The organism is Phyllobacterium trifolii (assembly GCF_014192095.1).
GTDB classification, from domain to species: domain Bacteria; phylum Pseudomonadota; class Alphaproteobacteria; order Rhizobiales; family Rhizobiaceae; genus Phyllobacterium; species Phyllobacterium trifolii.
In genome coordinates this window covers 1-56,885 of the sequence record NZ_JACHXN010000003.1, presented here as the reverse complement: position 1 = coordinate 56,885, position 56,885 = coordinate 1, and the positions used below count along the sequence as shown (strand labels likewise).

General features: G+C 56.7%; 57 protein-coding genes (1 of these 57 running past the window's edge). 15 read left to right on the top strand and 42 right to left on the bottom strand.

What is annotated here, in order from left to right; all coding sequences use genetic code 11:
• From fdhF to urtA, 9 genes are all read right to left on the bottom strand, one after another.
• Nucleotides 1-2,003: the 5' portion of a formate dehydrogenase subunit alpha gene (gene fdhF, locus FHS21_RS05265; RefSeq protein ID WP_112525921.1), read on the bottom strand. It extends 877 nt beyond the left edge of the window; 2,003 of the gene's 2,880 nt are visible here — the first part of the coding sequence; it begins with the start codon at nt 2,001-2,003; its stop codon lies beyond the left edge, outside the window.
• A 280-nt stretch (nt 2,004-2,283) separates the two neighbouring features.
• Nucleotides 2,284-3,840, bottom strand: a complete 1,557-nt coding sequence (locus tag FHS21_RS05260) for a formate dehydrogenase beta subunit (RefSeq protein WP_112525923.1) — start codon at nt 3,838-3,840, stop codon at nt 2,284-2,286.
• The gene (locus FHS21_RS05255) at nt 3,837-4,310 is read right to left on the bottom strand and encodes a formate dehydrogenase subunit gamma (RefSeq protein ID WP_112525925.1); all 474 of its coding nucleotides are present in this window, start codon (nt 4,308-4,310) and stop codon (nt 3,837-3,839) included. Before FHS21_RS05255 ends, FHS21_RS05260 begins: the two co-directional genes overlap by 4 nt.
• Nucleotides 4,311-4,412: 102 nt before the next feature.
• The gene (locus FHS21_RS05250; protein WP_112525927.1) at nt 4,413-5,309 is read right to left on the bottom strand and encodes a LysR family transcriptional regulator; all 897 of its coding nucleotides are present in this window, start codon (nt 5,307-5,309) and stop codon (nt 4,413-4,415) included.
• Nucleotides 5,310-5,372: 63 nt separating this feature from the next.
• Nucleotides 5,373-6,068 carry an urea ABC transporter ATP-binding subunit UrtE gene (gene urtE / locus FHS21_RS05245; RefSeq protein ID WP_112525929.1) on the bottom strand — a complete coding sequence of 232 codons (696 nt, stop codon included), beginning with the start codon at nt 6,066-6,068 and terminating at the stop codon, nt 5,373-5,375.
• A gap of 62 nt (nt 6,069-6,130) precedes the next feature.
• Nucleotides 6,131-6,877, bottom strand: coding sequence for an urea ABC transporter ATP-binding protein UrtD (gene urtD, locus FHS21_RS05240; RefSeq protein WP_112525931.1), 747 nt, complete (start codon nt 6,875-6,877; stop codon nt 6,131-6,133).
• 3 nt (nt 6,878-6,880) lie between these two features.
• Nucleotides 6,881-8,059: an urea ABC transporter permease subunit UrtC gene (gene urtC / locus FHS21_RS05235; RefSeq protein ID WP_112525933.1), complete on the bottom strand. Its 1,179-nt coding sequence runs from the start codon at nt 8,057-8,059 to the stop codon at nt 6,881-6,883.
• Nucleotides 8,056-9,681, bottom strand: a complete 1,626-nt coding sequence (gene urtB, locus FHS21_RS05230) for an urea ABC transporter permease subunit UrtB (RefSeq protein WP_112525935.1) — start codon at nt 9,679-9,681, stop codon at nt 8,056-8,058. Before urtB ends, urtC begins: the two co-directional genes overlap by 4 nt.
• A gap of 109 nt (nt 9,682-9,790) precedes the next feature.
• On the bottom strand, nt 9,791-11,041 hold the full coding sequence (gene urtA / locus FHS21_RS05225; protein ID WP_370637266.1) for an urea ABC transporter substrate-binding protein: 1,251 nt from the start codon (nt 11,039-11,041) through the stop codon (nt 9,791-9,793).
• A 359-nt stretch (nt 11,042-11,400) separates the two neighbouring features.
• Here urtA and FHS21_RS05220 point away from each other — a divergent pair, with 359 nt between their 5' ends.
• On the top strand, nt 11,401-11,739 hold the full coding sequence (locus FHS21_RS05220) for a protein tyrosine phosphatase family protein (RefSeq protein WP_112525939.1): 339 nt from the start codon (nt 11,401-11,403) through the stop codon (nt 11,737-11,739).
• Nucleotides 11,740-11,741: 2 nt separating this feature from the next.
• Here the strand turns inward: FHS21_RS05220 and FHS21_RS05215 are convergent, their stop codons facing one another.
• A complete protein-coding gene (locus FHS21_RS05215) occupies nt 11,742-12,932 on the bottom strand; it encodes an acyl-CoA dehydrogenase (RefSeq protein ID WP_112525941.1) in 1,191 nt (396 codons plus the stop codon).
• Nucleotides 12,933-13,067: 135 nt separating this feature from the next.
• On the opposite strand from FHS21_RS05215, the gene mutL reads away from it, so the two are divergent.
• From mutL to FHS21_RS05200, 3 genes are all read left to right on the top strand, one after another.
• Entirely contained in the window at nt 13,068-14,924 is a 1,857-nt protein-coding gene (mutL, locus tag FHS21_RS05210) for a DNA mismatch repair endonuclease MutL (RefSeq protein ID WP_112525943.1), read from the top strand.
• 62 nt (nt 14,925-14,986) lie between these two features.
• On the top strand, nt 14,987-15,223 hold the full coding sequence (locus FHS21_RS05205; protein WP_112525945.1) for a DUF2093 domain-containing protein: 237 nt from the start codon (nt 14,987-14,989) through the stop codon (nt 15,221-15,223).
• A gap of 1 nt (nt 15,224) precedes the next feature.
• Nucleotides 15,225-15,680 (top strand): hypothetical protein, encoded by a 456-nt coding sequence (locus FHS21_RS05200; protein WP_112525947.1) that lies wholly within the window; start codon nt 15,225-15,227, stop codon nt 15,678-15,680.
• Here the strand turns inward: FHS21_RS05200 and lpxK are convergent.
• From lpxK to FHS21_RS05170, 6 genes are read right to left on the bottom strand one after another with little or no spacing between them, the layout of a single operon-like run.
• On the bottom strand, nt 15,675-16,706 hold the full coding sequence (gene lpxK, locus FHS21_RS05195; protein ID WP_112525948.1) for a tetraacyldisaccharide 4'-kinase: 1,032 nt from the start codon (nt 16,704-16,706) through the stop codon (nt 15,675-15,677). The genes FHS21_RS05200 and lpxK overlap by 6 nt on opposite strands.
• Nucleotides 16,703-18,025 (bottom strand): lipid IV(A) 3-deoxy-D-manno-octulosonic acid transferase, encoded by a 1,323-nt coding sequence (gene waaA / locus FHS21_RS05190; protein WP_112525950.1) that lies wholly within the window; start codon nt 18,023-18,025, stop codon nt 16,703-16,705. Before waaA ends, lpxK begins: the two co-directional genes overlap by 4 nt.
• On the bottom strand, nt 18,022-18,795 hold the full coding sequence (locus tag FHS21_RS05185; RefSeq protein ID WP_183661181.1) for a lysophospholipid acyltransferase family protein: 774 nt from the start codon (nt 18,793-18,795) through the stop codon (nt 18,022-18,024). The genes waaA and FHS21_RS05185 overlap by 4 nt, the downstream gene beginning before the upstream one ends.
• A gap of 24 nt (nt 18,796-18,819) precedes the next feature.
• A complete protein-coding gene (locus FHS21_RS05180) occupies nt 18,820-19,068 on the bottom strand; it encodes a DUF4170 domain-containing protein (protein WP_112525954.1) in 249 nt (82 codons plus the stop codon).
• 40 nt (nt 19,069-19,108) lie between these two features.
• A complete protein-coding gene (locus tag FHS21_RS05175) occupies nt 19,109-19,918 on the bottom strand; it encodes a 3'(2'),5'-bisphosphate nucleotidase CysQ (protein WP_112525956.1) in 810 nt (269 codons plus the stop codon).
• Nucleotides 19,905-21,248, bottom strand: a complete 1,344-nt coding sequence (locus FHS21_RS05170; protein ID WP_112551489.1) for a TldD/PmbA family protein — start codon at nt 21,246-21,248, stop codon at nt 19,905-19,907. Before FHS21_RS05170 ends, FHS21_RS05175 begins: the two co-directional genes overlap by 14 nt.
• Nucleotides 21,249-21,388: 140 nt before the next feature.
• Here FHS21_RS05170 and FHS21_RS05165 point away from each other — a divergent pair, with 140 nt between their 5' ends.
• Nucleotides 21,389-23,215, top strand: a complete 1,827-nt coding sequence (locus FHS21_RS05165; RefSeq protein ID WP_112551488.1) for a monovalent cation:proton antiporter-2 (CPA2) family protein — start codon at nt 21,389-21,391, stop codon at nt 23,213-23,215.
• 6 nt (nt 23,216-23,221) lie between these two features.
• Here the strand turns inward: FHS21_RS05165 and FHS21_RS05160 are convergent, their stop codons facing one another.
• The 5 genes from FHS21_RS05160 to FHS21_RS05140 are packed head-to-tail and all read right to left on the bottom strand — an operon-like array spanning nt 23,222 to nt 29,379.
• A complete protein-coding gene (locus FHS21_RS05160; protein ID WP_246410838.1) occupies nt 23,222-24,124 on the bottom strand; it encodes a patatin-like phospholipase family protein in 903 nt (300 codons plus the stop codon).
• 16 nt (nt 24,125-24,140) lie between these two features.
• Nucleotides 24,141-25,451, bottom strand: coding sequence for a M16 family metallopeptidase (locus tag FHS21_RS05155; RefSeq protein ID WP_183661178.1), 1,311 nt, complete (start codon nt 25,449-25,451; stop codon nt 24,141-24,143).
• Nucleotides 25,448-26,920 carry a M16 family metallopeptidase gene (locus FHS21_RS05150; protein ID WP_183661175.1) on the bottom strand — a complete coding sequence of 491 codons (1,473 nt, stop codon included), beginning with the start codon at nt 26,918-26,920 and terminating at the stop codon, nt 25,448-25,450. The genes FHS21_RS05155 and FHS21_RS05150 overlap by 4 nt, the downstream gene beginning before the upstream one ends.
• 48 nt (nt 26,921-26,968) lie before the next feature.
• On the bottom strand, nt 26,969-27,526 hold the full coding sequence (gene rsmD, locus FHS21_RS05145) for a 16S rRNA (guanine(966)-N(2))-methyltransferase RsmD (protein WP_112551485.1): 558 nt from the start codon (nt 27,524-27,526) through the stop codon (nt 26,969-26,971).
• Between the two features lie 11 nt (nt 27,527-27,537).
• Nucleotides 27,538-29,379, bottom strand: a complete 1,842-nt coding sequence (locus FHS21_RS05140; protein ID WP_183661172.1) for a pseudouridine synthase — start codon at nt 29,377-29,379, stop codon at nt 27,538-27,540.
• A gap of 99 nt (nt 29,380-29,478) precedes the next feature.
• On the opposite strand from FHS21_RS05140, the gene FHS21_RS05135 reads away from it, so the two are divergent.
• Complete coding sequence (locus tag FHS21_RS05135) at nt 29,479-29,910, top strand: nucleoside deaminase (protein WP_210283391.1); 432 nt, start codon at nt 29,479-29,481, stop codon at nt 29,908-29,910.
• On the opposite strand, the gene FHS21_RS05130 is transcribed toward FHS21_RS05135, so the two are convergent.
• From FHS21_RS05130 to FHS21_RS05090, 9 genes are all read right to left on the bottom strand, one after another.
• Nucleotides 29,907-30,893: an Lnb N-terminal periplasmic domain-containing protein gene (locus FHS21_RS05130; RefSeq protein ID WP_112525972.1), complete on the bottom strand. Its 987-nt coding sequence runs from the start codon at nt 30,891-30,893 to the stop codon at nt 29,907-29,909. The genes FHS21_RS05135 and FHS21_RS05130 overlap by 4 nt on opposite strands.
• Nucleotides 30,894-30,976: 83 nt before the next feature.
• The gene (locus FHS21_RS31450) at nt 30,977-31,579 is read right to left on the bottom strand and encodes an autotransporter outer membrane beta-barrel domain-containing protein (RefSeq protein WP_376772068.1); all 603 of its coding nucleotides are present in this window, start codon (nt 31,577-31,579) and stop codon (nt 30,977-30,979) included.
• Nucleotides 31,580-31,581: 2 nt separating this feature from the next.
• Nucleotides 31,582-32,679: an autotransporter outer membrane beta-barrel domain-containing protein gene (locus tag FHS21_RS31445; RefSeq protein ID WP_210283350.1), complete on the bottom strand. Its 1,098-nt coding sequence runs from the start codon at nt 32,677-32,679 to the stop codon at nt 31,582-31,584.
• Nucleotides 32,676-33,764, bottom strand: coding sequence for a hypothetical protein (locus FHS21_RS05115; RefSeq protein ID WP_210283348.1), 1,089 nt, complete (start codon nt 33,762-33,764; stop codon nt 32,676-32,678). Before FHS21_RS05115 ends, FHS21_RS31445 begins: the two co-directional genes overlap by 4 nt.
• A 184-nt stretch (nt 33,765-33,948) precedes the next feature.
• Entirely contained in the window at nt 33,949-34,620 is a 672-nt protein-coding gene (locus FHS21_RS05110) for a hypothetical protein (protein WP_112551480.1), read from the bottom strand.
• A gap of 190 nt (nt 34,621-34,810) precedes the next feature.
• Entirely contained in the window at nt 34,811-37,729 is a 2,919-nt protein-coding gene (gene ileS / locus FHS21_RS05105) for an isoleucine--tRNA ligase (RefSeq protein WP_112551497.1), read from the bottom strand.
• Nucleotides 37,730-38,001: 272 nt separating this feature from the next.
• Nucleotides 38,002-38,844, bottom strand: coding sequence for a MipA/OmpV family protein (locus FHS21_RS05100; protein WP_112525978.1), 843 nt, complete (start codon nt 38,842-38,844; stop codon nt 38,002-38,004).
• Nucleotides 38,845-38,947: 103 nt separating this feature from the next.
• Nucleotides 38,948-39,928 (bottom strand): bifunctional riboflavin kinase/FAD synthetase, encoded by a 981-nt coding sequence (locus tag FHS21_RS05095; RefSeq protein ID WP_183661164.1) that lies wholly within the window; start codon nt 39,926-39,928, stop codon nt 38,948-38,950.
• Nucleotides 39,929-39,939: 11 nt separating this feature from the next.
• A complete protein-coding gene (locus FHS21_RS05090; RefSeq protein ID WP_112551496.1) occupies nt 39,940-40,788 on the bottom strand; it encodes a TIGR01459 family HAD-type hydrolase in 849 nt (282 codons plus the stop codon).
• A gap of 160 nt (nt 40,789-40,948) precedes the next feature.
• On the opposite strand from FHS21_RS05090, the gene FHS21_RS05085 reads away from it, so the two are divergent.
• Nucleotides 40,949-41,947: a cation diffusion facilitator family transporter gene (locus tag FHS21_RS05085; protein WP_112551478.1), complete on the top strand. Its 999-nt coding sequence runs from the start codon at nt 40,949-40,951 to the stop codon at nt 41,945-41,947.
• Nucleotides 41,944-42,258, top strand: coding sequence for an ArsR/SmtB family transcription factor (locus FHS21_RS05080; protein ID WP_112525984.1), 315 nt, complete (start codon nt 41,944-41,946; stop codon nt 42,256-42,258). Before FHS21_RS05085 ends, FHS21_RS05080 begins: the two co-directional genes overlap by 4 nt.
• Before the next feature lie 50 nt (nt 42,259-42,308).
• Here FHS21_RS05080 and FHS21_RS05075 read toward each other — a convergent pair whose 3' ends face one another.
• Nucleotides 42,309-43,322: a zinc-binding alcohol dehydrogenase family protein gene (locus FHS21_RS05075; protein ID WP_183661162.1), complete on the bottom strand. Its 1,014-nt coding sequence runs from the start codon at nt 43,320-43,322 to the stop codon at nt 42,309-42,311.
• A gap of 100 nt (nt 43,323-43,422) precedes the next feature.
• On the opposite strand from FHS21_RS05075, the gene FHS21_RS05070 reads away from it, so the two are divergent.
• Nucleotides 43,423-43,782, top strand: a complete 360-nt coding sequence (locus FHS21_RS05070; protein WP_112551476.1) for a winged helix-turn-helix transcriptional regulator — start codon at nt 43,423-43,425, stop codon at nt 43,780-43,782.
• Between the two features lie 12 nt (nt 43,783-43,794).
• On the opposite strand, the gene FHS21_RS31135 is transcribed toward FHS21_RS05070, so the two are convergent.
• On the bottom strand, nt 43,795-43,920 hold the full coding sequence (locus tag FHS21_RS31135) for a hypothetical protein (protein ID WP_281385915.1): 126 nt from the start codon (nt 43,918-43,920) through the stop codon (nt 43,795-43,797).
• 108 nt (nt 43,921-44,028) lie between these two features.
• Between FHS21_RS31135 and groES the strand changes: the two genes are divergently transcribed.
• Together groES and groL are read left to right on the top strand one after the other, a co-directional pair.
• Nucleotides 44,029-44,325, top strand: a complete 297-nt coding sequence (gene groES, locus FHS21_RS05065) for a co-chaperone GroES (RefSeq protein ID WP_106715529.1) — start codon at nt 44,029-44,031, stop codon at nt 44,323-44,325.
• A gap of 57 nt (nt 44,326-44,382) precedes the next feature.
• Nucleotides 44,383-46,029 (top strand): chaperonin GroEL, encoded by a 1,647-nt coding sequence (gene groL / locus FHS21_RS05060; protein WP_106715528.1) that lies wholly within the window; start codon nt 44,383-44,385, stop codon nt 46,027-46,029.
• Nucleotides 46,030-46,130: 101 nt separating this feature from the next.
• On the opposite strand, the gene FHS21_RS05055 is transcribed toward groL, so the two are convergent.
• On the bottom strand, nt 46,131-46,538 hold the full coding sequence (locus FHS21_RS05055; protein WP_246410836.1) for a winged helix-turn-helix transcriptional regulator: 408 nt from the start codon (nt 46,536-46,538) through the stop codon (nt 46,131-46,133).
• An 89-nt stretch (nt 46,539-46,627) separates the two neighbouring features.
• On the opposite strand from FHS21_RS05055, the gene FHS21_RS05050 reads away from it, so the two are divergent.
• On the top strand, nt 46,628-47,188 hold the full coding sequence (locus tag FHS21_RS05050) for an NADPH-dependent FMN reductase (RefSeq protein ID WP_112525992.1): 561 nt from the start codon (nt 46,628-46,630) through the stop codon (nt 47,186-47,188).
• A 30-nt stretch (nt 47,189-47,218) separates the two neighbouring features.
• Here the strand turns inward: FHS21_RS05050 and FHS21_RS05045 are convergent, their stop codons facing one another.
• Both FHS21_RS05045 and FHS21_RS05040 read right to left on the bottom strand, forming a co-directional pair.
• Nucleotides 47,219-47,575 carry a VOC family protein gene (locus tag FHS21_RS05045; protein WP_183661160.1) on the bottom strand — a complete coding sequence of 119 codons (357 nt, stop codon included), beginning with the start codon at nt 47,573-47,575 and terminating at the stop codon, nt 47,219-47,221.
• Nucleotides 47,576-47,583: 8 nt separating this feature from the next.
• Complete coding sequence (locus FHS21_RS05040) at nt 47,584-47,994, bottom strand: SRPBCC family protein (protein ID WP_183661158.1); 411 nt, start codon at nt 47,992-47,994, stop codon at nt 47,584-47,586.
• Nucleotides 47,995-48,132: 138 nt separating this feature from the next.
• On the opposite strand from FHS21_RS05040, the gene fumC reads away from it, so the two are divergent.
• Entirely contained in the window at nt 48,133-49,524 is a 1,392-nt protein-coding gene (gene fumC / locus FHS21_RS05035; protein ID WP_112526343.1) for a class II fumarate hydratase, read from the top strand.
• 108 nt (nt 49,525-49,632) lie between these two features.
• Nucleotides 49,633-50,019, top strand: coding sequence for a DoxX family protein (locus FHS21_RS05030; RefSeq protein ID WP_112525998.1), 387 nt, complete (start codon nt 49,633-49,635; stop codon nt 50,017-50,019).
• A gap of 64 nt (nt 50,020-50,083) precedes the next feature.
• On the opposite strand, the gene msrA is transcribed toward FHS21_RS05030, so the two are convergent.
• The 6 genes from msrA to FHS21_RS05000 form a co-directional block, all read right to left on the bottom strand.
• Entirely contained in the window at nt 50,084-50,773 is a 690-nt protein-coding gene (msrA, locus tag FHS21_RS05025) for a peptide-methionine (S)-S-oxide reductase MsrA (RefSeq protein ID WP_112526000.1), read from the bottom strand.
• Nucleotides 50,774-50,849: 76 nt separating this feature from the next.
• A complete protein-coding gene (gene msrB, locus FHS21_RS05020) occupies nt 50,850-51,344 on the bottom strand; it encodes a peptide-methionine (R)-S-oxide reductase MsrB (protein ID WP_112526003.1) in 495 nt (164 codons plus the stop codon).
• A 113-nt stretch (nt 51,345-51,457) separates the two neighbouring features.
• A complete protein-coding gene (hisG, locus tag FHS21_RS05015) occupies nt 51,458-52,156 on the bottom strand; it encodes an ATP phosphoribosyltransferase (RefSeq protein ID WP_112526005.1) in 699 nt (232 codons plus the stop codon).
• Entirely contained in the window at nt 52,153-53,283 is a 1,131-nt protein-coding gene (locus FHS21_RS05010; RefSeq protein WP_112526007.1) for an ATP phosphoribosyltransferase regulatory subunit, read from the bottom strand. Before FHS21_RS05010 ends, hisG begins: the two co-directional genes overlap by 4 nt.
• Nucleotides 53,284-53,289: 6 nt before the next feature.
• Nucleotides 53,290-54,804, bottom strand: coding sequence for a histidine--tRNA ligase (gene hisS / locus FHS21_RS05005; RefSeq protein WP_112526008.1), 1,515 nt, complete (start codon nt 54,802-54,804; stop codon nt 53,290-53,292).
• Between the two features lie 96 nt (nt 54,805-54,900).
• Nucleotides 54,901-55,548, bottom strand: a complete 648-nt coding sequence (locus tag FHS21_RS05000; RefSeq protein ID WP_112526010.1) for a DNA-3-methyladenine glycosylase I — start codon at nt 55,546-55,548, stop codon at nt 54,901-54,903.
• A 188-nt stretch (nt 55,549-55,736) separates the two neighbouring features.
• Here FHS21_RS05000 and FHS21_RS04995 point away from each other — a divergent pair, with 188 nt between their 5' ends.
• Nucleotides 55,737-56,525: a L,D-transpeptidase gene (locus FHS21_RS04995; RefSeq protein WP_112526012.1), complete on the top strand. Its 789-nt coding sequence runs from the start codon at nt 55,737-55,739 to the stop codon at nt 56,523-56,525.
• 75 nt (nt 56,526-56,600) lie between these two features.
• On the opposite strand, the gene FHS21_RS04990 is transcribed toward FHS21_RS04995, so the two are convergent.
• The coding region (locus FHS21_RS04990) for a heterodisulfide reductase-related iron-sulfur binding cluster (RefSeq protein WP_246410834.1) at nt 56,601-56,885 on the bottom strand (285 nt) is incomplete at its 5' end.

Sequence of the window (56,885 nt, the reverse complement as noted above, 5' to 3'; positions counted from 1 at the left end):
CCGGCAGCGACGTGCTTGGTATCAGGGTCTGATTGAAGGATGTCCTCGCCCTGAATGTAGATACCCTTGAAGGTACCATCAACGGCAGCGTCGAGCATATTCGGAATGCGAAGGCCGGGTTCGTCCTGCAGTTTTACACCCCAGAGCTTGTCGAAGATGTCGCGCGTCGATTCATCGGAGATATGCCGGTAACCGGGAAGTTCGTGCGGGAAGGAACCCATATCACAGGACCCCTGCACATTGTTCTGACCGCGGAGCGGGTTCACGCCGACGCCCTTGCGGCCGATGTTGCCGGTCGCCATGGCGAGGTTTGCGATAGCCATGACTGTCGTTGAGCCCTGGCTATGCTCAGTGACACCAAGACCATAGTAGATTGCGCCATTGCCGCCGGTTGCGAAAAGCCGTGCAGCCTCGCGCAAAGCCTGGGGATTAACGCCCGACAGCTCTTCGATGGCTTCCGGGCTATGCTCCGGAGAAGAAACGAAAGCTGCCCAATCCTGGAACTCGTCCCAATCGCAGCGCTCGCGGATGAACTTCTCGTTGAAGAGCCCTTCGGTGACGATCACATGGGCCATCGAGGTGACGACGGCAACGTTGGTACCGGGACGCAATGGAAGGTGTTGTGCAGCTTCAACATGGGGTGAACGCACCAGATCGATGCGGCGCGGATCGACGACGATCAGTTTTGCACCCTTGCGCAGCCGCTTCTTCAACCGGGAAGCAAAGACAGGATGACCATCGGTCGGATTGGCGCCGATAATCATCACGACGTCGGTGTGCTCGACACTGTCGAAATCCTGCGTACCTGCAGAAGTACCGAATGTAGTTCTGAGGCCATAGCCCGTTGGCGAATGGCAAACGCGGGCACAAGTATCGACATTGTTGTTACCAAAACCGGCGCGCACCAGTTTCTGGACAAGATATGTCTCTTCATTGGTACAGCGGGACGATGTGATACCGCCGATGGAATTGCGTCCATACTGATACTGGATGCGGCGGAATTCGTTGGCGACGTGCTTGTAAGCTTCTTCCCACGTGACTTCGCGCCATGGATCCGAGATCTTCTCGCGGATCATCGGGTTGAGAATGCGGTCCTTATGGGTTGAATAACCGTAGGCAAAGCGACCCTTGACGCAAGAATGGCCGCGATTGGCCTTGCCGTCCTTCCAGGGCACCATGCGAACCAGCTCTTCACCGCGCATCTCGGCCTTGAACGAGCAGCCGACGCCGCAATAGGCGCAGGTCGTGACTTTCGAATGTTCCGGCTGACCAATTTCGATGACGGATTTTTCGGTCAATGTTGCTGTCGGACAAGCCTGAACACAGGCGCCACAGGAAACACATTCGCTATCAACGAAATTCTCATGCATGCCTGGCGAAACGCGGCTGGAGAAACCGCGGCCTTCGATGGTCAGAGCGAATGTGCCCTGCACTTCCTCGCAGGCACGCACGCAGCGCGAGCATACGATGCACTTGGCCGGATCGTATGTGAAGTAGGGATTGGACTCGTCCTTCGGCATCCAGCGATCATTGGCAACGTCATTTGCCTTGGCGAAAACGTGGTTATCGCCCTCATAGCCATAACGCACATCGCGAAGGCCAACCGCACCTGCCATGTCCTGCAGTTCGCAATCGCCATTGGCTGCGCAGGTAAGGCAATCAAGCGGGTGATCGGAGATATAAAGCTCCATGACGCCTTTGCGGATATTCTTCAGACGCTGCGTTTGGGTATGGACGACCAGTCCTTCCATTGCCGGTGTCGTGCAGGAGGCGGGAGTGCCATTGCGGCCTTCGATCTCTATCAGGCAGAGGCGGCAAGAGCCGAACGCATCCACCATATCGGTGGCGCACAGCTTTGGAACCTTGATGCCGGCTTCCATGGAGGCGCGCATGATCGAAGTGCCTTCGGGCACAGTGACCTCGTTGCCATCGATGGTCAGCGTGATCATCTTTTCGGAAAGAGATTTCGGCGTACCGTAGTCGATTTCTTCAATGAGAGACATCCTAGAGCCCTTTCCGACCATATTGGCCGTATTCTGTTTCTCGGCTGACGAGACAATCCGCGCGGAAGGTGGCGAGGCCGATGCGGGACATCGGACGAGGCCGCCTGACAAAGCGGGTGTCCGTCAGCCGGAAACCCGAAGGGACGGGGCCTGTTGCGCCAATTCCGGCGCAAAGCCACTCGCCCGCACGAAGGGTGCGAGACTTCCTGTCTTTGCTTGATCTTGTCACAACATGCCTCCGTCAGAATAGGTCAATATGGTCAGAAAGGGCTCTGCGCTCCTATTCCGCCGCTACGGCGATTGGCGCGGGGCGGAAATCTTCAGGAAAATGGGTGAGTGCGCTCATGACGGGATAGGGCGTGAAACCGCCCAACGCGCAGAGCGAGCCAAACTTCATCGTATTGCACAGGTCGGTCAAAACCTCGATCTGCTTATCAGGCTCGATATTGGCCGAGAGGCGGTCGACGACTTCGACACCGCGTGTCGAACCGATGCGGCAGGGAGTGCATTTGCCGCAGGATTCGATCGCGCAGAATTCCATGGCGAAACGCGCCTGCTTCAGCATGTCCACGCTGTCATCGAAAACCACCAAACCAGCATGACCGATGAGGCCATCCTTTGCGGCGAAGGCTTCGTAGTCAAAGGGCGTATCGAAGAGTTCGCGCGGGAAATAGGCGCCGAGCGGCCCACCGACCTGCACAGCTTTGACCGGACGTCCTGTGGCCGTGCCACCGCCAATGTCATCGACGATTTCGCCAAGCGTGAGACCAAAGGCAGCTTCGAAGAGACCGCCATATTTGACGTTGCCGGCAATTTGCAGCGGGATGGTGCCTCGAGAACGGCCCATGCCGAAATCCTTGTAGAAAGGAGCGCCCTTGTCGAGGATGACAGGAACGGAAGCCAGCGAGATGACATTGTTGATGACGGTTGGCTTACCGAAAAGGCCTTTATGCGCTGGCAGCGGCGGCTTGGCGCGAACAATGCCGCGGCGCCCTTCGAGGCTTTCCAGCAACGCGGTTTCCTCGCCGCAAACATAGGCCCCTGCCCCGACGCGGACTTCAATGTCAAAAGCGTAGGCTGAGCCCAGCACGGACGGCCCAAGGACGCCGCCCTCACGAGCGATCTGCAGCGCTTCGTTCATGACAGCAATGGCATGCGGATATTCAGAGCGCGTGTAGATGTAACCCTTCGTTGCGCCGACCGCGATGCCAGCGATGGTCATGCCCTCGATCAATACGAATGGATCGCCTTCCATGATCATACGATCAGCAAAAGTACCGCTATCCCCTTCATCGGCGTTGCAGACGATATATTTCTGCGAACCCGTGGTTTCGAGAACCGTCTTCCATTTGATGCCGGTGGGGAAGCCCGCACCGCCGCGACCGCGCAAGCCAGACTCCGTAACCTGGGCCACGATTTCGGCAGGCGTTAGCTTGAGAGCGTTTTCCAGACCCTTCAGGCCATCATGGGCACGATAATCTTCGAGGGAGACGGGATCTGTAATGCCGCAACGGGCAAAGGTCAGGCGTGTTTGTTTGGCGAGGAAGGGGTGATGATCGGTGAGGCCGAGCCAGAGAGGGTGCACCCCGCCCTCGGCCATGCCATTGTCAAGCAGTGCCGCCACATCGGAGGCCTTGACCGGGCCATAGGCGATACGGCCGTTTGGCGTATCGACCTCGACCATCGGCTCCAGCCAATACATGCCGCGCGAGCCGTTGCGGACGATTCGCGCGTCGAGGTTGCGTGTGTCGATTTCAGCCTGCAGGAATCTGGCGACTTTATCGGCGCCAAGCGCCAAGGCGCCGGAATCGCGCGGAACGTAAAAAATGACTGTCATAGCCGCACCTCCGCCGCGATTTCCTCGAGCTGCTCGGCGTCGAGACGTCCAATCACCTCGTCGTCAAGCATCGCCGCAGGTGCGCAGGCACAAAGGCCGAGGCAATAGACCGGCTCAAGCGTCACCGCACCATCGGCGGTCGTACCATGCCAATCGATCCCGAGAAGCTGGCGCGCCCGGTCGGCAAGCGCATCGCCGCCCATGGATTGGCACGCTTCAGCGCGGCAAAGCTTCAGAACATGCCTGCCAGCAGGATGATCGCGGTAATCATGATAAAAGGTAAAAACGCCATGGACTTCGGCGCGGGAAATGTTGAGGGCCTGTGCAATCAACGGAAGCGTTTCCGGTGGAACATAGCCGAATTCGTCCTGCAACTCGTGCAGAATTGGAAGAAGCGGGCCTTCTTTGCCCTTTAGTTGATCGATAATGCCTATCGCTCTGCTGGCGATATCGGTACTTGCGCTTTGCATATCGTGCAACGCCCTCCCTTGTTTCTCCCCACACCCCGAAATAGATCAAAGATGCGTGGCATTATCAATACCGCAGTCTCGTTGAGCGATAGAAAATTTCTATCAAACCATATTCATACTTAGAGCCAATGCGCGTGCCTCGTGCAACAGCGCCGAAACCAATGGTGTATGTGGTTCGCGATCCGCAGCGACCAGTCCAACGAGGTGGCGCGCATCAGGCTCGACGATGGGTATCGCACGGATCGGTTCGGCAAATCCCAGCGTCTCGGCAAGGTTGAGCGGCATAATGCTCGCCCATTTTCCGGTTCTTATGTGCGAGAATAGCACAATCATGGAATTAGACTCTAGTGTCGGGTGAACCTCGACCCCCGCCTCCTGCAAATGCTTGTTGATGAGGCGGCGATTCTGCATGTCCATGGTGAGGAGGCAAAGCGGCAACTGCCCCACCTCCGCCCATGTGACCGACTTCCGATCGGAGTAGGTATTGCCCGACGAAGTAATCAGCTGGTAGCGCTCGGTATAAAGCGGCACGGACGTCACGCGTCCGAGCGGCTCATTATCCAAGTAGCTGATACCGATATCGATCTCGAAATTGCTGAGCAGTGTCAATACTTCAAGCGATGTTCGCGAGGTCACGGAGAATGTGACATCCGGGTGCTTTTCGCGGAAAGGAGTTGTCAGCCGCGAGACCATGGCAAGTGCCGTGGGAATGGCCGCGATCTTCACATGCCCTGCCAGGCCGAAGCGGGCGGCGCGGATCTCCTCGCGCATCGTGCGGGTATCGCCGACAATGCGGCGGGCCCATTCAAGCACACGCTGGCCTTCTGACGTCAGGCCATTGAAGCGTGAGGCGCGCTGTACGAGCACGACACCGAGCGTATCCTCAAGCTGGCGGATCGCTGCAGAAAGCGTGGGCTGGGTAACGCCGCATTCTTCTGCCGCCCGGCCGAAATGCTTGTGGTGCGCCAAAGCGATGAAAAATTCCAGCTTGTCGATCATGCGGGGTTGCTCCTCTTGAAGCGACCCTAGCGATGATCTTGTACAATCAGCAAGCCAAGTTTTTCAAACGGTCAGGAACTTGCGCACTTCCGGTTTATCGAGGCTCGCGGCATCGCCGGAATGAACGATCTCGCCGCGATCCATGATGTAGACGTGATCGGCAAGTTCGCGGCAGAAATCGAGATACTGTTCCACGAGAAGGATTGCGAGGCCGGCCTGATCACGCAGGAACTGGATCGCCCGGCCGATATCCTTGATGATCGAAGGCTGGATACCTTCGGTCGGCTCATCGAGAACCAACAGTTTCGGCCGAGTTACCAGCGCCCGGCCGATGGCGAGCTGTTGCTGCTGACCACCCGAAAGATCGCCGCCGCGCCGCCCGAGCATAGTCTTCAACACCGGAAACAGTTCGAAAACTTCCGGGGGGACATTGCGATTGCCGCGCGTCGCCGCCGCAAAGCCGGTTGCGAGGTTTTCGCGGACAGTCAGCAACGGGAAAATCTCGCGCCCCTGCGGAACGAAAGCAATGCCCGCGCGGGCACGATCATAGGGTGGTTTCCTTCCCAGAGCCGATCCTTCAAAACTGATCGAACCGGAGGAAAGCGGGTGCTGACCGACGATGGCTCTGAGCATGCTGGTCTTGCCGACGCCATTACGCCCGAGAACACAGGTGATTGATTTAGGTTTCACTTGCAACGAAACACCGCGCAGCGCCTGCGCGGCACCATAGTGCAGAGACGCATTTTCAATTGTCAGCATGGGAGAATTCCTTGCTCTTTTTTACGCAATTCCGGACGGCGCCACTTCTTTGGAATGGGTCTTTATCGGCCAAGATAGACCTCGATCACACGCTGATCATTGCTGACGAAATCAAGCGAGCCTTCTGCCAGCACCGAGCCCTCGTGCAGGCACGTCACCTTCACGTCGAGTTCGCGGACGAAATGCATGTCGTGTTCGACGACGAGCACCGACCTCGTCTTGGCGATTTCGCGCAACAGCTTGGCCGTTTCCGCCGTCTCGGCATCGGTCATTCCCGCCACCGGCTCATCGACCAGCAACAGCTTCGGATCTTGTGCCAGCAGCATCCCGATCTCGAGCCATTGTTTCTGGCCGTGCGAAAGGTTCGCCGCGAGCCAGTCGCGTTTTCCATTTAGGCGGATCGTGTAAAGAATATCCTCGATCCGTTCGGCTTCATTCGCGCTCTGTCGATGGAAGAGCGCTGAGAACGCCGAACGCGGACCGGAGAGGGCCAGCACCAGATTGTCTTCAACCGTGTGGCTTTCGAAAACCGTCGGCTTCTGAAATTTGCGGCCGATACCGAGCAGAGCGATTTCCGCCTCGTCGTGCCTGGTCAGATCCACTTCGCCATTGAAATAAACGTCGCCAGCATCCGGTTTTGTCTTGCCTGTGATGATATCCATCATCGTCGTCTTGCCGGCACCATTCGGACCGATAATGGCGCGCATTTCCCCTGTCTGCAGCACAAGCGACAGATTATTGATGGCGCGGAAACCATCGAACGAGACCGAAACGCCATCGAGATAGAGGAGGGTATCCTGGGCTTTCATGATCTATTCCGCTGCCTGAGGTTCGGGAAGGTGCACATTCTCGGCGGCAACTGGCGGGGGCGCGCTGTCCTTCTTTCGCGCAGCGCGGTCAGCCAGTTTTGTTCTCCACGAGCCATAGAGACCGAGGATACCCTTTGGCAGGAACAAGGTGACTATGATGAACAGCGCGCCCAGGGCGAACAGCCAGATTTCCGGGAATGCGGCCGTGAAATAGGTCTTGCCAAAATTGACCAATACGGCGCCGATGATGGGTCCGATGATCGTGCCACGGCCGCCCACGGCGACCCAGATGACCGCCTCGATAGAATTGGCCGGCTCGAACTCCGAGGGGTTGATAATACCGACCTGGGGCACGTAGAGCGCGCCGGCTATGCCCGCCATCATTGCTGAAATGGTCCAGACGAACAGCTTGTAGCGATCGACACGATAGCCAAGAAAGCGCATGCGGCTTTCCGCATCGCGGACACCGACGAGAACCTTGCCGAGTTTGGATCGAATGATGAAACTGGACACGAAGACGGCCAGCGCAAGAAACAGTGCGGTCGCCGCGAACAGCATTGAGCGGGTGGTTCCAGCCTGAATGTTGAAGCCGAGAATATCCTTGAAATCCGTCAGGCCATTGTTGCCGCCAAATCCCATGTCGTTGCGGAAAAAAGCCAGCAGCAGCGCATAGGTCAGCGCCTGGGTGATGATCGACAGGTAAACGCCGGTGACGCGGGAGCGAAAGGCAAGCCAGCCAAAGCCGAAGGCAAGCGCGCCGGGAACAAGAACGACCATCAGCGCTGCGAACCAGAAATTATCGAAGCCGTGCCAGAACCAGGGCAATTCCTTCCAGTTCAGGAAGACCATGAAATCTGGGAGCACCGGATCGGCATAGACACCGCGCGGGCCGATCTGGCGCATCAGATACATCCCCATCGCGTAGCCACCCAACGCAAAAAAGGCGCCGTGACCGAGCGAAAGGATCCCGCAGAAACCCCAGACCAGATCGAGCGCGACTGCCAGCAGCGCATAGGTCAGGTACTTGCCGATCAGCGAAACCAGATAGGTCGGGATATGAAGTGGCGAAGTTTGCGGCAGCAGGAGATTTGAAAGTGGTACGAGGAGAGCAATCGCGACGAGCAGCGCAATGGCAATCCCACCGCGCCGATCAACATGGGTGAAAAACCATTGGGTGATCATGCCTCTATCGCCCTTCCCTTGAGTGCGAAGAGACCACGCGGGCGCTTCTGGATGAACAGGATGATAAGCACGAGGACGACGATCTTGCCGAGGACAGCCCCAGCGAAAGGCTCGAGGAACTTGTTGGCGATACCGAGCGACATGGCACCAACCAATGTGCCCCAGAGATTGCCGACACCGCCAAAAACAACGACCATGAAGCTGTCGATGATATAGCCCTGGCCGAGATTCGGACTGACATTGTCGATCTGGCTAAGCGCCACGCCTGCAATTCCGGCGATGCCGGAGCCGAGGCCGAAGGTGAGTGCATCGACCCACGGCGTCCTGATTCCCATCGAGGAGGCCATGCGGCGATTTTGGGTGACTGCCCGCATCCGCAAACCGAGCATGGTCTTCTTCAGGACCAGTTGCAGGATGGCAAAGACGGACAGCGCAAAAACAATGATCCACAGGCGCGACCATGTGAGTGTGAGCAAGCCCAGGTCGAACGACCCTGCCATCCAGGACGGGTTGCCGACCTGCACGTTGGATGCGCCGAACCAGGAACGAATTGCCTGTTGCAGAACGAGCGAGATGCCCCAGGTCGCCAGCAACGTTTCAAGAGGACGTCCGTAGAGAAAGCGGATAATGCCGCGCTCGATGACCACGCCTATCCCGCCGGAAACGAGAAATGCGGCGGGGAGAGCTATGAGCAGCGAGTAGTCGAACAGTCCGGGCGCCGACGTCCGGATAATCTGCTGCACCACGAACGTCGTATAGGCGCCGATCATGACCATCTCGCCATGTGCCATGTTGATGACACCCATGACACCGAAGGTAATGGCAAGTCCGATGGCCGCGAGCAACAACACCGAACCCAGTGACAGGCCGTAAACGACATTCTGGATGGCGTTCCAGAATGCGAGCTTGGTATTGATGCTGTCGATAGCCGCCTTCGCCGCTTCGCCAACCGGACCCTGCACGTTCTCAAGTGGAGTAAGCAAACCCAGAGCAGCGCGGCTGTTGCCGGCACTCACTTCCGTGATAGCGGCAATTTTCACATCGTCTGCCGCGTCGGAATTCAGAACAGCAGCGGCTTTGGCCTGTTGCATGAGCGCTTTGACGCCCGCATCCTTCTCAACCGCGATGGCTTGATCCAATAGCGGGATCGACTCCGGATCGCGGGTCTTCAGGATAGCTTCTGCGGCCGAACGGCGCTCGGCGATATTGTCGCTCATCAGGGTCAGTCCGCCGATGGCAGCAGCGATATCACGGCGCAACCGATTGTTGACCTTGATCTTTTCAGCAGCCGACCGCGGCACGGGATCGAGTTTTGCTCCGGTCAGCGCATCGGTTGCGGCGTAGTCAGAACCGTCACGTTTGCCAAGAAAGACAGTCTTGTCGGCTTTGGCCACGTAAAGATCACCGGCACTGAGCGCATCGAGGATTTTGGAGACGCGGGGATCGCCGGTCTTGACCAAGTCCGAGATGGCCTTGGTCGTGTTCTCGAAATTGTCACCGGCAAGCGCCTGAACAAGCGGCCGCAGCGTCGCGTCATCAACAGTCTGCGCGTTGGACTGGGCAATGTGACAACAGAAGCCAAGCATCAGAATGAATACGGACAGCAGGCGGTTCAATCGCATCAATCAATCCTGTGTTGAAATTTTCGGCGGAAACTCCATCCCCACACGTAAGGTGGGGATGGAGTCAGCTTCGGATGTGCCCCGGACCCGAAGCCTGGGAGTTCGAACCCTAGTTGGTAACGCCGCCGCACTTGCCGCTGACAATGTTGAAATTGCCGCACGACATGGGCTTGCGCCAGTCAGAGATCAGGTCTTTGGAGCCCGGAAGATAATCGGACCATTCATCACCGACGACGAGGCCGGGGGTCTGGTAGACGATGTCGAACTGGCCATCGTCCTGCACTTCACCGATCAGCACAGGCTTGGTGATGTGATGGTTCGGCATCATGGTCGCGTAGCCACCGGAAAGATTTGGAACGGAGGTGCCGACGATTGAATCGATAACCGCATTGGAATCCGTGGTGCCTGCGGCCTCAACAGCCTTAACCCACATGTTGAAGCCAATATAGGTTGCTTCCATCGGGTCGTTGGTCACGCGCTTGTCGTTCTTCGTATAGGCATGCCACTCCTTGATGAACTCAGCATTGGCGTCCGCATCGACCGACTGGAAATAGTTCCAGGCTGCGAGGTGGCCGACGAGCGGCTTGGTATCGAGACCAGCCAATTCTTCTTCGCCGACCGAGAAGGCAACGACTGGAATGTCTTCAGCCTTGATGCCCTGGTTGGCGAGTTCCTTGTAGAAAGGCACGTTCGCATCGCCGTTGATCGTCGAAACGACGGCGGTTTTCTTGCCTGTCGAGCCGAACTTCTTGATATCGGAGACGATCGTCTGCCAATCGGACTGGCCGAATGGCGTGTAGTTGATCATGATGTCCTCATCTTTGACGCCTTTGGCGTTGAGGTAGGCTTTCAGGATCTTGTTGGTGGTCTGCGGGTAAACATAGTCGGTGCCGGCGAGAACCCAGCGCTCGACGCCTTCTTCCTTGGCGAGGTAATCGACAGCCGGAATAGCCTGCTGGTTCGGAGCGGCGCCTGTGTAGAACACATTGCGCGAGCTTTCTTCACCCTCGTACTGGACAGGATAGAACAGCATCGAGTTCAGCTCTTCGAACACCGGCAGAACCGATTTGCGCGAGGAAGACGTCCAGCAGCCGAATACGGCGGCGACTTTATCCTGCTCGATCAGCTGGCGTGCCTTTTCGGCGAAGAGCGGCCAGTCGGAAGCCGGATCAACCACGACAGCCTCAAGTTTCTTGCCGAGAACACCGCCCTTCTTGTTCTGCTCGTCAATCAGAAACAGCATCGTATCCTTGAGGGTCGTTTCGGAAATCGCCATCGTCCCGGAGAGCGAATGCAGAATGCCGACTTTGATCGTGTCGTCCGCGGCGCTCGCGGGTGACATGGCCAGGGACGCACCCATGGCGGCGGCCGCCAAAGTCCCGATAAATTTGGCTGGTAAATTGAACATTCAGGTGAACCCCTCTTTTGGTTGTTGGTACCAAAGGAGTTCTAAGCAACGAGCGTGCCAAGTCGTGTTCGTTGGTTAAAGACATCTGAATTATTCAAAATTATCAGCATATTATGGGTTTTCATAGTCAATGCATTTTTTGCAAGATGTTTGGTTCGGACGCTTTCGCAACCCCCTTTAGCTCATACTTTAGTCACATAGCTGTATATGCTGATTTAATAGGCATGGACAGAGAGTAAAGATGCTTTGATATGGCATTGGCCTCCGTTTGATGTATGGTACTTCGACACCAACTCTTCCAAGGACAAAAAATGGACATCCGTCAAATTGACGAAGATTTTGCTGTGACCGGCCAGATTTCACCGGATGACGTGCGCGATATTGTTGCCGCAGGCTATCAGGCGCTGATTTGCAACCGTCCGGACGGCGAATCGCCGGACCAGCCAGATTTCGCTGAAATTTCTCAGGTTGCCGAAAAAGCAGGCATTCCGATTTATTACGTTCCGGTTATCTCCGGTCAACTGACCCAGGACGACGTCGATGCCATGGCCAAAGCGCTGGAGGAAGCGGAAGGACCTGTCCTCGCCTATTGCCGCTCCGGCGCACGCTCAACCAATATTTATGGCATCGTCCAACAACAGAAGAGCTAACCTTAAAAGAACGCCTGGATGCCTGTCTGCGCGCGGCCTAGAATGAGGGCGTGCACGTCGTGCGTGCCCTCATAGGTATTGACGGTCTCAAGGTTCTGCGCGTGCCGCATGACGTGATAGCCGATCTGGATACCATTGCCGCCATGCATGTCACGGGCGACGCGGGCAATATCCAGCGCCTTGCCGCAATTGTTCCGCTTGATAAGACTGATCATCTCCGGCGCGACTTTGTCTTCGTCCATCAGGCGGCCAACGCGCAACGAGGCCTGTAGCCCGAGAGCGATTTCGGTTTGCATGTCAGCGAATTTCTTCTGAAAGAGCTGTGTAGCGGCGAGAGGCCGTCCGAACTGCTTGCGATCAAGCCCGTACTGCACTGTGCGCTGCCAGCAATCCTCTGCGGCGCCCATAACCCCCCACGAGATGCCGTAGCGAGCGCGATTGAGGCAACCGAACGGCCCTTTCAGGCCGGAAACATTCGGCAGCAAATGCTCTTCACCAACGACGACGCCGTCCATGACGATTTCGCCCGTTATCGATGCACGCAGCGACAGCTTTCCGCCGATTTTCGGCGCTGAAAGACCCTTCATGCCCTTTTCCAGGACGAAGCCCCTTATCTGTCCATCATGCGCGTCAGATTTAGCCCAGACGACAAAAACGTCGGCTATGGGTGAATTGGAAATCCACATCTTCGAGCCGGACAACTGGTATCCGTCCGCGACTTTTGTCGCGCGGGTTTTCATTCCGGCGGGATCCGACCCAGCGTCGGGCTCGGTCAGTCCGAAGCAGCCAATCCACTCACCCGAAGCAAGCTTTGGCAGGTATTTCTTGCGCTGCTCCTCGGAGCCGTAGGCATAGATCGGATACATGACCAGCGACGACTGGACGCTCATCATGGAGCGATAACCGCTGTCGACACGCTCGACTTCTCGGGCCACAAGGCCGTATGCCACATAAGATGCTCCGGCGGTGCCGTATTCCTCAGGCAAGGTGACACCGAGAAGGCCGGAATCGCCCATCAGCCTGAAAAGGTCGGGATCGGTCTTCTCCTCCAGATAGGCCTCTTCGATACGCGGCAGCAACTCGCTTTGCGCGAAGGCACGGGCGCTGTCGCGGATCATCCGCTCGTCTTCGGTCAATTGATCTTCCAAGAGAAAGGGATCAGTCCAGACAAAGGACGGCTTCGAATTGGCCATTTGAGTTTCCTCCTTGATTGTGGAAAAGACCTATCATCAAATTTGTGTCCAAAGCCAGATGGATGTCCAAATGTTTCCTGAGGACAGTCAACCCGCCGGATTTCCGTCGAAGGACGAATCCAGTATAGGTTTTCGATGGCTATCAAGCAGCTGACCGAAACAATCATAAACCAGATCGCCGCAGGCGAAGTCATCGAACGCCCGGCGAGTGTGGTGAAGGAGCTCGTCGAGAATGCTATCGATGCCGGCGCAACCCGCATCGATATCGTTACCGCAGGCGGCGGCAAGAATTTGATCCGCGTCAGCGACAATGGATCGGGGATTCCGTCTGACGAGTTAACTCTCGCCGTTGCGCGTCACTGTACTTCAAAGCTAACCGATGATGTCCATGACATACGCGCACTCGGCTTTCGCGGTGAAGCATTGCCATCGATCGGCTCGGTATCGCGGCTTTCAATGAAATCGCGGATAGCCGAGGCGGATTCCGGATTTGAAGTCAACGTTCACGGCGGACGCCTGGAGGGGCCTCGCCCGACGCCAATGAATGGCGGAACGATTGCAGAAGTCCGTGATCTGTTTTTCGCGACACCGGCACGACTGAAGTTCATGAAGACAGACCGCGCCGAAGCTTCAGCCATAAGCGATGTGGTCAAGCGCGTCGCAATCGCTTTTCCACATATTCGCTTTTCAATTGCCGGAAGCGACCGCACACCTTTGGATCTTGCCGCAACCGGCACGGGATCGACGGGTATGCTGGAGCGCATTTCGCAGGTGCTCGGCAAGGAGTTTCCCGAAAACGCCATTGCTATCGATGCAATGCGCGATGGTGTGCGTCTATCCGGCTTTGCTGGCATTCCTGCATTCAATCGCGCCAACAGCCTGCAGCAATTTGCCTATGTGAACGGACGCCCCGTCCGCGACAAGCAAATCTGGGGCGCGATACGCGGCGCCTATGCCGATGTGATTTCGCGCGACCGGCATCCAGTCGTCGTGCTTTTCCTCAATCTTGATCCGGCTCTTGTTGACGTCAATGTGCATCCGGCCAAAGCCGACGTGCGCTTCCGTGATCCCGGGTTGGTGCGGGGGTTGATCGTTGGGGCCATTCGCGAAGCACTCGGCCAATCCGGCATCCGTGCCGCGACCAGCGGTGCCGAGGCGATGCTGAATTCATTCCGACTTGGCGGCGTAGAACCAATCCGACCAGCAGCACAGCGCTGGCAAGGGGCTGCCGCGGTCAATCAGAACTACAATGTCCAGCAATCACCTTATCGTCCGTTCGCAACGGAGCCAGCCGCACTGCATGGTGGAGAGGGTTTTGCGGAAACGGTTCAGGCCTTCCTTTACGATGGTGCAACGGCGCTTGCCACAGACACACGGGCTGGGATGGCTGAGGCTCCACAGGAGCTGCTATCAGCGCCGCTTGGGGCTGCAAGAGCGCAGATTCATTCCAACTATATCGTCTCACAGACTGAAGACAGTCTGGTCATTGTCGACCAGCATGCGGCCCACGAGCGGCTGGTCTATGAGGCACTGAAAAATGCGCTTCATTCGAAGCCCCTGTCCGCGCAGATGCTGCTCATCCCCGAAATCGTCGATCTGCCGGAAGAAGATGTCGGGCGCCTTGTAGCCCATGCCGAGACACTGGCGCGCTTCGGCCTTGGTATTGAATCTTTCGGGCCAGGTGCGATCGCCGTGCGTGAAACGCCCTCCATGCTGGGAGAAATCGATACGCAGAAACTGATCCGCGATCTCGCTGATGAAATTGCCGAACACGATACGTCGGACGGTCTCAAAGCCATTCTCGATCACGTCGCTGCAACCATGGCGTGCCATGGCTCTGTTCGCGCCGGACGTCGCTTGAAACCCGACGAAATGAATGCCCTGCTGCGCCAGATGGAGGAAACTCCAGGCTCCGGTACCTGTAATCACGGCCGTCCCACCTATATTGAACTGAAGTTGACAGACATTGAGCGCTTGTTTGGCCGCAGGTGAGTCTTGACCGGCATGACCACGGGCGCCTAAATGAAATGAATTGATAAAACTGGAACGCATTTATGAACAGATTTGAAGGCCCTGGCTCGCGCGAAGCCAAAATCCGCTATCTCGACGGTGATTTCCAGGTCCTGTCGCCGGGCTCCTACGTCTTGTGTTCCGTTACCTCCGAAAAGATCCCGCTTGACGAATTGAAGTACTGGAGTGTCGCGCGGCAGGAAGCCTACGCCGACGCACGGATTTCATTGGAGCGCGAGATCGAGATGAACCCCGCTCTGCGTCAACGCAGCAAGGCCTGAGATGCGCTCGAGGCGCGCGGTACTATTTTCGCTTCTTGCTGCCGCTACGCTGGCAAGTGGCTGCACCACAGATAGCGCGAGCCGCGAGCCGGCCTATAGCGGACCAACGAAAACCATACGCGGTTATCTGCGAGGTTCCTCCTATGCGTGGCTTACGGCAAGTTCGGTCGTATACATAACCGCCTATGATGCCACGGGAGGGAATTCTTCCCACATGCCCAAGATCGGCGGGACGAGTTTCACACTCAACCGCAACGGGTATTTCCCCGTAGCATATGAGATCGAGATTCCAGCGAGCGGATCGGCGCCGCGCGTTGCGCTTTCCGTCGAAATTCGGCGTGGAGGCACCATTCTTTTCTCGAATGACCGCAATTTCAGCCAGACGACCGGACGCAATCTCGATATACCCATGCGCGAAGCACCGCCGAGGATCCGGAATTTCCGCGGGCGGTTATGAGCGTTTGAGAGAACGCACCCGGGCGCGATCTCGCGTTTCCCGAATGATGCGTAACGCAGTCTGAGGATGACTGAAGACGAGCTCAACCTCCAGAACCAGGACCCGCGACGCGAACTCTTTCACGGCCGGGCTACCGTCCAGCAACCGGACCTGGTCTTTTGCCGTTGTAATCAAGGTAAGACCGTCCTTGCCGGCGTCCCTTACAAGATCGGCAACGTCTTCGTCCTTATAGGGATGATGGTCGGGGAACGATCTTGTTTGCTCGACCTTGGCACCCGCCTCTTCAAGCGTCCTGAAGAATTTGGATGGATCGCCAATGCCCGCAAAAGCGAGTAACGGTCTATCTGCTATCCCTTCCAATGCTTTGGGTTTGAGGACGGCCTCGTAAACGGGCTTCGCCGCACGCGCAGCGTTCCGGACCAGTTTGTCAGCGCCGTTCGCTGTGCCGATCTTCAGCAACGCGTCGGTACGAACCAACTGGTCGATCAAGGGCGCGCGCAAGGGGCCACCCGGGAAGACGTGCCCATTGCCGATACCACGTCCGGCGTCGACGACGAGCAGAGCATAATCGAAGTGAAGACGGGCGCTCTGGAAGCCATCGTCCATGATGATGAAGTCGCATCCCGCGTCCTGCAGGGACTTCGCACCGGCCAGGCGATCTGTGCACACGACCACCGGTGCGTGCCGTGCGAGCAGCATCGGCTCGTCGCCGACATGGCGGGCACTGTCGTGGTCCAGATCAACGCGGTGCAGACCGGAGAACGCGCCGCCATAGCCACGCGAAGCAATGCCTGGCTTGAGACCTGCTGCAGTCGCCGCCTGCGCAAACGCTATGGATGTCGGCGTTTTGCCTGCTCCGCCCAGGGTAAAGTTACCTATGCACAGTACAGGCACAGGTATGGCTGGCGGTTTGGCCCGCCGAATACGCCGTCCGGCAACCATTCCATATATTTTTGAAAGAGGGCTCAGAGCCCGAGCGCGCCAGTCCGGTTTCTCCCACCAGAACGGAGGCGCCTCACTCGTCATTTCCAGCCGCCTTCGCGATTGCTCAGACGTGCCTGAAGAACCAGCGGCTGAATAAAAGGCTCAAGCGCCGTCATGGTGCGGGTCAGCGAACCGCGCATGTCTTCAACGGTCTTCAACCCGGCATCAATCATGATTTGGCGTTCTGCAGGGTTGTTGAAAAGGTAATTCACCGCCCCAGCCAGCATGTCCTTGTCGCGTACAAGCTTGGCGCCGCCATTCTTGATCAGACGCTGGTAGGAGTCGCGGAAATTCTGGACATTTCGCCCGGAAAGAATAGCGGACTTCAGCATGGCAGGTTCAAGGGGGTTTTGCCCGCCCTGGGCCGTCAACGAACGACCAACAAAGGCGATTTCCGTCAGCCGCAGATAAAGTCCCATGTCGCCTATCGTATCGCCAAGATAAATGTCGGTATCGGGCTCAATCTGATCGCCGCGACTTCGTAGCGCGACCTTCATGCCCAACTTCTCAATCTCGGCTGCAATCTGCGCTGCACGATCCGGATGGCGCGGAACAATGATCGTCAGCAAATCACGATGTCTTGCCTTCAACATATGGTGGACCTGAGCAACAACAGCCTCTTCGCCCTGGTGGGTTGAAATGGCCGCCCAAATCTTGCGCGTTCCGATCATACGCTGGAGCGAAGCGAGTTCTGCGTTGTTTACCGGCGGCACGGCCGTGTCGACTTTCAGATTGCCCGAAACTGTCACCGGTCTTGCACCAAGCGCGCGGAACCGTTCGCCATCGACTTCGGATTGGGCGACGACATGCGCAAGGTTTTCGAACAAGGCTTCCGCGATTGACGCGCGCCTGTGCCACGATGCGAAAGAGCGATCCGACAAGCGACCGTTGACGAGAACTTGCGGGACCCGGCGCGTCCCGAGTTCGAGGATCGTCATCGGCCAGATTTCGGATTCGCAGATGACTGCGAGATCGGGCTGCCAGTGGGTTAGAAAACGATCGACTGCCGGTTTCAGGTCAAGCGGAACGTATTGATGAATGACGCGGTCGCCGAGGCGTTCCTGCACCATCTTCGCAGATGTGACGGTGCCCGTCGTCAGGACCACATGGATACCCGTATCGATGATTGCTTCCACAAGCGGCGTGACAGCCGATGTCTCGCCCACACTGGCCGCATGAACCCAAATGAGTGGACCCGAAGGGCGGGCAACGCTCGCATTGCCGTAGCGCTCGCCATGACGACCGCGCTCTTCCTTGCCTTTGCTCGCGCGGAAAGCTACGTAGGCGCCAACGATCGGAAAGGCCGCCGCACCGACCCATCGATAGGTGCTCAGGACAAATCGAGCCCAACGTTCACTCATACTCTACCATCCACCAACTCATGCACCCGAACGGTGTTCGCATTCAAACTGTTGGTCAATTCGACACGTTTGGCTTCAAGCATTGCATCGTCGGCATCCTCCGGCACGAAAATAGGGTCGCCAATAATCAGCCCCGACCTGCCAAAGGGCAAGGGAATGGTGGTCTTGTCCCAGCTCTTCTCCAAGACTTTTCGTTTAGACGTCAGGTAGCAAATCGGGAGAATTGGACGGCCAGACAGCTTGGCAAGAAGGATGACGCCAATTCCGGATTCACGCGGCGTCCCGTGCGGGATATCAGCAATCATGGCAGCGGTCTTACCTTCCTTGAGGGCTTTTTTCAAGGCGAGCAAGGCGCGCGCACCACCTTTTACCGTCCCCCTGGCCCGATCTCTCCCGCCGGAACCGCGCACGATCTCGACGCCAAAGCGTTCAGCGACACGCGCATTGAGTTCAGCGTCCTTGCTTTTCGAGAACATGGCAACAAAGCGAACACCGCGCGGCATCAGGAACGGCGCCATCAGGTGCTGGCCGTGCCAAGCAACCGCGATGAAAGGTTCGCCACCGCGCTTCATTTCCTCAAGATCGGAGGAACCGGGAAGCCTCGGGTTGGTAGCATTGACCAGCCGGAAAAACTGCGTGATCAGAAAAGCGATCATCGAGCGGACCATCGGCGAGTTTGCCAAGGGGCCACGTACCCTTCGCCAAAAACGTTTCAGCATCCCGCTTTTTCGCCGGGGAGACTTGGTTACCACTGGGATGTGTTCACTCATGCCGATAATAGACCGCACGAGCGATCAGTCTGCCTTGCCTGTGACTGGATCCAGCAACTTATGCATGTGCACGATAAAATAGCGCATGTGCGCATTATCGACCGTCTGCTGTGCTTTGGATTTCCACGCACGCTGTGCGGTGTCGAAATTTGGGTAGATGCCGACAATATCGAGCTTGTCGAGATCGCGAAATTCCACACCGCCCAGTTTCTTCAGCTCGCCGCCAAAGACGAGATGAAGCAGTTGCTTTTGATCTGATGCGTTTTCGCTCATGGTTGCCCATCCAAATGATCGAATTGAAGTTACTGCCTGTTTATCCGAAGGCGGTTTCGGCGACAACGGCCAACATGTTATCCATTAGTAGACCGCTGGCGGCGACGAGCGCCTCATGCCGATAATCGCCGGTGCTGGTATTGCGTAAGCCGTAGGTGAGTGGCTTGCCATCCGCTGTCAAGACATTGCCGCCCGCCTCCGAAAGGATGAGGTCCGCCGCAGCCAAATCCCAGTCATGCGAGTTGGGGCGCACAAAAGTCCCGGCAATATCGCCGCGCGCCACCATGGCGATCCGATAAGCCAGCGAGGCCACATAAGGAGCATGTTCGATGGAGGAAAGGAACCGCTCGGGCAGTCTTTTCAAAAATGCACCAGGTCCCGCTACCTTGAATGGCTGGTTCTCGGCCTGAACGCGAATAGCACTGCCATTTTGCTCCGCGCCGAAACCCGGCAATGCCGTGAATATTTCCTCGCGCGCAGGACAGTCGAGCACACCCGCGACAGGCCGCCCATTTTCAATGACAGCAACGCTGACACACCAGACATCCTGCCCTTCGATAAAGGCTCGAGTTCCATCGATCGGATCGACCACAAAGAACCGTTGTCTCGGTGAGGCTACCCGTTCATCGAGGGTCTCTTCCGATATCCAGCCATAGTCGGGCCGGGCCGTCAGCAACATGTCCTTCAGATACTTGTCTGCAGCAAGGTCTGCCTCAGTGACCGGCGAATTGCCTGTCTTCATCCAGATTTGCGGCGCTTGCTTAAAATACGATAGCGCTATTCGACCTGCTCCCTCTGCAGCCTCACGTATCAGTTCGAGATCTTCGCGATTTTGTTTATTTGCCGGCAAGAGTCATGCCTTCGATCAGGAGAGTCGGGCTGGCAACACCGAAATTACGATCAATATCGTTGGCGGCAACGAGATTGAGAAACATCTCTTTCAGGTTGGACGCGATGGTGACTTCGCTCACCGGGTAAGCAAGTTCGCCGTTCTCGATCCAGAATCCCGAGGCACCGCGACTGTACTCACCGGTGACCATATCCACGCCATGGCCGAACAGCTCTGTAACGTAGAAGCCCGTCCCGACAGAACGGATGATTTCTTCGGGTGTCTTGTCTCCGGGTTCTATAGCGAAGTTGGTCGAAGATGGGACAACCGTCGAACCAGAACGCACACCCCGGCCATTTGTGGTCAAGCCCAATTCCTTGGCTGTCGAGGTCGAGAGGAACCAGTGCTTGAGCACACCATTCTCAATCATGTTGAGCGGCACGCCCTCCATCCCTTCGCCATCGAACGGACGTGAGGACGAGCCGCGAACCCGCAATGGATCGTCGGTGACATCGATCGCGTCCGAGAGAACTTTCATCCCCATGCGATCCTTGAGAAAACTGGTCTTGCGCGCAACCGAGGCTCCATTGATCGCACTGGCGATGTGACTGGCAATGCCGCGGGCAACGCGCGGATCGAAGACGACGTTAACGCGGCCGGTCTTTGCCTGACGTGCACCAAGGCGCTTGACAGCCCGCTCGCCGGCAGAGCGACCAATGGCCTCAGCATCGTCCAAAGCGTCGAAATAGATACGCGACGAAAAATCATAGTCGCGTTCCATGGCAGTGCCGCTTCCGGCAATGGCACTGACCGAGCGCGAAAAGCGCGAACCCATATACTGCCCGGCAAAGCCGCCAGACGTAACAAGCACAAGCCCACCCATTCCCGCCGACGCCGATCCGCCACCGGAATTGGTAACGCCTTCGACAGCAAGAGCGGCTTCTTCTGCGGTCAGGGCTGCCTCGGTCAATTGCGCTGCGTCGACTACCGTCGAATCATAAAGATCGAGGTCACGGATGTTGCGCACGAGATTTTCGGGGGCGGCAAGCCCTTCAAATGCGTCGTCCGGTGAAACTTTGGCCATGGCGACGGCGCGCTCCGCCAAAACTTTCGGATCAACGCCGGCATTGGCCGAAACACTCGCAACCTTGCGTCCGACGAATACGCGCAATGAAAACTCGTCGCTTTCCGAGGATTCCGTCGATTCGACTTTTCCGAGCCGAACAGTCACGCCTGTCGAGCGCGAACGTACGACAACCGCATCGGCGGCATCAGCCCCCGCACGCTTTGCAGCTTCCACAAGTGCCGCCGCATTGTCTACGAATTCGCGGGAATTTACCGGCTCGGTCATTTTCGTCTCTAACGTTGATTGCATGATAGGATGCAAGGACTTATCTGACGAAAGTCAGATGCATTCCTTCCTATATGGTGCAAATTGGGGTCTATCAAGGCAAGCTAACGCAACAATCTCACAGCCGAGGTCACAAATATATGCTCTCGCAAAGCGGCAACCTCTATTTTCAGGCACTGGCACTTCTCGCGGGGGCAATAGTTGCGGCGCCGCTGTTCAAGCGTCTTGGGCTCGGCACGGTTCTTGGATATCTCGCTGCTGGCCTACTGATCGGACCTCTGGCCAATCTCATTACCGATGGTGAACAGGTCCTGCATTTCTCCGAACTCGGCGTCGTGTTCCTGCTTTTCGTCATCGGTCTCGAATTGAAGCCCTCGCGTCTCTGGACATTGCGCCATGCGATTTTCGGCCTTGGTGCCGCGCAGGTCATCGTAACGGGTGCTGTGCTTACCGGGCTGATCCTCGCTTTGAACTTGATGATGTGGCAGGCGGCAGTTGTGACCGGGTTTGGTCTGGCACTGTCTTCGACAGCATTTGCCATGCAGATATTGGAGGAGCGCGGCGAAACAGCCACGCAGCACGGTCAGACTTCGTTCGCCATCCTGCTATTTCAGGACTTGGCCATCGTTCCCTTGCTGGCGATGATCCCTGTCCTTGCGCCTGGCTCTGCCCAGCACGCGGCGGATCCGCTGGGCCAGTTTCTCATTGCGGTCATCTGTATTGGTGCAATCGTCGCAGTCGGACGCTATCTCCTCAACCCCCTGTTTCGCTTCATTGCCAATACGGGCGCGCGCGAAGTCATGATTGCCGCGGCGCTATTCGTCGTGCTCGGTGCAGCTGTTCTGATGCAGTTCGCCGGGTTATCGATGGCCATGGGCGCCTTCATCGCCGGCGTTCTTTTGGCGGAGTCTTCCTACCGGCATGAGCTCGAAGCCGATATCGAACCATTTCGCGGTGTGTTTCTCGGCCTGTTCTTCATGGCTGTCGGGCTCTCGCTGGATCTCGATGTCATTCTCTCCGACTGGCTGGCAATCCTGCTTGCAGTACCGGTCTTCATGGCGATCAAGGCGCTCGTCGTCTATCTGCTGGCACGGCTCTTTCGCTCCGATCACAACGATGCAATCCGGATTGCTTTCTTTCTACCGCAAGGCGGCGAGTTCGGCTTCGTATTGTTTTCCGCGGCCGCTGCATCTGGCCTGATGAGTGTGTCTACAGCTTCAGAACTGGTGGCAGTCGTAACGCTTTCGATGGCCGTCATGCCGTTATCCGTCGCGCTTGGAAACAAGTTTCTAGCCAATCCGAACGCCGAAGACGAGATCGACGAGGACTTCGATGGAGCGGGTGCAGATGTGATGATGATCGGTTTTTCGCGTTACGGTCAGATCGCGGCGCAAATTCTGCTTGCTGGTGGAAGCGACGTGACTGTGATCGACGCATCCGCAGATCGGATACGCGCGGCAGGACGATTCGGATTCCGCATTTATTTCGGTGATGGCACGCGCAAGGAAGTTCTGGAAGCTGCGGGAATACGGCAAGCCAAGATCGTTGCCGTCTGCACACATATAAAAGAAACGACGGATCAAATCGTTGAAATGATCCAGGCGAACTATCCGGATATCAAGCTGTTCGTCCGTTCGTATGACCGCGTTCACACGTTGAAGTTACGAGCGCGCGGGGTTCACTACGAGCTACGCGAGACCCTGGAGTCCGGCCTGGTGTTTGGCCGCCGCACGCTGGAAGAACTCGGGGTTGGCGAAGAACTTGCCCATGAAATCATGGAGGATATTCGGCGGCGCGATGAGGACCGGCTGCATATCCAGGCGTCGGAAGGCCTGACAGCCGGCAACGATCTGTTGTTGACGCGACCGGTGACACCAGAACCGCTGATCAAGCCGACACGCGAAGCCAAGCGTATCGATACGGTTCCTGATGAGGAAATGGAGCCCGACGCCACTCCGGCTGAGTAGGCGTATTCACTCCAGTTCGCGATGCTCGACATAGGTAATGGCGGCATCGACCGCTCGTTTCAAGTCTTCCTTGATGCCGGCCGAGTCGCGCAATACCTGCTCAACGCGGAGAAAATCGAGAACTCCGAACCGTGCGACGTTTGGGCGGAGGAAAATTGCCGGCGGATCGGTACGCAGGCGTGTCGCGATGATCGACTGCATCATCAACTGACTGGCGCCGAACATCGCATCGATGGACGACGGAAACTTGCCGAGATCGCCTTCCGGTCCTCCAACGACATCGATAGCGATCACGAACTGCGCCTTGTCCTTCAGGTGATCGAACGGGACAGGGTTGTAGATGCCGCCATCGATGAGAATGCAATCGTCCCGACGCACGGGGCGGAACAATGCCGGTATGGCGGCTGACGCCGCGATGGCGCTGTAGAGATCACCTTCGGCGATCGGCACCTCTCTTTGACCGTAAAAGTCGGTGGCGGTTACACTCAGTGGGATAGTCAATTCCTCAAACGTTTCCGGAATGCGATCGGGAAGAAAACTCTTAAGCACCTTTTCAATGTTGAACTGGCTGAAGCGGATACCACCGCCCAGCATTTCACCAAAACTGGCGGGGCGCATACGCCACAGCCGCGCCGCAATTTCAGCGCGCCGCGACAAGGTGGCGATCGCATATTCGCGGATGTCACGGCCGGACATGCCTGCCGCCATGCCTGCGCCCATGATTGCACCGATGGAGGAACCGGATATTGCCGTCGGCCGTATGCCTAGCTCGTCCAGGGCCTCGATAACGTTGATATGAGCCAGCCCCCTCGCCCCACCACCGCCGAATGCAATGGCGAAAGTCGGCGTATCAGCGCTATTACCCGCGCCATTTGATCCATCCATCTCTTGCAGATCGCGAGCGATCATGGCGCTCCCATCCTTCTCAGGATTGTGGCGATCCGACGATGAGAATAGCCGGATCCGTTTCAAGCAATTTTTTGGCTGCGGCTTTCACCTGATCGAGCGTAACAGCATTGATCAGCTCGGCGCGCTTGTCGATATAGTCCCGGCCGAGATTTTCGTCCTGCAAGCCGATAAGCGTACTGGCGACAGCCGACGACGAGTCGAGATTGTTCACGGCATAGGACCCGACAAGGTATTTCTTGGCCTCGACAAGTTCGTCTTCCGTCGGGCCGTCCTTGGCCATTTTTGCGATCTCGGTTTTCAAGATCTGCAGGGTTTCGTTGGCACGATCAGCGCGGGTGGCCGTGTTCACCATCAGCGCCGCCATATGATCGCGTGTAACGAGATTCGAGCCCGCCGAATAAGCAAGACCGCGCTTTTCGCGTACCTCGTTGTAAATGCGCGAAGAGAATGTGCCGCCGCCAAGAATATGGTTCATAATATAGGCGGGGAAGAAATCTGCATCCTGACGACGGACACCGGGATAAACCATGGAGATCGATGTCTGCGGCAGAGCGTAATCGACGCGCGTAGTTTGACCAAACGCAAGCTTGGCCTCGCTGATGGTCTCAAGTTCAGCTTTCTCCGGAAGGTCGCCGAATACCTTGTCAAGCAGCGGGCTCAACTCTTCCGGGCTGATCGAACCGACAACTGCGACGATCAGATTATCGCGGGCGAAATTGCGTTTGTGAAAGGTTGCCAGATCATCATGGGTGATCGAATTCAGGCTCGCTTCGGTGCCTTCTGAACGACGCCCATAGGGATGATCGCCATAAAGCACTTCTGCGAATTTACGTCCGGCTATCGTGTTGGGATCGCGTTCAGACGACTTGATCCCGGCAACAATCTGCTGACGAATCCGGTCAATCGGGGCTTGATCGAAACGAGGCTTGTTGACCGCCAGTGTCAGAAGATCAACGGCTTGATCCCGCTTCTCGGCGAGCATACGAATGGATCCCGTAACGTCGTCATCGTCGGCGTTGAAGCCCATCTCGGCGCCGACGTCGTCAAGCTTCTCCTGAAAAGTTTCCGAATCGAGATCCCCGGCGCCTTCATCGAAGAGGCCAGTCATCAAATTGGCAAGACCTTCCTTGCCGTTAGGATCCTGTGTCGATCCGCCCTTGAACGAAAAGCGCATGGAAATCAGCGGGACGAAATCGTCCTGCACCAGCCAGGCCTTGATGCCTTTCGGCGAGACAACTTCCTTTATTTCGACTGCATAACTCGGAGCAGCGGAAAACAGGATCAGGAAAATCAGGGCGGCAAATCGCCTCATGATTGGCGCGGTCATTGGACGGCCCCTTCTGCAGGCGCTTCTGGTTGTTGTGCTTCTGCGGGCTCTTTGTCCGATTTCTGATCAGGTTTCCCGTCCTCCGGCATGAGATAGCTCGTAACCGAACGGCTATCGACAAGATAACGCTGCGCCACAGTCTGGATATCCTGAACCTTTACCGCGCGGATGCGGTCGGGCCATTCCTGGATGTCCTGAATGGTTTGTCCAGTCGAGAGCGTCGAGCCATAGATTCGCGCCATGCCAGCCTGACTGTCACGGGCGAAAATCACGCTTTTCAGGAAACGATTGCGCGCCTTCTCGAGTTCATCTTCCGTTACGCCATCCTTGATGATGCTGGCGATCTGAGCGTCGATACCAGCTTCGACTTCGGTCAGGGTCGCTGTACCGCGCGGCGAACCGTAGACACCGAAACTGCCGGTATCCAGCGACCCGCCTTGATAATACGCGCCGGCGCTTGCAGCAGTTCCGTCGGTGATGACCAGTGATTGGTAGATGCGGCTGCGGTTGGATCCACCCAGAATTTCGCTCAAAAGATCCAAGGCTTCAGCTTCCCCCGGTTTGGCACTGGTATAGGAAGGAGCAAGCCACATCTTCTGGAAACTCGGTTGCGAAACCCGCGGGTCGGCCAATGAGACAGTACGCTTGGTATTCTGCTCCGGCTCCTGCGGACGCTCGCGTTTTCCGGGCTCTGCCCGGCGCGGAACCTTGCCATAAGTCTTTTCCGCAAGCGCCTTCACCGTAGCCAGATCGACATCACCCGAGACGACAAGCGTCGCGTTATTCGGGGTGTAATATTTGACGTAAAATGCAAGCGCGTCCTTGAGATTCAACTGCTGCATTTCGTGCAGCCAGCCAATCACCGGCATCCGGTATGGATGGTTCTGATAGAGCGTCGCATTGACCTCTTCCGCAAGCAAAGCTGAAGGGTTGCTGTCCGTCCGAGAGCGGCGCTCCTCAAGCACGACATCGCGCTCGGTCTTGACCACATCGTCATTGAGAATGAGATTTTCCATACGGTCGGCCTCATAGGTCATGACCATTTCGAGAGCCGATGGCGCTACTTGCTGATAGAACGCAGTGTAGTCGTAAGAGGTAAAAGCATTTTCCTGTCCGCCGATCTCGGCAACCTTGCGGGAAAATTCACCAGCTGGATAGGTCTTGGTGGCTTTGAACATGAGGTGTTCAAAGAAATGTGCGATGCCAGATTTGCCAGGTTCCTCATCTGCTGAACCGACGTGGTACCACATCATGTGGGTGACGACGGGCGCGCGATGATCGGGAATCACGACAACTTCGAGTCCATTGTCCAGATGGAACGACGAAACGTCATCTTTATTGGTTGTCTCGATCGCCTTCGCGGTTTGCGGAACCGTATCTGCACGCGCTGGAACGAAGGAAACAGCCGCAAGGGTCGATGCGCCGACCAGGACAAATACCGCAAGGGCGCGGCTTAAAATGAAGGACATGCAGATCGATCCAGTTCTGTTTCACGAATAGCGATACAATCGCGGTCTTTACGACTTCAATGTGACAAGCCGTATAACCGTTCCGCCGTATGGACGTTCTTCGACAACCGAAAATCGCGGATCGAGTTCGACCAAAGCTTCAGCCTCTTCCTCAAGCACCAGAAGTGTGTCGGGATTGAGCCAACCGCCATCAAGTGCGGATTTGAATGCCATCTCGCCGAGGCCTCTCCCATAGGGGGGATCGGCAAAGACCAGATCAAATGGCTCGATGGTGCCTGCGTCGCCAAGTTTCGTCGCATCACGGCGGAATATCTTGGTGTTACCGAGCAGACCGAATGCCTCGACGTTGGTGCGGATCAGTCCGCGCCCTTCAGTCGATTCTTCAATGAACACACCATAGCGAGCGCCGCGTGACAATGCCTCAAGGCCCAGTGCGCCTGTACCGGCGAACAGGTCGAGTACGCGCGTCGATTCAAACTTCTCGGGATAGTTGTGCACCAGAATATTGAAAAGGCTTTCGCGCGTACGGTCGGTCGTCGGCCGTATGGCGTTGGAGGCGGGCGTCGCCAAGGCACGCCCGCGAAATCTGCCACCGACAATTCGCATGGCTTCAGGTCCTAGGATTTGGGTTTGTCGCCACGCGGAGAACGACTTGCGCCGCCACCGGTCCGGCCTCTCGGTGGACCTTTGGGCCCGCCATATGGCCGGTCTCCGCTTTTGCCATCCTGACGGCCGGCCGATCGCGTCGGCTTGCCGCTTGCCCCGTATGGACGTTCGGCACGCGCTGGGCGATCACCCTGAGCTGGACGCTCACCCCTCGCTTCCCGCTCCTTCAATTCGGCACGCTCCCGCTTGCCGACGCGTGGCGGGCGATCCGGACGAGGTCCGTCCCTCGATCCTTCCGGCCTTGCCGCGCTGAATGCGCGCTTCGGTCGTTCGGCGCTGTCGCCTTCGCTTCGTGGGGAGCGTGGAGAAAAACTGCGCGGCTTGTCGCCGGCATAACCAGCTGACGAACGGCCGCCGGTGGGGCGATCACCGGCAGGACGGTCACCGGCAGGCCGAGCGGAGCCTTCGCCGAAACGCTTCGGCTTGTCGGCACGCGGGCTGTCCGAACGGTTTCGCTCTTCTCGCGCTGCCACGGCCTTCGCCCTCGCCTTACCCATCGGACGCGCGCCAGGCGCCATCCAGACATTGGCGCCGCGAGACTTGCGCGGAGCTGCGGCTTCGTCTTCCTTGCGCTCCCGATCAGCTTTCGATGACACGCCGTGTTGGGCGCGCGGCTTTCGATCGTCTTCGCGTGGCGCGCGTGCAGGGCGATCCTCACGAGCGCTGCGGGGCACTACCGGCCGCTCATTACGATCCGTCGTCCAGCGTGAGAGGGACTCCTCACGCTTCTCGTCCTTCGATTTACGCGGCCCTCGGGCCTTGGCGACAGGAGCGCTGGAAATCCATTCGGATGCGCGGCGCTCCGGACGCTCGCTCGGTTGCTGGACCGCCTCACCCTTCACCGCATCATTGGAGAACACGTTAATAATCGGTGCCTCGAAATCCGCACCGGATTCCTCGATCAGCCGTTCGCCAAGCTGGTCGCGCAAGGTTCGACCATTCATTTCGCGCACCGAGCCTTCCGGCAGATCGCTGAGCTGGAACGGTCCGTAGGAAATGCGGATCAGCCGGTTGACTGAAAGTCCAAGTGCGCCAAGCACATTTTTGACTTCGCGGTTTTTACCTTCGCGCAAGCCAACCATGATCCAGACGTTCGAGCCCTGTTCGCGTTCCAGGGTCGCTTCTATCGCGCCGTAGAAGACGCCATCGACTGCAATGCCATCCTTGAGCGTATCGAGCTTTTCCTGGGTAATGCTGCCATGAGCACGAACACGATAGCGGCGGAGCCAGCCGGTGGACGGCAGTTCAAGAGCGCGAGACAGGCCGCCATCATTGGTGAGAAGCAACAACCCTTCCGTGTTGATATCGAGACGACCGACGGAAAGAACGCGCGGCATATCCTTTGGCAAGGATTCAAAGACGGTCTGGCGCCCTTCCGGATCACGGTTGGTCGTTACGAGACCTGCGGGCTTGTGGTAGAGCCAAAGACGTGTGCGTTCCTTTTGCGGCAAAGGCTTGCCATCGACTTCGATGCGATCGGCAGGCATGACATTGATGGCCGGGCTTTCGAGCCGCTTGCCATTGACGGACACGCGGCCCGCAGCGATCATCGTTTCGGCCTCGCGCCGAGAGGCTATGCCGGCGCGTGCCAAGCGCTTGGCTATACGCTCGCCTTCTTCGGCCGGTGCTTCGTCACGCGGCGATTTGCGCTGGTCGACTCCGCGCTTGGCGGGAGCGGCGCCGTCGAACTTGCGTGGGCCTCTGGCGCGATCGCCATCATTGCCTCGCTTGTCGAAGCTGCGCTTTTCAAAGGGACGTTTGCCGCCCTTCCCGTCATCATTTGAACTTGTCATGGAATGTTTGCCTTTCAGCAGCGCTCACTAACAGCTATGAGGTTTTCTTGCGAGTAAATTCTGGACGATGAGCGCCGCGTGAACCAAAAAACTGATCCAATGAGTGTGGCCCTTGCCGAAGCGCATGACGCCGCGACGCGCAGCGAGGTGCCGATCGGTGCGGTCCTGGTCAAGGATGGGACAATCGTGGCGCAGGCGGGCAATCGCACGCGCGAGCTCAACGATCCAACAGCACATGCGGAAATCCTTGTTATCCGCGAAGCCTGTCAGATCCTTGATGACGAACGCCTCACCGGTTGCGATCTCTACGTGACGTTGGAGCCCTGCACCATGTGTGCGGCGGCGATTTCTTTCGCCCGTATAAGGAGGCTCTACTACGGCGCACAGGACATCAAAGGCGGCGGCGTGGAAAACGGTGCGCGGTTTTTTGCTCAGCCGACCTGCCACCATGCACCGGAGGTATATTCCGGCTTTCAGGAACAGGAAGTAGAAGTCATGCTCAAGGAGTTCTTTCGTACCAAAAGACTCTAGTTTTCCACCCTGATCTTCGCGGAAAAATCCATATCTGAGGCAGCATCCTGAGCTCGCTGGTTGATCGAAGCTGCTCTTATCGTCTCGTCCAATGGTCCGTGACGATCGATGGCGCCGATATCGTAAAGATAACCGGGCAAATAACCTGACAGAATGACCCGGTAATCGAGCGGCAATTCCGGAGTTATGGCACGGACCATGTCGAAAATTACCGTCGTGCAGTTGGCGGTTATCGTATTATAGAATTTTGCTGTGCTCGCCAGATGATTGGCGTTGTCGATATAGGACAGGAAGAGTGCCTGTCGCATCTCCGGCTTGAGATTGATGCGATAGCGATAAACGTCTTCCTTGCGGATATTGGTACGCAATCGAATGATATCGCGCTCGTCGGCGGCAATCATCGCCAGCTCGAATTCCTTGAAGAAACCTCCGATTTCCGAGAACGTTTCATGACGCTCCTTGCGGATCTCTGCGGAGAAAACAACATGGTCGCCATTGTTGAACCCGAAACTGACAAGCGTGTGGGCGATGGCGGGGTTCGACCAATAGGACAGGAACAGATCGACGGACTCCAGATCTTGAAGATCATAAGTTCGAACTTCCCAGCGCGGTGTGTAGTCAGCCGGCGTACGCCATTCAAAGTTGCGAATGTTGGATAGCGTTACAAAGTTGCCGTTGAGTGAGCCGGTGACGGTCTGCGCAACATCATCGGCCCAAATACGATTCAACGAGGGTGTGATGGTGCTCCACCAATAGCCGAGGCCAACCATGACCGGAACCAGCACAATAAGTGCGCGCCAGGCACGGCCCTTGAACTCTAGCCAAAGGACGGCGAAAGCGATCGCCGCCCAGAGCAACAGGCAACCAATATTACCGGCAATGCCAAACGGCAATTGATACCAGAGTGCAAACCCTCCCCACAGAAAGCCAATAAGCGTCAAAATTATAAGGATGATCAGGCCAAGAAATCGCAGAATGAACAATTGTTGCGGTCCTCGATGGGAAGATGGAAGCGACGCGCTCCCCTTGTAAACGAAAGCATCAATCGGTTCCACAATTCTCGTTGCTAGAATCGCACTGTCAGATCGGCTTTGACACCATGATCCTGCACTTCGCTGGCAATCTGCCCACGATAGGAAAAGCCAAATGTGGTGGTCGGCGCAAGATCAATGTCCAAACCCACCTCGACCAGCGCAGCATCCCGAGCGATCGGCAATGCCGATATCTCGAAGCTATCCATACCGGCAAATGCAAGCGACGATAACGGCGTGACATCGCCGTAGGCATGCCGCCAGCCTGCCATCCCCCGAAGCGTCGCCGTGGCATCGCCGAACAACAATTGCTTTGAGGCGCGCAATCCCAGCGTGGTAAATGTCACATCGGTGTCCGACGAAGCACCGGTTAACGCAGCCGAACCACCCTTTTCAGCGAAACTGTCAACATGCAGATTGGCATAGGACAGATTTGCGAAGGGCTCGAGAGCAATGCTTTTGACCTGAACTCCATAGCTCAATTCGCCAAAGACCTGTGCCGTTCCACCATCGTAGTTGGCAGACAGACGTTCCTGCGATCCTGTGAACTGGACCAGACGATTGGTGTCGATGGCATGCCACGTATAGCTTGCACCCGAGCGCAAGTTGAGAGTCCCAAACTGGGCACCGCCATAGATACCTAGATGATAATTATCGACATCGGCTGAAGCACCCAGGCCAGGTTCGTTGATGTGCGGCTGTAACCAGCCAACGCTCCGACGCGGACACTCTCACCAAACGGCACGTCGCCGCCAATGAGAAAGCCGCCGACGGACCGATCGAGACCAGGTACTTGGTCATTGCTGTTCCAATTCGCCCACGATCCAAACCCTTGCCCCCAAACGGCGAAGCGATCGCCTGTCCCTGCCTGGGGCTCAACACCGTCTGGCCCATAAGCCAGAACCGGAAAGGACGGCGCCGCGACGGCCTCGAATGCAGCGCGAAGCCGGTTGTTGGCCGCATCCCGGATGAAATGGCTGTCATCCAGCAACGCGCTCTTGAGGGACGCGTGGATTTCGCCGGGAAGCTGGGCGATCGTCAGTGGTGCGGTTGCCTTGTCCAATCCCAGCAATTTTCCAATGAGGGGATAGTCATCCGGGTTTGGATCCAGCGCGATGAAATCGTCGATGGATTTTGCGGCACGGCGTTGATTGGGTGTCTTCGCGATTTCGGCAAAGTCGATGTCGTTGCGGCGCAGGATCAGCATGACGTTGCTTGGATCATAGGTCAGGACGGGATCGAGGAACTGGAGGTTCGATGTCACGACGGCGAACTCGCTGCCGTTCAATCCGCCCGCAGCCGTTAGGATGGTATAGGCCGTACCGATACGCCAACTGCCGGCTGAAGCGATGACATCCACATGTGCGCCGCCCAGCGTTGCATTTCCGGAGACCAATGTCCTGTCGCTGCTGCCAGCCGGATCGACTTCGACCTGGTAGGTCGAACCTTGGTTGAACGAGAGATTGCCATTTACCTGTAGCGTACCTATGGAATTGCCCGGAGCCAGAAGACCACCGTCGTTAATTGACGTGGAGCCTACGGTGCCGGTTCCGCTCAACAGCCCGCTGTCTTGAACAGCGATCGTCCCGCCAAGTGTGCCATTGACGAACAGATTGCCCCTCGCAACATTGGTATTGCCAGTGAACCCGCTGCTGTCTCCTGTCTGAATCACGTTGCCTGAAAGCACATTGAATGTGCCCGGTCCACTCATGCGAGCAGTGAGATCATAATCCGTCACGGGATCGAGATTAAACGGCCGCTGCCTGCGCCGAAGGCGATGCTATCTGTTTGCAAAGCTCCACCTAGAACGTTTAGCGTGCCTGACGAACCAGGTTCGGAAGCGATGCTTATGACTGGGCTTGCAACTGTACCGCCGCTACCAAGGTTCAATGTTCCGGTACCGGAATTTCCAACGGTCAGTTCCGATGCGGCAGAAAGCGCAGCCCCAGCGCCCGCGACATTGGCAATGCCCGTGCCTGAGCCAGCCGCGATACCCTCTGCTGGTACCCCAGCCCCACCGCCAATATCAACCTTATCAAGACTTCGGACAGCGGCGCCGTCTAGCACAGAGAGCGAACCAGAACCGCCAAGTCCGACAAACAGGAAGCGGCCGGGATCGAGCACCGAATTCACACCGCGAACAGTGACTGTGCCGCTGCCTTCGGAGAATCGCGCTACAGCGACGACCGTATCGGTCGATACACGGCCACCTTCAATGATATCCAGAGAACCCACGCCTCGAAAGCCGACGCTTAGCCGGGATCCGGCCTCCCAAATTGAGCCCGCGCCGGCGACGCGGACCGAGCCCGAACCGCCGGCTTCTGATCCGATCGCCGTCGCTGCAGGACTGCCATTAAAATCCGCGCCGGCATCGAAGACTCTTGCACCATTCTCAATGACAAGAGACCCAGATCCCGCTCCGCCGATCACCATCTGATGGCCATAATCGAACGACGATCCCGCTCCTGTCACGAGAACGGTGCCAACAGAGGCAGTATTGCTCCCGATATCCGTCGTGAACCGAGTTATAGTCAGATCGTTACGCGAAAGAAACGCGACGCCACCATCGCGAATGACCAGTGAACCTTCGCCATCGATCCCACCGATAAGATCGCTGCCGACATCAAGAAAATATCCCACATCCCAAGGACTGGGCTGTGGGCCGGGGGCTGTCAGAATTCCGCTCGTGACCTGGCCGCTCGTCACGATTTGTTGTGCGACGCCCGGTTCCGCAGATAGGAGAGTAAACAAGGAAAAAAAGAACGTTGTCAGACCCGTGCGCAAGACACGAGTAGTTTTATCCCTCATCCTGACAACAATCATTCGAACACCCCCCAACGCCCCAAGGGTTTCGACTAGTGTCAGAAATAATAACACTTAAGTATTAGGGTGCGCAAATACCGTCTTAGTTGCAATTATTGTCGGTCTTGACGACCTTCGCGGTCGGTCACGGAATAGTGGCTCAACAATTGTGTGACCTTGCAGACTGCGCGCGCTCGGTGAATCTCTATTCCCAGGGAATGAGATTTTTCCAACTAAAGCCTTTGTCTTTTTTGGCAGCGGCTTTACGTTCCCGCTCTTTCTTGGCCTCGTCTTCACCCAGCTCATTGGCTGCAGCGGTTGGCGCCGGCGCACGGTATTCGAGTGGCGGCTCGCTCAGGTAACGACGCGTCGTTGGCGATCCGGCTGTTGACGCAAGCTTGCGAGCGCGAAAATCGGCGGCCGCACTGCTTTTCGATCCTTGATTGGCGGGCGACTTGTCGTTGAAGAACCCATATTCCGGCTTGCCTGCAGATTGCTTTGCAAGAGGCATGTCGTTCTCAACTTCAGGCGTAAAGTTCGGATTGTTCTGGTTGGCAGTCGCTGTGTCGCGTATGCGCTTGCGCCGCGCCTCGGGCGATTCCGGCCAGTTTGCGCTATCGGTGGTCACGACATCATTCTGCGGTGCCGGCAGTTGTGCTACCTTGCCCTCGGCCGGGCGGACGAGCTCGGGACGCGGGTTGTAAGCGATCTGGTTTTTCTTCTTGGATGATCCGAAGGAAGCCATGTTCGATACATCGTCAAGGAGCTGGCTGCCAGCAGTCTTGTCCGTACCATAGGTGGGCGACGACATGCAGCCGCCAAGGGCCAGTGACGCGACCAGTGCACCAAAAACCGTAATGCGTCCGTTCAAATCCATACTCGCTATTTCCAACCCATGTCTGGGCAGTTCTGACTGCCGATCAATTGTGCTTGATCTATGCCCTGCCTCTAAAATCAGGCAACTCAATGGCAAGCCTTTTATATGAGGCCAATTAGATTAAGCAAGTCTGTGCATGTTTTACAGAGGAATATGCGGATCACTTTATCCAGCAATCCGCATTTCTTCTCTAAACAGCTAGCTTTCCAAGTTTTTCCAGCTCGTGGAGAGCCTCGGCATCACGGGCTGAAACATCAGGAAATGCCGGGTCCAACCCGACATCGTGCGTATACCGCCACGAACGGGCACACTTCATGCCTGTCGCACGTTGAGATACAACTGCAACGCCCTTCACATCATCGGCGACAAACGCATCCGCAGGTGCTTTTTCGCTTTTTATCGTGATGTCGCTGGTGATGCAGATCTCGGCCATGTCCAGACCCTTCACCGCGGCAAGCAATTCCGGATCGGTAATGTAGACCACAGGCGCCGCCTCAAGGGACGAGCCGATGGTTTTCTTTGCCCTCTCCAGCTCGAGTGCTCCGGTTACAACACGGCGAACATCTTTCACCTTGCGCCATTTGGCAGCGAGTTCGTCGTTCTTCCATTCCTTTGGCGTTTCGCGGAACTGCTCAAGATGAACCGATACTGCGTCCTTGTGGAGGTCCAGCCAAGCCTCCTCCATCGTGAACGGCAGCATCGGGGCCAGCCATGTGACGATGCGGTCAAAGAGATAGCGCACGACTTGAAGCGAGGCTTTGCGTCTGATGCTCGATGGCGCATCGCAATAGAGCGAGTCCTTGCGGATATCGAAATAGAAAGCCGAGAGTTCAACATTCATGAAGTCGATAAGCGCGCGTGTGATACGCTTGAACTCGAAAGCGTCATAGCCCGCGCGCACGACCTCATCGAGTTCGGCGAGGCGATGCAGCATCAGCTTCTCGAGCTCCGGCATATCCTCATAGGCGATCTCGTCGCCCTTATCATGAGCAAGCGTGCCGAGCATCCAGCGGATCGTATTGCGCAATTTGCGATAGGCGTCGATATTGGTCTGGATGATGTTCTTGCCGAGACGCTGATCTTCCCAATAATCAGTCGTCATGACCCAAAGACGCAGGATATCCGCGCCGGAATCCTTGATTACGTCCTGTGGCGTCACCGTATTGCCGAGCGATTTCGACATCTTTCGCCCCTCTTCGTCCATGGTGAACCCATGGGTGACAAGGGTGTCGTATGGCGCGCGACCACGCGTACCGCAGCTCTCCAGCAGCGACGAGTGGAACCAGCCGCGGTGCTGGTCCGAACCTTCGAGATAGACATCGGCGGGCCATTTCAGGTCGGGCCGGTCCTCCAGCGTAAACACATGGGTTGAACCGGAATCGAACCAGACATCGAGAATATCGCGGACCTGCGTCCATGGCTCATTGGCCTTTTCACCAAGGAACCGCTCGCTCGCACCTTCGGCAAACCAGGCATCGGCGCCTTCCTGCTCGAAAGCTTCGAGGATGCGAGAATTGACGCCGTCGTCCTTCAGGACATTGCCGTTGTCGTCGGCGAAGACGCAGATCGGCACGCCCCAAGCTCGCTGGCGTGAGAGCACCCAGTCAGGGCGATCCTCGATCATCGCGCGCAAACGGTTCTGGCCGCCGGCGGGAACGAAACGGGTTTCGTCGATAGCGGCAAGCGCGCGCGAACGAAGCGTCGTCTGATCGCCGAGGTCCTTGTCCATGTAGACGAACCATTGCGGTGTATTGCGGAAGATCACCGGCTTCTTCGAGCGCCAGGAATGCGGATAGGAATGCTTCAGGCGGCCACGCGCGAACAATGCGTCGCGGGCAATGAGTTCGTCGATGACGGCCTTGTTGGCATCGCCCTTTTTGCCATTGTCATCGATAACGCGCGCGGCACCGCCTTCACGGTCGGGGCCGAAGCCCGGCGCGTCCTTTGTATAATAGCCGGCATCATCGACAGTGAACGGGATTGCCGAAGAAATGCCGCGAGCTTCAAGATCGCTGCGCGCATCCGTCCATGCATCGAAATCCTCGCGGCCATGACTGGGAGAGGTATGCACGAAACCTGTGCCGGCATCGTCGGTGACATGATCGCCGGGCAGCATGGGCACGGGAAATTCATATCCGCCGCCAAGGCCTTTAAAGGGATGAGCAAGCGTGATCGCTGCAAGTTCATCAGCCGAAACCGTCCGGACACGCTTGAAGGTCAGCTTGGCTTTCGTTGCCGATTCTTCGGCAAGGGCATCTGCAAAGATCAGCTTTTCACCTGGACGGGGACCGAAATCATTCTCCGCAGACCCAACCTCGTACAGCCCATACGCAACGCGCGGCGAATAGCTCACTGCTCGGTTGCCGGGGATTGTCCAAGGCGTAGTGGTCCAGATGACGACTGACGTAGGCAATAAATCCTGAGGCCCTTCAGCAACAGGAAACTTCACCCAGATCGTATCGCTTTCGATGTCAGCGTATTCGACCTCCGCTTCGGCGAGCGCCGTCCGCTCGACCACCGACCACATGACCGGCTTGGAGCCGCGATAGAGCTGGCCGGACATGGCGAATTTCAATAACTCACCGGCGATGCGGCTTTCCGCATGGAAGGCCATCGTCGTGTAGGGGTTTTCGAAATCGCCTTCGATGCCGAGGCGCTTGAACTCCGCCGACTGGACTTTGATCCAGTGCGTGGCGAACTCACGGCATTCCTTGCGGAATTCGTTGATCGGCACGTCGTCCTTGTCCTTGCCCTTGGCGCGGTACTGCTCCTCGATCTTCCATTCGATCGGCAGGCCGTGGCAGTCCCAGCCGGGCACATAATTGGAGTCATAGCCGCGCATCTGGAACGAGCGGGTGATGACGTCCTTGAGGATCTTGTTCAGAGCGTGGCCGATATGGATGTTGCCATTGGCATAGGGGGGACCATCATGCAGGACATAGAGCGGACGCCCATTCGCGTCTTCGCGTAGCTTTTTATAGAGGTTCATCTCCTGCCAGCGTGCGACGAATTCCGGTTCCTTGGCAGGCAGCCCGGCGCGCATCGGAAAGTCCGTCTGCGGCAGATAGAGTGTTTTCGAATAGTCGAGTGTCGTGGACGTATCAGTCATTTTACCAGCTTGTGATGGGGCCCGCGCGTTATCGCAGCGGGCAAGATTCGAAGAAATCATATTAGAGCGCAAAGGCGCCGCCCCGGACCTTCCGCACCGCAAAGCCGAAGCTTCAGGAACGCGGCAAGGCCGGGCCAGTAATTCGTATCGCCTGAATAGGTATGGACTGCGCGCCAGTCCAGCAAACGGTTTTCATGCCGCGCTTTTAGCAATCACCGCTCATAGAATAAAGAGGGAGGCGCAATAAACTTCGCGTGCGCCGCCTCAACCGCTTAAAGCGCGAAGTCGAAGCGGTAGGTTGCCTGCACGCCCAGTGTCGCCTGATTGGCCGAACCGCGCTCCCTGACAAGGCTTGAATCTGCCGCTGGTCCCATCAACCGGCTATATTCGGCATAGGCGCTCGTGGTTATCTTGTCGGTGGTCTGCCAAGTGATTTGACCGCCGACGCCAAGCGATTTCAGGCCACCGCCCGGCGAATACCGTGCGAGGCCCGATGCCGCTGACTCACTGGCAGTCACGCCATAATATTCCTCGAAATAGTCTTTGGAGGCAACGGTTGCACGCGGACCCGCAGACACGCGCACTGTCGGTGTTATGTCCTTGAAAGCATCGATGGCAAAATCGGCAACGACGCCGTCATGAGCGCCGATACCGCGCCGCACCTCGACCCGGCCGCGAATATTGTCTGTCGGATAGAATTCTGCAAAGCCACCGAGCTCGAATCCCCAGTCGACATCGTGAAGGCCTTTGAGATCGTCAGAGTCACCACGGTCGCGTCCGGTAATCAGTTTACCGGTGAGACCAGCCCGGAAAACGCCTGTGTCGATGAAACCGAGGGAGGCATTGTCGTTGAGCGAAGAAAAACGAACCGACTTACCTGCACGGCCAAGGGAGATAACCGGGGCAGCGCTGAGCATATAGTCCTTGGCGCCTTCATACTTTGGAGCAACGAAGCCTTTGGCACCAAGCGTCAGATACCAGTCACCCGACCACCAATGATCCCCGCGCGTGCTACTGGTTGGCTGGCTGTCCGGATAATACTCATCAGCAAAAACTGCAGTTGATCCCGCAAAAAACAGTGCGCTCGAGAGAGCGCCAATCAGGCGAATAGACATGAAATCACTCCGGAACCCTGCCTGGGAGGTGGCAAGTTATCTGGCGAAACTACCGAAAGATAGATAAAATTGGCTTTATTGTCTTGGTAAACAATTTACCAATTCAATCGAAGTTGATCGTCTGGTCGAGCGCCGACAATGGCCGCACACCCTGCAGCAAGGCCCGCGATTCCTCTTCATCACGCTTAATTTGCTGCATCATCGGTTCCAGGCCGTCGAATTTTTCCTCGCCACGCAGATAACCAAAGAATGATACAGCGCAGGTTTCACCATAGAGATCGCCGTTGAAATCGAAGACATAAGTTTCGAGCAGCGGTTCACCATCTGTGTCGACTGTCGGTCGCCGGCCGAAGCTGGCAACGCCATCGTAGAGTGTGCCGTCCGCCCTGCGGAAGCGCACGGCATAGATGCCATGTTTCAGATGTGTTTCCGGCGGCAAAACCATGTTGGCTGTCGGAAATCCAATGGTGCGGCCCAGCTGTTTGCCGCGAATGACCTCGGCCCGGATACGGTGGCGATAACCGAGTAGACCCGCAGCCTCTACCACCTCCCCTTCGCCGAACAGCTCGCGAATCCGGCTTGATGAGATCGCGTGACCGCCCTCATCGCGGAAGGCATCAACCAGAGTGACGTGAAAGCCACGCTTTTCGCCGGCATCCATCAGAAAGGCGGGTCCGCCCTGACGGTTCTTGCCGAAATGAAAATCAAAACCAGTAACGATGCGGCTCGCTGCCAGCCCGCCGACCAGTATCCGGTCTACAAATACGTCCGCAGTCAGCTGCGAAAACTCGCGGGTGAAATGGCACTCGACCACTGCATCAAAGCCCAATGCTTCGAGAATGGAGGCTTTTTCGGCGGCCGGGGTCAAGCGGTCGACCGGCTGGTCCGGTACAAACACGCTGCGCGGATGCGGCTCGAAAGTCAGCACGAGGGAAGGCTTTCCCGCCGCCCGCGCTGCCTCCAGCGCTCGTTCCAGCACGGCTTGGTGACCGCGATGCACACCATCAAAATTGCCAATCGCGACCACGGCATCTTTGAGGTGCCCGGGCAAATGGTTTGGATCGCTCAGACGCAGGATCGACATGAACTTTAGCCTCAGGCCAACATGGGCATCGTGGCCACAGGATTGCTGCCGTGCTTCGCCAGAAATGCAAGCAGTTTCTCAAGGTCTTGAACACCGCCCATGACGTAGTCTCCAGCGTGGATACCACCGGAAATATAAAGAGCATCGATCCCGAAAAGGTCGGCGCCCTTGATATCGGTCAGCATACCATCGCCGATAGCGAGGACGCGTGCGGGGTCGACCGACTCGCCGCGCACTTCCGCAGCGGCAGCGACAGCGGCCTCGTAGATTGGGCGATGCGGCTTGCCAGCAATCAAGGTGCGGCCACCAAGCTGGCTGTAATCACGGGCAAGCGCTCCGGCACACCATATGAGGCGGTCGCCGCGCTCGACGACAATATCCGGATTGGCGCAAATGAACGGCAGATCACGCGATCGGAATCGAGTCAGCATTTCGGCATAATCTTCCGGTGTTTCCGTCTCATCGTCAAAGAATCCGGTACACACGACGACGTCTGCCTCGCGTTCCTCGACAAGTTCGACGTCCAACCCTTCATACAGCGTTTCATCGCGCTCAGGCCCAAGATGCAAGACGGGGCGCGGCGCATTGCGGATCAATTCGCGCGTCACGTCCCCCGATGTGACAATGCGATCGTACGAAGATTCGGGCACGCCAAGCGCGTGTATCTGCTGCGCGACGCTGTCGAAACGGCGCGGTGCATTGGTTATAAGGACGACCGTCAGACCGGCAACCCGCGCACGGGAAAGAGCTGCCGACGCGGAAGCAAACGAATCCACGCCATTATGCAGAACGCCCCAGACATCGCACAGGAGTACATCGTAACGATCCATCAATTCGTCGAGACGCTGCAAATGTATCATATCGGTCATGCCGATCCTTTCCGAGAACGCAAAGCCCGACATCGCTTACCCGATTGCATGAAATGTGTCACCCATGATCATCTGCGATTGTTTCGCGTCCAAATATTGACAGCATACATATGAACAATTATTGATATGTTTGTTATCACTAGGGCAAGCCATGTCACATTCACACGAAGGCCACGACCACGCACCGAAGATCACGGTGGATAATCAGCGCAAAGTGTTGATCGCGTTTTTCATTACATTCGCCTTCATGATTGTCGAAGTTATCGGCGGTCTATTGTCCGGTTCGCTGGCGCTGATCGCCGATGCTGGCCATATGGTGACCGATGCCGCTGCGCTGGCTCTGTCCTATGCGGCATTCCATTTCGGCAAGCGTGCAGCGGACGAGCGGCGCACATTCGGTTATTTGCGTTTTGAAGTCATTGCCGGGCTGATGAACGCCATAGCGCTCTTCGCTATCCTCATCTGGATTACCATCGAGGCTGTCGATCGCTTCCGCAACCCCGGTGAAGTACTGGCAGGGCCGATGCTGATCGTGGCGACGATCGGGCTGGTCATCAATATAGCTGTATTCTGGATCCTTACGCGCGGTGACAGCGAGCACGTCAATATCAAGGGTGCAATCCTGCATGTGCTGGGCGATCTGCTTGGTTCCGTCGGGACAATCATCGCCGCTATCGTCATCTATTATACGGACTGGACGCCGATAGACCCCATCCTCTCTGTCTTCGTCTGCCTGCTTATCCTGCGCAGTGCCTGGGCATTGCTGCGAAATTCAATGCATATTCTTCTTGAAGGTGCGCCGGCGAACGCCTCGCCTGAAGAAATCGAGCAGCACTTGAAACAGGCGATCCCCGGTCTCGCCAATGTGCGTCATGTACATGTCTGGATGATCACGTCGGGTAAGGCGCTTTGTACCTTACACGTGTTGCCCGCGCCGGATGCTGATCCAAGGCTGCTGGTCAAACGGGTCGAGATCGAGCTTAGGACGAAATTCGACATCGAACATTCGACCATCGCCATCGACTGGCCGGATACGGCGCCGGAGGATTGCTGCCTTGGCATAGAGCCAGGCGGCGATCACGAAGAACATGAACACGCGGATCACGACCATGCGGAGCATGACCATCGTCACGAGGGCCATAAGCATTGAACAAGCTGGCGATCCCATCACAACTCGATACGACGATCCTTGCAGAGACGTTTCGGTTGCTCGGCGACCCGACGCGGCTGCGCATCCTGTTCTTCTGCCTCGACGAGCCGAGATCAGTCGGTGATATAGCGACGAGCCTCGATCTGTCGCAATCGCTGGTAAGCCACCATTTGCGCCTGTTGCGCGGTGCACGGCTGGTACGCGGCAACCGGCAGGCCAAGCAGATTTTCTATGAGCTCGCCGACAAGCATGTCAGCGACATGCTTGTCGATATGGCGCATCACGTTTGTGAAGAGAGCGGCGAGGATTGACGCTGCTCTTTTGGGCACTTCTACTCATATACCCAGCGTAGTTGCCGTGCTCAGAACCCGGACAGAACAATCTTGCCTTTGGCGCGGCCGCTTTCTATGAATGCATGTGCTCTCTTGAGATTGGTGGCGTTGATCTTGCCGAAGTCATCGGCGAGAGTTGTTTTAATCGTCCCTTCGTCAACGAGTTCCGACACCTGGTTCAAAATTCGATGCTGAGCATCCATATCCGGTGTCTTGAACAGCGCCCGTGTAAACATCAGCTCCCAATGCAGCGATATGCTCTTGCGCTTCAGCAACATGACATCGAGTGTCTTCGGATCATCAATCAGTGCGAACCGGCCCTGCGGCGCGATCAGCGTGGCGACTTCGGCAAGATGCGCATCCGAGTTGGTGGTTGAGAACACGAATCCCGGAGCGCCTATACCCAGCGCCTCAACCTGGGCCGCTATGGGTTTCGAGTGATCTACGACGTGATGAGCGCCAAGCTCCTTGACCCAGGTCTTCGTCTCGGGACGCGATGCAGTGGCGACAACAGTGAGATTCGTCAGCTTCCTTGCAAGCTGAATAGCGATCGAACCTACACCTCCTGCCCCACCGATAATCACAATGGCATTGGCAGCGCCGAGCACCGGCTTCTCGACATCCAATCGGTCGAACAGGGTTTCCCATGCCGTAATCGACGTCAGTGGAAGCGCGGCGGCGGCGCTGAAGTCCAGCGATGACGGCTTCTTACCGACAATGCGCTCATCGACGAGGTGAAATTCTGAGTTCGTGCCGGGACGATCGATCACTCCAGCGTAGAACACTTCATCACCCGGCTTGAAGAATTGTGCCTCGGGACCCACTGCGGCTACGACGCCTGACGCATCCCAGCCAAGCACCTGGGGCGTTCCCCCTTCCGGTTTCACCCTGACTCGAACCTTGGTATCGACGGGATTGACAGATATCGCCCTCACCTCAACCAACAAGTCTCTGCCACTTGCTTCGGGCTTCGGCAGGTCGATATCGACCAATGAAGTTTCAGCGGTGATGGGTTGTGATTCGAAATAGGCGACAGCGCGCATGGGCTTTCTCCAAATAAGTTGACCTGGGTCAGATGCGCCTTATGCTATGTAAGTGCAAGAATGCACATATATTGTATATAGTGTCAAAAAGGATACCGTGATGCCACGCGTGCGCCACAAGACGTTTGATTGTTCCGCCGGCTGTCCTGTGGAAGGCGTTCTCAACCTGATCGATGGCAAGTGGAAAGGCGTGATCCTTTACCATCTCATGTCAGGCACGCTGCGGTTCAATGAGATTCGCCGCAAGCTAGTTAATGTCACGCAGCGCATGCTGACCAACCAGCTGCGCGAATTGGAAGCCGATGGGCTGATCATACGCAAGGTCTATGCCGAGGTACCGCCCAAGGTCGAGTATTCGCTTTCGGAGCGCGGTCGTAGTCTGGAGCCGGTTATCAACGCCTTGAAGGCATGGGGTGATGCAAATCTCGCTGTCGACAAGATCGACGTGGAAGCAGCCTGACGCGTCGTTTCATTAATCCATCACATTTTTATGGAACAAATGCTTGCTTGCAGTACTTGCAGGCGCCTTGCGATTGCCGATTCTGGGTTCACCGCAGAAAAGATTCATCGCAGCTTTCCCTTGACTCTTCAGTGCCATCCCACTATCTCCGGCCGAAGTTAGCACTCACCTCTGTCGAGTGCTAATACCGCGGATGGCGCAGCTGTTCGCGACATCGTTTTGACACCAACATCAAGGGTTCTAACCATGGCCAAGACCAAGTTCCGCCCGCTTCACGACCGCGTCGTAGTACGCCGCGTCGAATCCGAAGCAAAGACTGCAGGCGGCATCATCATTCCGGATACTGCCAAGGAAAAGCCACAGGAAGGCGAAATCGTCTCCGTAGGCACCGGCGCTCGTGACGAAGCAGGCAAGCTCGTACCACTCGATGTCAAGGCAGGTGATCTTATCCTGTTCGGCAAGTGGTCCGGCACGGAAGTCAAGATTGGCGGCGAAGACCTGCTGATCATGAAGGAATCCGACATTCTGGGTATCCTCGGCTAATCACCGACCTTTCAACAAAACTTCGATCAAACCGGGTTCAATCCCAGGAGAGATAAAATGGCTTCCAAAGAAGTAAAATTCGGCCGCGACGCGCGTGAGCGCATGCTGCGCGGCGTCAACATCCTTGCAGACGCTGTCAAGGTAACACTCGGCCCGAAAGGCCGTAACGTTGTTATCGACAAGTCCTTCGGCGCTCCGCGCATCACCAAGGACGGTGTAACCGTTGCCAAGGAAATCGAACTCGAAGACAAGTTCGAAAACATGGGCGCGCAGATGGTGCGTGAAGTCGCTTCGAAGACGAACGACATTGCTGGCGACGGCACCACGACCGCTACTGTTCTTGCCCAGGCTATCGTTCAGGAAGGCGGCAAGGCTGTTGCTGCTGGCATGAACCCGATGGATCTGAAGCGCGGCATCGATCTTGCTGTTGCTGAAGTTGTCAAGCAGCTCGGCAAGAGCGCCAAGAAGATCAAGACTTCGGAAGAAGTTGCGCAGGTCGGCACGATCTCTGCCAATGGCGAAACTGAAATCGGCGAAATGATCGCCAAGGCGATGCAGAAGGTCGGCAACGAGGGTGTTATCACCGTTGAAGAAGCCAAGACCGCTGACACCGAGCTCGAAGTCGTCGAAGGCATGCAGTTCGACCGCGGCTACCTGTCGCCTTACTTCGTCACCAACCCTGAAAAGATGGTTGCTGACCTCGAAGACGCTTACATCCTTCTGCACGAAAAGAAGCTTTCGAACCTCCAGGCTCTTCTGCCGGTTCTTGAAGCCGTTGTTCAGACCTCCAAGCCACTCGTCATCATCTCTGAAGACGTCGAAGGCGAAGCTCTTGCTACGCTCGTCGTCAACAAGCTGCGTGGCGGCCTGAAGATTGCGGCTGTAAAGGCTCCTGGCTTCGGCGATCGCCGCAAGGCAATGCTGGAAGACATCGCGATCCTCACCGGTGGTCAGGTTATTTCCGAAGATCTCGGCATCAAGCTGGAAAGCGTTACGCTCGACATGCTCGGCCGCGCCAAGAAGGTGTCGATCACCAAGGAAAACACCACGATCGTTGACGGTCATGGCAAGAAGGGCGAAATCAACGCCCGCGTCGGCCAGATCAAGCAGCAGATCGACGAAACCACTTCCGACTACGACCGTGAGAAGCTGCAGGAACGTCTTGCCAAGCTCGCTGGCGGTGTTGCCGTTATCCGCGTTGGCGGTGCAACGGAAGTAGAAGTGAAGGAAAAGAAGGACCGCGTTGACGACGCCCTCAATGCAACCCGTGCGGCTGTTGAAGAAGGCATCGTTGCTGGCGGTGGCGTTGCTCTCCTTCGCGCTTCGGCTGGTCTTACCCTCAAGGGTGCAAATGCCGATCAGGATGCTGGCATCAACATCGTTCGTCGCGCTCTGCAGGCCCCGGCTCGCCAGATCGCAACGAACGCAGGCGATGAAGCTTCGATCGTTGTTGGCAAGATCCTTGAGAACAAGAAGGACACCTACGGCTACAACGCGGCCAATGGCGAGTACGGCGATCTGATCGCTCTCGGCATCGTCGATCCGGTCAAGGTTGTCCGTACTGCTCTGCAGGACGCGGCATCGGTTGCTGGCCTTCTCGTCACGACCGAAGCCATGATCGCCGAAGCTCCGAAGAAGGACAACGGCGGCGCTCCCCAGATGCCAGGCGGCGGAATGGGCGGCATGGGCGGTATGGACTTCTAAGAAGTCCTCATCCACGCAAATACGGAAAAGGCGGGTTTCGACCCGCCTTTTTTGTTATCCCAGCTGTTTACGTACTTGTGCAATAGGGTTAGCAGGATTCCCTATTCTGCCGCGTCAGCGAATCTCCGCTGTACCTCGGCATTCCCGTGGGCTGCGTCGAAACGGGCACGGGCCTCGCTGACACGTTGCTCGTTCCTGATCGCCCAGTCTCCAAGCCCTCGCACGGGAACGAGCAGATCGCGTCCCAGGTCCGTCAGCTCGTAATCCACACGTGGCGGAATAGTCGGATAGACCGTTCGCGTGACGAAACCGTCGCGCTCGAGGCTGCGTAATGTGCTCGTCAGCATCTTTTGCGAGATACCATTGATCGCCCGCTTCAACTCGTTGAACCGCATTGAGCGATTGCCGAGGTAACTGACGACCAGCACCGTCCATTTATCGCCGACCCGCGCCAGAATGTGATGAACCGCGCTACACGCGGAGGTTACTTCAAAGTGATCCGGTTTCAAAAAAGTGCCTCCTTGCGGTCGTTTCGAACAGTCACTTATATAGCGCCGGTCACAAATAGTTACCATCCCAAGACAAAGGATTTCTCAACATGGCTAAAGCAAGAATCGGCATCATCGTTGGCAGCACGCGGATCGGCCGTTTCGCCGAATTTCCGGCCAAGTGGATCGCCGAAATAGCCGGCAAACGTGACGATATCGAAGTCGAGATCCTCGATTTGCTCGACTATCCCATGCACTTCTTCGGCGAAGAGCGCACGTCGACTGCTCAAACCGAGACGGCAGAGCGCTGGAAAAAGAAACTGCGTGAGTTCGACGGTTTTGTTGTCACCGTTGCGGAATACAACCACGGCCCGACTGCCGTTCTGAAGAACGCCATCGATCTTGGTGAGTTCATTCACAAGCCCGTTGGATTTGTCGGCTATGGCGGCGTTGGCGGTGCCCGCGCAATCGAGCATCTTCGACTGGTTTTCGTGGAAATGAGTGCCGCGTCAGTCAAGACCGGCATCCATATCTCCTTCCCCGAATATCTCACTGTGGTCAAAGGCGAGAAGAAGCTTGCCGACTATGAACATCTCAATGAAGCGGCCAACAACCAGCTCAACCAGCTTGTCCTGTGGGCAAACGCTCTAAAAACAGCCCGCGCGGCTTGACGATTGAAGAGCGGCCGCGCAAGTGGCCGCTCATTTGTCGGACCAGACCGCCAGTTCGTACCCTTCCGGATCGGTGAAATGAAAGCGGCGCCCGCCGGGGAAATTGAAGATCGGCTTGACGATCTTGCCGCCCGCTTTTTCAACCCGCTTCAATGTATCCGCAAGGTCGTCGGCGAAGAAGATGACCAAGGGACCGCCGCCCGGTTTGACGTCGCCGGCATTGGCAAATCCGCCTTTGAGATTACCATCGGAAAACTCGCAGTAATCGGTACCGTAGTCGGTGAACGTCCAGCCGAACGTATCGCCATAGAAGCTGCGAGCCCGCGCAATGTCCTTCACGTTGAATTCGATATAGTCGATACGCTTGTCCCTGCCTGAATTGGCCATTTTTCACCTCACGCTACAAGTTGTGCTTCGAGCACGTCCTTGAGTTTCTGCAGGTCACGCATTACCCAGGCCGCGTCGGCAGTGAATTTTTCGTCGTCCATTCCCGGCAGCCGGAATAAAGTGAATGTCACCTCCGAATTTTCTCCGTTGGCGACAACGCGCAATGGAATATAAACCTCCTCGCCAGTTTCGGTGATGACCCAGTGATCGAGAACACCAAACTTGTTTGGTGGTGCAAAACGCAGCCTGAGCTTACCGGCAGGACTGTCTGCCAGCCATTCGTCGCCCGACCTTTGCAAGGCAGAAGTTAATCCGGAGGCCCATTCCGGCAGGTTTTCCGGGATGCTTGCGTAGTCATAGACGTCGCGCCAAGATCGCTGAATGGAAATTTGAAGGGTTCGCGCTTCATGCGTCGCCATGCCCTGTCCTCCCTGCATGCTCTAATCGATTTTAACTTAGCACGGCATCGTTTTCCGGCCAACATTTGCCGCTCGAACCTTGCCTCCCGTCGAGCTTCGCAGTAGTGATCTGCCAACTCCCATCAGGAAAAGTGCATGATGAGCTCTACGCGTACCGAAACAGATACTTTTGGCCCGATCGAAGTTGCCTCGGACAAATATTGGGGCGCACAAACCGAACGCTCACTGCACAATTTCAAAATCGGCGGCGAAAGAATGCCGATCCCGCTTGTACGTGCTCTCGGCATAGCAAAACGCGCCGCCGCGGAAACCAACATGGCACTTGGCAAGCTCGACGAAGTAATTGGCCGCGCCATCACCGTCGCTGCCGAAGAAGTCATTGAAGGCAAGCTGGATGACCATTTCCCGCTCGTCGTCTGGCAGACGGGATCAGGCACGCAGTCGAATATGAATGCCAACGAGGTGATTTCCAATCGCGCTATCGAAATGTTGGGCGGAACCAAGGGCTCGAAAAAGCCGGTTCATCCCAATGATCACGTCAATATGAGCCAATCGTCGAACGATACATTTCCGACTGCAATCCACATTGCCACAGCAGTGGAAGCGACAGAGCGTCTCTTTCCAGCACTGAACCATCTGACGGCGGCGCTGGCCAAAAAAGAAGAGGCCTTTGCAGACATCATCAAGATCGGCCGCACACATACGCAGGATGCAACCCCAGTCACGCTTGGTCAGGAATTCTCGGGCTACCGGGCTGCGCTGGAATACGCGTACAAGCGCATCGAACAAAGCTTGGCGGACGTGTTCCTTTTGGCACAGGGCGGCACCGCCGTCGGTACCGGCCTCAATGCGCCCATTGGCTTCGATACCGGATTTGCCGAGGCCGTATCCGATATTACCGGCCTTCCCTTCAAAACGGCACCAAACAAGTTCGAGGCACTGGCCAGCCACGGTGCACTCACAAACTTCCACGGCAGCCTCAATGCGCTTGCCACCGATCTGTTCAAGATTGCCAATGACATCCGTTTTCTCGGCTCCGGTCCTCGCTCCGGTCTCGGTGAGTTGAAGCTGCCCGAAAACGAACCGGGCTCATCAATCATGCCTGGCAAGGTCAATCCGACTCAAGCCGAAGCACTGACCATGGTGGCCACACAGGTGTTCGGCAACAACGCTACCGTGACCGTCGCAGCCAGCCAGGGCCATTTCGAGCTCAATGTATTCAAGCCTGTGGTTGCATTGAACGTGCTTCAGTCGGTCCGCATTCTCTCCGATGCGATGATCTCCTTTGCCGATAATTGCGTCGACGGTATTGAGGCGGATGAAGTCCGTATCAAGGACCTGCTTGAGCGTTCATTGATGCTTGTCACGGCCTTGGCCCCGGCTATCGGCTATGACAATGCTGCCAAGATAGCCAAGACAGCCCACAAGAATGGTACGACACTGAGGGAAGAAGCCCTAGCCAGCGGTCACGTCTCAGCCGAAGACTATGATCGCCTCGTTCGCCCGGAACGTATGATTGCGCCAGAGTGAGATTGAAAAACCGTTCTCTTGTGAACAATGTGTAGAGAAAATAATGGCTTTGTTTGACAATCGGATTTAGCTATTGGGGGGTCAACGCCAAACCCGGAGAGATCTCTTATGTCTAACAATGCCCTAGTTACACTAATCAGTCGTATTCTACTTTCGATTCTGTTCATTCCTGCTGGCTTCGGCAAGCTGACCGCTCTTGGCGCCACGGGAGGGTACTTCGCTGCCAAGGGCCTTCCTCTTCCGGAAGTTACCGCAGTCATCGTTGGTCTGGTTGAGTTGTTTGGCGGACTTGCCGTACTCGTCGGCTTTCAGACACGCTATGCTGCAATCCTGCTTGGCCTATTTACCATTGCCGCAGCATTTGTTGGTCACCTGGTTCCATGGGACCAAGCGAACCAGATCAACTTCTTCAAGAACCTTGCCATCGCCGGTGGCTTCTTCGTACTCGCCCAGTACGGTGCAGGCGCTCTCTCGGTAGACGCCAAGCGTGGCTGATCGCATTTGACCGAAGTAAAAAAGGCCGCTCATAGCGGCCTTTTTTCTATGGAAACAGCAGGATTCAGTTCGAAGCTTTCGCCTCGCTGACCAATACAGGCTTGTCCCGATAGTCCTGCGGGAACAACTTGCTCAGGTTTTCAATTTTTGGCAGATCGTAATAGGTGATATAAGGCTGGGTCGGATTGATCGTGGCGTAGTCCTGATGATAGGCCTCGGCTGGATAAAATTTTTCGAGCGACGAGATTTTGGTAACGATCGGGTCGGAATAGACTTTCGCCTTATCAAGCTGGGCAATGTAAGCTTTGGCTACCTTTTCCTGATCGGCACTGGTCGTGAAAATCGCCGAGCGATACTGCGTCCCCGTATCTGGCCCCTGACGATTGAGTTCCGTCGGATTATGAACCACCGAGAAATAAACCTGCAGGATTTTGCCAAGGCTGACAGTCTTCGGATCGAAAGTCACCTCGACGGATTCAGCATGCCCCGTGTCGCCGCCGCTGACAATCTCATAGCTCGCCGTTTCTTTCTTACCGCCGGAGTAGCCGGAAACGGCACTGCTTACGCCCTTCATGTGCTGATAGACGCCTTGAACGCCCCAGAAGCAGCCGCCGGCGAGGACGATGGTCTCGCTTTTGGCCGGCGTCGTTTGATCGAGCGCCGGCGGTGGCACTATGGTGACATCCTCCCCGGCAAGAGCAAAACCGGGAGCCAACAGAATCGCCGTGGCGAGCAGAATTTGACGAAGTTTCATAGGTTTTGTCCTTCTAGCTATTTGATGTTTACGCAATTCCGGACGGAAAACCGGTTCCCACTTTTCCTGGAATTGCTCAGGCAGCAACAGGTTTGAATTTCAACGCAACGCCATTCATGCAATAGCGCAGGCCCGTCGGTTTCGGGCCATCGTCGAAAACATGGCCAAGGTGACCCCCGCAGCGATGGCACGAGACCGCGGTGCGCGCCATGCCAAACGACCGATCCGTCTCCTCATTGACGGCGCCCTTTATCGGCATCCAGAAACTCGGCCAGCCAGTGCCGCTATCGAACTTCGTGTCTGAATCGAAGAGAGGCAAATCGCAGCCGGCACATGCAAACGTGCCTTTGCGTTTCTCATGATCCAACGGGCTTGAGAAGGGACGCTCCGTTCCCTCCTGCCGCAATACATCGTACTGCTCCGGCGTCAGCAGCTTTTTCCATTCCGCATCGGAGTGCTCAACTTCGAAAGAGCCGGCTGCATGGGCGGCGGGGCCGCTCGCAAAGCGCGTGGCCACGAACGCACCAAGCCCTGCTATAGCACCGCCAAAAAGTGTTCGACGTGTCATCATGGCTGAACTCCCTGTGCCAATGTACCGATAATACCCGGTTTCTGCAGGGAGATACGCAAGGACGGCCGGAAAGGTTACACAACCAGCCTGGAATCACGGAGAGTTGATGAAAATCAGCCTTTGTTCAAAGCGGCCCCGATACGCCGCGACAGTTTTTCGACTGTGCTAGCCTCGGCTGTACCACGCGATGAAATCAGACAGGCTTCCGATTTGAGGATTGTTCCGTCGTCAAGAACCTTGAGATGATTGGCTTGCAGCGTCGATCCTGTCGATGTGATATCGACGATAATATCAGCGGAGCCCGAGGCGGGAGCGCCCTCGGTGGCGCCAAGACTCTCGACGATGCGATAGACCTGAATGCCATGCATCTGCGAAAAGAACTGCTGTGTGAGACGCCAATATTTGGTGGCGATGCGCAGACGCCGGCCATGGCGCTGGCGGAAATCAGCGGCAACGTCATCAAGATCGGCCATGCTCGATACGTCGTACCAGACCTCGGGCACCGCGACCACAACGTCCGCTTGGCCGAAACCGAGCCGTGCTTCGATCTGAACACGCTCATCGGCCGATGACAAAGTCTCGCGGATCAAGTCTTCACCCGTGATGCCGAGATCTACACTGCCATAGCCAAGCTCGCGCGCAATTTCCGAGGCGGAGAGAAACAGAATATCGATCTGGCTTTCGCCTTTGACCTGCGCCCGGTAGTTACGTTGATCGTTGGGCAGGATCACGCTGAGACCGGCGCTTTCAAGCACACCAAGCGCCTGATCCTTGAGACGGCCTTTGGATGGAAGGGCCAAGGTAACCGTCATTTTGCCTCTCCCGCGATCTGTTCAAGCCTGTCGAGCCAGATCGAGAATCCGACACCTGGAATGGAGCCAACGGCTCCGAGCATCGTCAGCAACCGGTCATAACGCCCGCCACCCACGATCGCGCCGAGGTCAATATGGTTCAGCGCGCGCGTTTCATAGACGAGACCGGTATAGTAATCGAGCGGGCGTCCGAACGCGGCGTCATAGATAATCGTCTCATCTCCGATGCCCGCTTCGACAACCGAGGCCGCCCGCGCTTCGAATTGTTCCAGCGCTGGCCCAAGATCGAACTCGTTGGCGCGCGCGAAACCGAGCAATTCACCCGCGGCAGATCGCAGTGGTACGCGGATCGCAAGAAAGCTCTCCAAAGCAGAGAAGGCCTTGGCGGGCAGCCTTACTGAAGCAAGCGCTGCCTTTTCGATCAAGCGGCGCGCGATCTCGATCGGTGCGCGACCTGCGGCCGGGGAAATACCAGCAACCCGCATATCCTGTTCGAGCGCAATGGCCAGTCCGGCTTCATCGCCTTTTTCGACCAGTGCCGTGAGATAATGTGGTAGCGTATCGCTTTGCCGGTCCGACGAAAGGTCCTTGAGCAAACCCTTCAATTGACCAGGATTCCCAAAGGCGCGCGCGAGTTTTTTCTGCCAGCCTCGCGGCAGGCCGAGCGCCGCCAGTACCGACTCGAAAATCGCCTGGTCGCCGAGCAGGGTTTCGAGTTGTGCATCGGGAGCAATAAGGCGGATCGCGGCAATAGCATCGGCCAGCGATCGCGCATCAGCACGAGCCCGGTTGGCATCACCAAGATCCTCTATGCCGGCCTGGAAAAACTCGTTACCGCCATCGCGGCGCTGGCGGAACACCTCGCCCAGATAGGCATAGCGTTTTGGCGTCGCGGCGTTACGTTCGATATGATTGCGGCAAACGGGAATCGTGAATTCCGGGCGAAGACACAGGCTCTCGCCGTTTTCGTTTTCTGTCAGAAAGATGCGGCGGCGCAAGTCTTCGCCCGCCATGTCAAGGAACTGGTCGGCAGGCTGAATAACGGGAATATCAACGAGCTCAGCATCCCGGCCAGAAATCAGCGCGGCAAGTTCATTGGAAAAAGCTGGGGCTCTGGAGGCGACCATCCGAATTCAAACGGCCTTCGCCGCATTGGCACGGTCTTCCGCCTGCGCTTCAAGAATTTTGCGCACCTCAGTGACCAGATCGCTTTCCTTGGCTGTGATCTGTGCGGGACGGCCCTCACGCCACGTGACATTGTCCTCGATTTCCGCCGAAAGACGCGCGCCCTCAATCAGATCCTTGATCTGTACTTCGCCATTGTCGCGCTCCTGCGATCCCTGAATTATCACGCAAGGCGCACCGCGGCGATCGGCATATTTCATCTGTGGCTTCATGCCGGACCCGCCAAGATACATTTCAGTGCGAATGCCGGCCTGCCGCAGGTCCGACACCATTTTCTGGTAGCGGCCAAGGCTAGCCGTATCCCTGTCCATAACGAGCACGACGACCGGGCCGATATTGTCGGACGTATCGAGCTTGCCAAGGTTTTTAAGCGCTGTCATCAGGCGCGAAACACCGATGGAAAAGCCAGTTGCGGGCACTGGCTCGCTGCGGAAGCGGGAGACAAGCCCGTCATAACGGCCACCGCCGCCGACAGAACCGAATACAACCTTTTCGCCCTTTTCATTGGTAACGTCGAACGTCAACTCTGCTTCGAATACCGGGCCGGTGTAGTATTCCAGACCGCGCACGACAGAGGGGTCAATCTTGACACGGCCTTCATAGCCCGCTGCCGAGCAAAGCGCCTCAATTGTTGTAAGTTCTACAACTCCCTCTACGCCCTTGTCATTGCCGGTGACGACACGTTCAAGGTTGGCAATCGTCTCGCCGCCCGTGGCGCCACCCGCGGATGTGAAATCGATCACCTTGGCGATAGCAGCCTCGTCTAGACCAGCGCCCTTCGTGTAGTCACCGCTCTCGTCGAGACGGCCCTTGCCCAGCAATTCACGCACGCCATCGGGGCCGAATTTGTCCAGTTTGTCGATTGCGCGCAATACGACCAAACGCTTGCCGCTGTTCTCGTCACCATCCAGGCCGATCGCGTCGAGCACGCCGTCCAAAACTTTGCGGTTGTTGACGCGGATCACGTAATCGCCCCGCTTGATCCCCAACGCCTCCATCACGTCGGCCATCATCATGCACATCTCCGCATCCGCCGAGACGGATGGTGCGCCAACCGTGTCGGCATCGAACTGCATGAATTGGCGGAAGCGGCCGGGGCCCGGTTTCTCGTTGCGGAACACCCAGCCGGCGCGGTAGCTGCGATAGGGTTTGGGAATGCTCTCAAAATGCTCGGCGACGTAGCGAGCCAGCGGTGCAGTCAGGTCGTAGCGCAGCGACAACCATTGCTCATCGTCGTCCTGAAACGAAAACACACCTTCGTTGGGGCGATCCTGATCCGGCAGGAACTTGCCCAACGCATCGGTGTATTCAATGAGCGGTGTTTCGACAGGCTCGAAACCATAGAGCTCGTAGACCTTACGAATTTCCGCCATCATCTTTTCGGCAGCGCGCAGATCCTCCGGCACGCGATCCACGAATCCTCGTGGCAGCCGTGCCTTAACTCTATCTGCTTTCGTTGCCATGATGGAACCTTGAAATTCTTGATTGCTGAAGCGGGTTTGCTCTAGCCGATCAGTGCATCAAGGGCAAGGATTGATGACGCCGCAGCGATTTGAGAACTAAAGCGGACGTTTGAAACCTCTACGCAGCTTTTCAATTTCCTGACGGCATTTGCAGCCTTCTATATGATCGTTGACGAGACCCATGGCTTGCATATGTGCATACATCGTCGTCGGGCCGACGAAACTCCAGCCACGCTTCTTCAAATCCTTGGACAAGCGGATCGAAGTCGGCGAGGTGGGGTTTGCAACAAGCGTCGGATAGTCGACCACCTTGGGACGCTCGTCTGCCGGAGGCTCGAAGGTCCAGAAATAGGCAGCAAGCGATCCTGTCTCTTTGACGAGTTCAATCGCGCGATTGGCATTGTTGATTGCAGAGTTGATCTTGCCGCGATGGCGGATAATACCTGCATTGGCAAGTAGCCGTTCGACATCCTTCTCGCCATAGCGAGCGATACGGCGATAGTCGAAACCGTCGAACGCCTCGCGAAAATTCTCGCGTTTCCGCAATATGGTCAGCCAGGAAAGACCCGACTGGAACCCTTCGAGGCATATTTTCTCGAACAAGCGCGTATCATCCGTAACCGGCCTGCCCCATTCGTGATCGTGATAGTGAACATATTCGGGGAGAGTGCCCGGCCAGAAGCAACGGGTGACGCCATCCTCGCCTGTCATCAGACCAGTCTTGACCGGGACATCATCTTGCATATTGCCTACCCTTCGAATGTTTTACGGGACGTTAACCAGTTCTGAAAACCAGCTGGTAACCACACCAAATAGTTTCGACAAAAAATCGCATTTTATCGATCGCGATTCACTTTTTTCTACCCCGGCACGGGCAAACTCAACCCGAAAGCTGACAAATCCTGTCAGCAGAGTTTTTGAGAACAATCAAAATGAAAACTGCCTTGCTGCTTCTGACATCCTGCCTGGTCGTGGCCAATGTGCCCGGTGCGATAGCCAGCGAGCGTTACGCAACAAGGCCGCCTGTGGTCATGAGCCCCGACCTTACGGCGCCCTGGGTGATGCAACTGCGCCAAAGGCCAGTCGGCGCACCAGTCAATCCTCGCGGCTATGTGGTTTTCAGTGATCCACCGGTACGCGCAGTCAAGCAACGGGACCGCCGCGCGGTTCGCCGAGACGTCGACGCAAATCCGGCCGTTCGTGAAGTTTCGTTTCAACGCCCTGAACAGCCGGCTGCAGACGCCCAGCCAAAACAGCGGGGCATGGACCCGAAGTTTCTGCCGCAAACGGTTGCTTATGACGGATCGGAAAAGCCTGGCACCATCGTCATCGATACGTCGCAACGATTTCTGTATCTGGTCGAGGCCGGTGGAACCGCTCAGCGCTATGGCGTCGGCGTCGGCAAGGAAGGTTTTGGCTGGTCTGGCACCAACGCGATCAGCCGCAAGGCTGAATGGCCCGATTGGTATCCGCCTGCTCAGATGATCGAGCGTGAGAGATTGAAGGGACGCATAATCCCGGCGCACATGGAGGGAGGCGTTGCCAATCCACTCGGAGCACGCGCGCTCTATCTCGGCTCGACGCTTTACCGCATTCATGGCACCAATGCGCCCTGGACAATCGGTCATTCCGTTTCTAGCGGTTGCATTCGCATGCGCAACGAAGACGTCACCGATCTCTATGAACGGGTGAACGTCGGTACCAAGGTCATTGTGAGATAAACAGTTATGGGGGCCGGCACCGGGGGCGGTGCCGGGAATTGGGCAGGGGTTCGCTTGAATCCCTGCCCTCTTTATTCATTCTGCTGCTTGCAGGAATGATTTTGGCGCCGGCACACCTTCAGGCCGGGGCCCGCCATAAGCCCAGTCTAGCAACTCAACAGTGTGGACGATCGGCAATTTCGAACCGCTGGCAATCTGGGTGATGCACCCGATATTTCCGGTGGCAATGATGCTGGCGCCGGTCGCTTCAATGTTCCTCACCTTGCGATCCCGCAACGTGCGAGCGATCTCCGGCTGCATGATATTGTAGGTGCCGGCCGAACCGCAGCATAGATGTCCTTCGGCTGGATCCTTGACGAC

Coding starts and splice junctions, on each gene's coding strand:
- FHS21_RS05260 (WP_112525923.1), bottom strand. CDS start 3,840: ATGACAGTCATTTTTTACGTTCCGCGCGATTCCGGCGCCTTGGCGCTT.
- FHS21_RS05255 (WP_112525925.1), bottom strand. CDS start 4,310: ATGCAAAGCGCAAGTACCGATATCGCCAGCAGAGCGATAGGCATTATC.
- FHS21_RS05250 (WP_112525927.1), bottom strand. CDS start 5,309: ATGATCGACAAGCTGGAATTTTTCATCGCTTTGGCGCACCACAAGCAT.
- urtE (WP_112525929.1), bottom strand. CDS start 6,068: ATGCTGACAATTGAAAATGCGTCTCTGCACTATGGTGCCGCGCAGGCG.
- urtD (WP_112525931.1), bottom strand. CDS start 6,877: ATGAAAGCCCAGGATACCCTCCTCTATCTCGATGGCGTTTCGGTCTCG.
- urtC (WP_112525933.1), bottom strand. CDS start 8,059: ATGATCACCCAATGGTTTTTCACCCATGTTGATCGGCGCGGTGGGATT.
- urtB (WP_112525935.1), bottom strand. CDS start 9,681: ATGCGATTGAACCGCCTGCTGTCCGTATTCATTCTGATGCTTGGCTTC.
- urtA (WP_370637266.1), bottom strand. CDS start 11,041: ATGGGTGCGTCCCTGGCCATGTCACCCGCGAGCGCCGCGGACGACACG.
- FHS21_RS05220 (WP_112525939.1), top strand. CDS start 11,401: ATGGACATCCGTCAAATTGACGAAGATTTTGCTGTGACCGGCCAGATT.
- FHS21_RS05215 (WP_112525941.1), bottom strand. CDS start 12,932: ATGGCCAATTCGAAGCCGTCCTTTGTCTGGACTGATCCCTTTCTCTTG.
- mutL (WP_112525943.1), top strand. CDS start 13,068: ATGGCTATCAAGCAGCTGACCGAAACAATCATAAACCAGATCGCCGCA.
- FHS21_RS05205 (WP_112525945.1), top strand. CDS start 14,987: ATGAACAGATTTGAAGGCCCTGGCTCGCGCGAAGCCAAAATCCGCTAT.
- FHS21_RS05200 (WP_112525947.1), top strand. CDS start 15,225: ATGCGCTCGAGGCGCGCGGTACTATTTTCGCTTCTTGCTGCCGCTACG.
- lpxK (WP_112525948.1), bottom strand. CDS start 16,706: ATGACGAGTGAGGCGCCTCCGTTCTGGTGGGAGAAACCGGACTGGCGC.
- waaA (WP_112525950.1), bottom strand. CDS start 18,025: ATGAGTGAACGTTGGGCTCGATTTGTCCTGAGCACCTATCGATGGGTC.
- FHS21_RS05185 (WP_183661181.1), bottom strand. CDS start 18,795: ATGAGTGAACACATCCCAGTGGTAACCAAGTCTCCCCGGCGAAAAAGC.
- FHS21_RS05180 (WP_112525954.1), bottom strand. CDS start 19,068: ATGAGCGAAAACGCATCAGATCAAAAGCAACTGCTTCATCTCGTCTTT.
- FHS21_RS05170 (WP_112551489.1), bottom strand. CDS start 21,248: ATGACCGAGCCGGTAAATTCCCGCGAATTCGTAGACAATGCGGCGGCA.
- FHS21_RS05165 (WP_112551488.1), top strand. CDS start 21,389: ATGCTCTCGCAAAGCGGCAACCTCTATTTTCAGGCACTGGCACTTCTC.
- FHS21_RS05160 (WP_246410838.1), bottom strand. CDS start 24,124: ATGATCGCTCGCGATCTGCAAGAGATGGATGGATCAAATGGCGCGGGT.
- FHS21_RS05155 (WP_183661178.1), bottom strand. CDS start 25,451: ATGACCGCGCCAATCATGAGGCGATTTGCCGCCCTGATTTTCCTGATC.
- FHS21_RS05150 (WP_183661175.1), bottom strand. CDS start 26,920: ATGTCCTTCATTTTAAGCCGCGCCCTTGCGGTATTTGTCCTGGTCGGC.
- rsmD (WP_112551485.1), bottom strand. CDS start 27,526: ATGCGAATTGTCGGTGGCAGATTTCGCGGGCGTGCCTTGGCGACGCCC.
- FHS21_RS05140 (WP_183661172.1), bottom strand. CDS start 29,379: ATGACAAGTTCAAATGATGACGGGAAGGGCGGCAAACGTCCCTTTGAA.
- FHS21_RS05135 (WP_210283391.1), top strand. CDS start 29,479: ATGAGTGTGGCCCTTGCCGAAGCGCATGACGCCGCGACGCGCAGCGAG.
- FHS21_RS05115 (WP_210283348.1), bottom strand. CDS start 33,764: ATGATTGTTGTCAGGATGAGGGATAAAACTACTCGTGTCTTGCGCACG.
- FHS21_RS05110 (WP_112551480.1), bottom strand. CDS start 34,620: ATGGATTTGAACGGACGCATTACGGTTTTTGGTGCACTGGTCGCGTCA.
- ileS (WP_112551497.1), bottom strand. CDS start 37,729: ATGACTGATACGTCCACGACACTCGACTATTCGAAAACACTCTATCTG.
- FHS21_RS05100 (WP_112525978.1), bottom strand. CDS start 38,844: ATGTCTATTCGCCTGATTGGCGCTCTCTCGAGCGCACTGTTTTTTGCG.
- FHS21_RS05095 (WP_183661164.1), bottom strand. CDS start 39,928: ATGTCGATCCTGCGTCTGAGCGATCCAAACCATTTGCCCGGGCACCTC.
- FHS21_RS05090 (WP_112551496.1), bottom strand. CDS start 40,788: ATGATACATTTGCAGCGTCTCGACGAATTGATGGATCGTTACGATGTA.
- FHS21_RS05085 (WP_112551478.1), top strand. CDS start 40,949: ATGTCACATTCACACGAAGGCCACGACCACGCACCGAAGATCACGGTG.
- FHS21_RS05075 (WP_183661162.1), bottom strand. CDS start 43,322: ATGCGCGCTGTCGCCTATTTCGAATCACAACCCATCACCGCTGAAACT.
- FHS21_RS05070 (WP_112551476.1), top strand. CDS start 43,423: ATGCCACGCGTGCGCCACAAGACGTTTGATTGTTCCGCCGGCTGTCCT.
- FHS21_RS31135 (WP_281385915.1), bottom strand. CDS start 43,920: ATGGCACTGAAGAGTCAAGGGAAAGCTGCGATGAATCTTTTCTGCGGT.
- groES (WP_106715529.1), top strand. CDS start 44,029: ATGGCCAAGACCAAGTTCCGCCCGCTTCACGACCGCGTCGTAGTACGC.
- groL (WP_106715528.1), top strand. CDS start 44,383: ATGGCTTCCAAAGAAGTAAAATTCGGCCGCGACGCGCGTGAGCGCATG.
- FHS21_RS05050 (WP_112525992.1), top strand. CDS start 46,628: ATGGCTAAAGCAAGAATCGGCATCATCGTTGGCAGCACGCGGATCGGC.
- FHS21_RS05045 (WP_183661160.1), bottom strand. CDS start 47,575: ATGGCCAATTCAGGCAGGGACAAGCGTATCGACTATATCGAATTCAAC.
- FHS21_RS05040 (WP_183661158.1), bottom strand. CDS start 47,994: ATGGCGACGCATGAAGCGCGAACCCTTCAAATTTCCATTCAGCGATCT.
- fumC (WP_112526343.1), top strand. CDS start 48,133: ATGAGCTCTACGCGTACCGAAACAGATACTTTTGGCCCGATCGAAGTT.
- FHS21_RS05030 (WP_112525998.1), top strand. CDS start 49,633: ATGTCTAACAATGCCCTAGTTACACTAATCAGTCGTATTCTACTTTCG.
- msrA (WP_112526000.1), bottom strand. CDS start 50,773: ATGAAACTTCGTCAAATTCTGCTCGCCACGGCGATTCTGTTGGCTCCC.
- msrB (WP_112526003.1), bottom strand. CDS start 51,344: ATGATGACACGTCGAACACTTTTTGGCGGTGCTATAGCAGGGCTTGGT.
- hisG (WP_112526005.1), bottom strand. CDS start 52,156: ATGACGGTTACCTTGGCCCTTCCATCCAAAGGCCGTCTCAAGGATCAG.
- FHS21_RS05010 (WP_112526007.1), bottom strand. CDS start 53,283: ATGGTCGCCTCCAGAGCCCCAGCTTTTTCCAATGAACTTGCCGCGCTG.
- hisS (WP_112526008.1), bottom strand. CDS start 54,804: ATGGCAACGAAAGCAGATAGAGTTAAGGCACGGCTGCCACGAGGATTC.
- FHS21_RS05000 (WP_112526010.1), bottom strand. CDS start 55,548: ATGCAAGATGATGTCCCGGTCAAGACTGGTCTGATGACAGGCGAGGAT.
- FHS21_RS04995 (WP_112526012.1), top strand. CDS start 55,737: ATGAAAACTGCCTTGCTGCTTCTGACATCCTGCCTGGTCGTGGCCAAT.